The sequence below is a fragment of the Nocardia sp. NPDC023852 genome, from assembly GCF_040639505.1.
In the GTDB taxonomy this organism is placed as follows: Bacteria; Actinomycetota; Actinomycetes; order Mycobacteriales; family Mycobacteriaceae; genus Nocardia.
Window position 1 is genome coordinate 56,701 of sequence record NZ_JBFAAB010000004.1, and the last position, 51,378, is coordinate 108,078.

The window sequence follows — 51,378 nt, forward strand, 5'->3', positions numbered from 1 at the left end:
GATCGCGCTGGCGGCGCAGGAGTGTTATGAGGCCGCCGCACTGGCCGCCGCCCCGTATGGCGAGGTGTTACGTAGCCAGCAGCCGCGGTTGAGCTTCTCCCGCCGGATTCCCGTGGGAGTCGTCGGGGTGATCGCCCCCTACAACTTCCCCGTCGTGCTTTCGGTCCGCGCAGTCGCGCCCGCACTCGCGTTGGGCAACGCCGTCATCCTCAAACCTGACCGGCGGACCGCGGTGTCCGGCGGTGTGACGATCGGCCGGGTCTTCGCCGAGGCCGGTGTGCCGCCCGGCCTGCTCAGCGTGTTGCCAGGCGGTGCCGACACGGGCGCCGCGCTGGTCGCCGATCCGGACGTCGCGGTGATCGCCTTCACCGGCTCCACCCGGGGCGGTCGCGAGGTGGCCATCGCGGCGGCGCGCCAGCTCAAACGCACCCACCTGGAACTCGGCGGGAACTCCGCGTTGATAGTGCTCGACGACGCGGACATCGAAGCCGCGTCCGCAGCGGGCGCATTCGGCTCCTGGTTCCACGCCGGGCAGATCTGCATGGCGGCCAGTCGCCACCTGGTGCACGCCTCGGTCAGCGACGAGTATGTGGCGAGGTTGGCAGCCCGCGCGGAGAAACTCATTGTCGGCGACCCGGCCGCCGGGCCGGTCCACCTCGGACCCCTCATCGACGCGACGCAACGCGACACCGTGCACCGCATCGTCACCGACACTGTGGCAGCAGGTGCCGGGCTCGTCACCGGGGGCGTCCACAACGGCCTGTTCTACCGACCGACCGTGCTCGCCGACGTGCCACCCGATTCCCCAGCCGCCACGACAGAAATCTTCGGACCGGTCGCCCCGGTGCTCACCTTCTCCACGGTGGACGAAGCGGTGGAACTGGCCGGTGACACCAGCTACGGGCTCTCGCTGGGCGTGCTCACTCGTGACGTCATGCGTGGACTCGCGCTGAGCGACCGGATCCCCGCTGGCCTGGTGCACATCAACGATCAGACGATCAATGACGAAGCCGTCGCTCCGTTCGGCGGCGTCGGTGATTCGGGCACAGGCTCTCGGCATGGTGGCACCCAGGCGAATCTCGACGCGTTCACCGAACTGAGGTGGACGACCGTGCGAGCCGACCCGCCGCACTATTTCTTGTGAGCCGAATAAAGACCTGCTCGGATACCTCAGGCCACGGTCGCGGTTTCGTGTTCCATCACTTCGCGCGCCGCCCGTTCACCCGAGCGAATGGCTCCATCGATCCAACCGCACATAAGAGCAGAGCTCTCGGTTCCGGCCCAGTGGATCCGGCCGCAAGGTTCGCGCAGGGCATGGCCGAACTCGGTCAGCACACCGGTTGGCGCGTGACTGAGCATTCCGCCGCCGGAGTAACGCTCGACACTCCAGTTCTGCTCGAGGTAGTCGACTGGGGAGCCGGCCTTGCTGCCGAACCGCTCGACGAGTTCACCGAGGATCGCCTTCCTCCGCTCGGCCTCATCGAGTCGTCCGATCTCCCGTGCGATGGGCCCCTCGGTGATGACGCACATGACCCCGGGTCGCCCGGTATCCGTGCAGGCGTCGATGGTGATGGTCGCGGGAGATCCTGGTGCGGCCGACTGTCCCGACAACCCGTCGTTACGCCAGAAAGGCTCGTCGTACACGGCGGCGATTTTGAAGATCGAGCCGCTCGGCATCCGCTGATGCAGGAACGACCGATCGACCGGCAGCATCGGCTCGTACCGAATCTGGCCGGCGATCGCCAAGGGAACCGCCACGATCACTCGGCGTGCGCGCACGGTCATCCTGTCGGAGCGTACCGTCACCCCGTCGGCGTCCTGATCGATGTGCCGGACAGGCTGCGACAGGTGGATCGAGTCGCCGATCCGGGCCGCCATCGGCCGGTAGATGGCCCCCATGCCCCCGACTGGTCGAGCATCCTGGGCCGCGTCCTTGACGCCCAGGACGAAGCCCGGCCCGCCCCCCGACGCCATCTGATACAGCACAAAGAGCAATGACACCTCCGAGGCGGCCGAGGTGTAACAGCCCGCGATGGCGGTCTCGACGAGATCGTGGGCGGGCTTGGACAGGACGTTGCTATCCAGCCACTGCGCCAGGGTGATCCGGTCCCACTTGTCGGCATTCTTCGCTGCCCACGGCGCTTCGAGAGGAATCGACTTGCACATCTGTCCCAGCTCGAGAAACACCGCACCGAGGTTCATCGCCGCCCAGGGGCTCATCGTCCACGGGATCGTGCCCGTGTAGCGGTGCTGCTTCCCGTCGACCACCATCATGGCCGCCCCGTCGGTGTACTGCTTGTAACTCGGTACCCCGAACTCGGTCATCAATGCGTAAATCCGGTCCTGCCCCGGCCCTATCCAGGCGCCACCGCGGTCGATCCAGGAGCCGTCCTCGCGCATTTCGGTGAACGTGCGCCCGCCGAGCCGGTCGCGAGCTTCCAGCACTGCCACCGATCGGCCCGCCTGTTCCAGGCGCAGGGCGGCAGTCAATCCCGCGAATCCCGCACCCACCACACAGTAATCGACGTCTGTCATGGAGTGCCGCCCTCGAGTTGAAGTTCTGTGCAAGGCCGCCGGGCGGTCGGACGCGCTACTGACCGCACCCCTCGACACAACGGGTGCGAAATCGCCTTCGAGCAGGCCTACTCACCGAATATTCAGCAAGTCTATAGCAAACTATGGGGTCGGGTCCGCGGATCCGGGGCGAGGCATCGGTTCGGTGAAATGCCGAGTCAGCGTGGGCGTTCGGACCAGAATCCGCAGTTGTGCCTGGCGTTGAAGTCGTGGGACATGGTGCTGCCGGTTGCCCGCATGGTCAGTACCGGCCCGTCGGGGCTCTGCCCGGCCGTTTCCGGCCAAGCCGACCATGGGGGTGAGTCGGGGCCGTTCGGGTTCCCGGTGTGGGCGAAGGTGGTCCACCATCGCTGCATTTGTCGGGAGAAGGCATCGGACGGTCCGGTCCATGGGATCGGTACGCTCATCAGGCTGCTGAACAGGTAGGGCAGTTCGGCGGCGTGGAAGGCGCCGGGCATCACCAGGTTGGCTTCGCCGAGTGGTGCTTGGTCGAATTCGTACTGCCACAAGGGATGTCCGGTGTCGCGGGCGGCGCGGCTGACGAACCGCTCGGGGCATGCGAAGAAGCCGTCGGTGATAACCGCGGATTGAGCGGCTGCGGGTGAGGGATATCGGTCGAGCGGATAGCGGGCGAGAACCCGATCGGCGTAGATGCCGAAGTATTGGTGGATGTAGCGTTCGTAGCTCGAGGCCTCCGGGATGTGACCGAGGGCGTAGTCGGATTCGGCGATGAACAGTGCGCCTTCATTGCTGTTGCTTCCGACGATGAGGGGCGTTTTTCGATCGGCTCCCCGGGCAAGTGCGGCGTCGAGTGTCTGGGTGACGACGACGCCGTCGATGCTAGGCGCCCACATCTGGGGGAATCCGTCGAATTGGGCTATCGGTGACTCCAAAAGTTTCGCGGCGGGTACGGCGCGCAGGCATGCCAATTGGGTCGCGGGATCGCCGCACCCGACGCTTTCGGCGTAGTGCTGTGAGTGGGCGATGGCGTCGTCGCGGTTGCCAGGCGCGAAAGGCGACTGTGCGCAGGATCCGCTTTGGATGATGGCTTTGTCGAAAAGACCATCGGAGGCGGGTGCGGCGAAGTGTGTGCAGACACTTCCGGCGCCGGCCGATTCACCGAAGATCGTGACGTTGGCTGGATCGCCACCGAACGCTCGGGCGTTGTCGCGCACCCAGCGCAAGGCGGCTTGTTGATCCTGAATGCCGACCGTTCCGGTGGCGCCACCGGACTCGGCGGCCAGCCCGGGTAGGGACATGAATCCGAAAGGTCCGAGACGGTAGTTGGGAACGGCCACGATGACATTGCCTTCGGCGACCATCCGGGCGGGCGCGTCGTATTGGCTGTTGGAGCCGTTGGTGTAGCCGCCGCCGTAGAAGAACACCATGACCGGCAGGTTTCTGTCGTGCGCGCCGCCGGGCACGTAGAGGTCGATGGACAGGCAGTCTTCGCTGGTGGGGCCGATGGGTTGGATACCGGGCAGGAACCCGGTCTGTGGGCACTGCGGTCCGTGACCGAGGGCTTGCCGGACGCCGGGCCACGGTGGTGCGGGCTGTGGGGGGCGGAATCGCGCTTCGCCACCGGTGTGTGCGGCAAACGGGATTCCCAGATATTTGGTGATTCCGTCGGCGGCGAAGCCGGAGATCACGCCGCCGGTCACGACCACGTCGGGTGGGGTCGCCGCGACCGCGGGCGCCGGACCACTCGCGAACGCGAGACTGGTTGCCGCTGCCACGTTGACAGCGGATCGCAGGATCGAATGAATCATTGCTGCCCAATACCTTCGATGTTGTCGCTGCGGTCGGCGGCGATAGGTTTCCGGCGTCGGGGCGCCGCGGTAGCGGGCGTTGATCGGCTGGGTGGTGCCGCTCTGTGGCCACCGCGCACGCACGTCAACACCGTGGACTATCGGCTCAAACGTCTGGGCGACGCACCGGTCTCGACCCGTCTGAACCCACTGGGCAGTGGTACAGCGACCCGCCCTCATCGGCCCGCGGTTACCAGCAGCCCATGCTCGAAGTACGGCCTGACCGACAGCGCACCGACCAGCCAGACCAGCGACATCGCATTTCGGACAGACGTTACAGCGGTCCCCGGCGCATCGACGTGCACAGTGCGGAGAATGGTAGGACGGCGTGGCGAAAACGGCCTTCGCAGGTAGATCCGCGGCGGCACGGGCGCCGCGCGGGTGCCGCCGCCGAAAGTCCTGCCGATGTCGTCGGACCAGCACACCGACACACTGGGCGGAGGTCAGTCTCGGGAAGGAGGCGCGCCGTGCGCGGTCTGGGGCCTCGGAACTGAGTTGTCAGCCGATGTCCGTGCGATGGCAACTCGGGGTACGTGTCGTGCCAGACCGGCCGTGCAGAGCGATTCGAACCGGCGCCATGCCGTCGCGGGCAGGGTGGGGTCGGTCTGGTCGATGACCGAGCCGAGTAGTCCGATCAGCCCCCAGGACAGGAAGGTTATGCTGCCGGCCAACTCGTCGGCGGGCATGTCCAGCCGACGGTCCAGGTGCTCGTGCAGGATGTCCGCGACGGTCTGCTGATAGCTCCGCAGCACGACAGCGCTGCTCTTCGGGCCGATCAAGGCCTGGTAGACATCGGGATAGGCGGCGGCCAAGCCGATCATGACCCGCACAGGCGCCCAGGGGGCGTCGCGGGCGGTGCGCGTCCGAGCGATCTCGCGGCGCAGGAATTCGGTGCAGCTGCTGATCAGTAGGTCGTCCTTGTCGCGGTAGTGGGCGTAGAAGGTCGAGCGACCGACGTCGGCGCGGTCGATGATGTCGCTGACGGTCACGCGTTCGTACCCGCGCTCGATCATCAGCTCGATCAGAGCCCGGTGCAGCGCCTCCCGGGTCCGCCGCACCCTGCGGTCAGTGGTCGTGGCCATAGTGGTCTCTCGTCGCATGGACAGTTTCGGCAGATCCGTCCGGAAACGAACGGATTCCGCCCCTCTGATTCTGGTCGCCGCCGCGTACGCGGCAGACGATGAACGCATGTCCCGTAATGAACAAGTGCTCACCCCCATGTTCGTCGACGACGCCGACACCGGCCTCGTCATCGCCGGCCTGCGGCGCTACAACCTGTTTACCGCCGCGTTCTTTCTCGGGCGCCACGCCCGGCTCATCGCCGAACTCGCACGCGTCAGCGGCGCCCGCGCGGGTAATGATGCGCTCGACATTGGTTGCGGCCCAGGCAAACTCGTTCGCGCACTCGGCGCACTCGTCGGCCCGGAGGGCACCGCGGTCGGCGTCGACCCCTCTGCTTCGGCCGTCGACTACAACCGGCGGCACGACCACTTTCCGAATCACCGGTACCAGCAGGCCACAGCGCAGGGCCTGACGCTGCCCGACGCCTCGTTCGACGTCGTCACCTGCACCTTCGTCATGCACCACGTACCAGAACAGCACCGCTGCGCCGCCATCGAGGAGATGTGGAGGGTGCTGCGCCCGGGTGGACGACTACTGCTCGCCGACGCCGACCCATCCGACCGGATGCGGTCGGCGCTGACCCGAATCAGGCGACTCACTCGCCGGGGCGAGGAACCGGTCGATCCTTTCGCCGGCGTCGATATCCGCCGCTACGCGGAGACTGTGCGCGCGGTCGGGTTCGACGAGCCTGAGTTCGTGCGGAGCAGGTACTCGACGGGAATTCTTCTTGCGGTGAAGCCCGCGAACTCGGCCGTCTGAACAGCCGGTCATCTCGGACGTCTCCGTCGCCCTGCCCGAGAGCGTGGCCGGTGCGCAGATCGGGGATGACGAGACTCCCGCCGCAACGAACAGCGGCGGGAGCCGAAACGCCCTAATAGCGGCGTGGACCTTGTCCACCACCGCTCAGATCAACTCGGGACATGCTGCTCGTGCGTGAACGGCTTCGAGCCTTGTACGGCGGGCTTGCCCTCCGGGTTGGTCTCCGCGCCTTTGTTCTCACGCTGGCTGGTGCCGAGCCACTCGCTGGCTGGATTGTCGACATACCGCCATTCCACCCCAGCGGACCATGGGCCTTGGCCCTCGTTCCATGGTCCGCGAGCACTCTCGTGACCGTCGGACATGTTGAAAGCGACGTTTTGGAAGCGATCGTCGCCGGGCAGTGCTCCGGGAGGAAAGTTGACCGGCAGTTCGTTGAGTGCCGCGGTGAACTGTTGGAAATGCGCGACCTCGCGAGACATCAAGAACGACAACGTATCCTGCACGCCCGGGTCGTCGGTGAACTGCTTGAGGTACTCGTAGACGATCTTGGCGCGCGATTCGGCAGCGAGATTGCTGCGCAAGTCCACCGACGGCTCACCGTTGGAGTTGACATAGGAGCCCTGCCAGGGCACGCCGGCGGAATTCACCACGTCGGGGCCGCCGCCACTCAACGCGAAGAACAGGGGATTGGCGGCTACCTGGTGGATCGCGTGTTCGCGTCCGTCCGAGGTGGCGACCACGGGCATCCAGTCGCAGCGCTCGTTCGCCTGCTTCAGGTCGTCATTGAGCCCGTCCAACAGCATGGTGATCATGGATCCGACGATCTCGAGGTGGCTGAACTCCTCGGTGGCGATGTCCATGAACAGGTCATACATCTTCGGATGCTTTCGGCGCAGAACGAACGCTTGGCTGAAGTACTGCATCGCGGCCTTCAGTTCTCCGTTCGCACCGCCGAACTGTTCCTGCAGTAGCGTCGCGAAGCGGGGATCCGGTTGGCTTACGCGTACCTCGAACTGGAGATCTTTGTTATGTGTGAACATTGCTCTCCTGTCTGGTTCGGTCGGACAAACCGATGTGCTGCGCCTACCCGGCGACAACCGTGGGAAACCAGCCGGTGAAAACCGCGACGGGAACGAGATCGGTCACCAGCGGTTCGTGGTCGCGTCCGACGAGGAGCATCCCAGCGAGTCGGCCGTCGGATCGGCCGAGTTCGGAGGCTTTCTGCGGGCGGCGAGCCGCCCGATCGTGTGCGGGTACCTCGAGGGTCGAAAGCCGACAGCTGATCCGGGGATATTCCAGACACCGAGGGGTATCCGGTGCTTCACACACCGAGCGCGCTGGCCAGGTGCGGCCAGGAATCGTGTAGGTCGGTTTCGAACTGCCCCCAGGTATGTGCGCCTTCCGGCCGGTTGACATGGATTACGGGCAGCCCGAGCTCGGTGAGCCTGCTTGCGAAGGCGCCGGTGCACGAGCTCGCGATCGCTTCGATCGGTGGGAAAGGTAGTCCGCCTCGGTCGATCGCGCCCGGAGTGCCGGAAGCCGCTGAGAGGTAGACGGTTTTCCCGGCGAGTGCGGTCGCGTTGGCGAACGCGTCGTGCGCCTGCCAGATCGCTGCGCCGGGCTCGCCCCACATATTCGCCGGGTTGGCTCCGCCGCGTATCACCTGGGCGCTGACCATGGCCACACCAACGGGGTCCGATGCCCAGGGACATCCGCTGTAGGCGGCTACGGCGTCGTATACGTCGGGCGCCTGGATGGCGAGGTCGACCGCGGAGGCCGCGCTCATGGACACTCCTGCGATGGCGTTGCGTCCGGTGGTGCCGAGGTGCGTGTCGAGGGCTGCCGGGAGTTCCTGCGTGAGAAAGGTTTGCCATCGATTGCGGCCGACGGCGGGGTCGTCGGCGAGCCAGTCGGTATACAGGCTGTAGGCGCCCCCGATCGGCATCACCACGTTGACATGTTTGTCGGCGAAGAATTCCCGGACGTCCGTGTCGTCCCACCAAGAAATCCCATCCACACCGCCACCGATTCCGGTGAGCAGATACAGCGTGGGTGCCCGGCCACCGCCCGCGGCCCGAATCACCTTGTTGGGCACCACCCGATCCATCGAGGGCGAGTAGACATCCATCCGCGATACGGAGCCGCCCAAGGGCGCCTCCTCGACCACTTGCGGCCCCACCGGGTCGGCCGCGGCAGGGGCGGCGGGCAGTCCGAGTACCGCTACAGAGGCCATGAGCACGCTGACGAACGCGGCCGAATACTTTGAAGCACTCACGATTCCGTTGTACCCGGCGACGATCACATCCACGCCGTATTTCGAAAAACACTGCGGCAGAGGCTGACCCGAAATTCCCTTGGGGGAGTGCGGGTCTGGCGACACCACGGCCATCAAGGGCTGCAGGGTCGGGTAGCCGTAGTGTCGCGGCGGTCCACCGGGCTCTCCGGCGGTTCGTCTTTCAGAAAGGATCGTTGATGAGATCGGTTGTCGAGTCGGACTTGTCAGAGGTGGTGCTCGCTATGGTCTTCCACCGCTTCATGAGGCGGCGGCAGGCTTCGACCAACTCAGGTGGTTCCACGTCGGTGAGGTCGGTGTCGAAGGTGGCGAGAATTCCCGCGACGCCGGCCCAGGACCAGGCTCCGATGGTGAGGCGACAGTGCTGGGGGTCGAGGTGCTCGACGACTGATCCGCCGGGCGCCCAGCGGGCCACCGTCTCGGCCGCCAGGTGCAGGCGTGCGGTTCCTGTGCATTGCCACGTGGCGAGGCTGTCGCCTCGGTCGTGGCTGGTCATGACGAAGTGGGCGACGTCGCTGCCTGGGAAGTCTCTGGGGGTGAACGGGGTGCCTGGTGGCGTGTGGAGGTGGAGCCGGTCGACGCGGTGCACGCGCCAGGTGCTGGCCGCGAGGTCGTAGGCGACCAGGTACCACCGTCCGGCCCAGACGACCAGGTGGTGGGGCTCGATGCGGCGTGGAGGGGTGAAATCGGCATCGCGGGGTTCGGGGCGCGTGCCGTCGGCACGCAGCGATTCGACGATGAGCACGTGGTGGTGGCGTACTGCGCTGCCCACGACCTTCAGCGCATCCGAGGCGATGGGTGGCGCCGGGAACTCCCAGTAGTTCTGCAGCCTGGTCAGCTGCAGCGACTCCATGGTCGCCCGCAGCCGGGCCGGCATCACCTGCTCGAGGGTGTCCAGTGCCCGTGCGGCGTCCAACCCCAGGCCGAAGACAGTGCCGGGGGCGGTCTGCAGAGCGACCGCGACGGCCAGAGCCTGCTCGTCGTCGAACAGCAGCGGCCGCAGCGCGTGGCCAGCGCCCAGTTCATAGCCACCGGCCGGCCCGTGGATGGTCGTGACCGGGTAGTCGAGCAACCGCAGTGTTTCGATATCGCGCCGGACGGTGCGTTCGCTGACGTCGAGCCTGGCGGCGAGTTCGCTCAGCGACCAGCGTCGGCGTGCGGCAAGCAGCGACAGCAATCGCAGCGCCCGTCGTGAGGTATCGGCCACCCTCACATGATGACCGGTTATGGCCACTCGATGTCCACTACCGATGGCAATGTCACCCCGAAGGTTGTCCGACATCAGTAAGAGGAGCCGAAACAGGATGCGCATCATCATCGTCGGAGGCGGGATCGGTGGCTTGGCGTTGGCCGCCGGCCTGCGCCGTCATGGGTTCGACGTAGCGGTCTTCGACCGCGACACCGACGTGGCAGCGACTGGGGGCTACCACATCACACTCGATCGTCGGGCGCAGTCGGCACTGCGGGAGCTCGTCGCGCCGGAGATCTTCGAACGGCTGCTGGCGTCGGCATCAGCGCTGCGTCTGCGAGCCAGGGACGCGTTCTGGGACCGGCGCGGCCGACTGCTGGGCCACGGGCCGCACCTCGGCGACAACCCGAGCGTGGACATCGACCGCGTCACCCTGCGGACCCTTCTGGCTGAGGCGGTCGGCGACGATCTCCATCTCGGCCGAGCCGTCACCGAGATCGGCCGCGCCCAGGACGGGACACCGCTGGTGATATTCGCCGACGACTCATCTGTTCAGTGTGATGTGCTGGTGGGTGCGGACGGCACACACTCGCTGGTAGCCCGTCATCTGGCCGGCGGCCCCAACAACGAGCCCGCTGGCATCATCGGCTTTTCCGGGAGGACCTCCGTCAACGACCTCAGCCCGGTGGAGCGACAACGGCTCGGACCGCGATCGGGGCTGGCGATCGGCCCTCGGGGCGCGGCACTCTACGTCGGCTTCCTCGACCCGGTGGGTAACGCTGTACTCGACGCACCCGATCTCCGGGCGGCGGTCACGAACGGCCCCACCTACATCTGGGGAGCCATGTTTCCCGAGTCCGCCGATACCGACTCGATGCGTGACACCCGGGGTGCCGCGCTACAGACCGCGCTGCTGGCCAGGTTCCGCCGGCAGGGATGGAGTGAACGCCCACTCGAGGTGATCGCCCGTGCCGATCCGGACAGTGTGGCCGCGTTCCGGTTCAATGCGGCCTCGTCCCGGGTACAAGACCTCGCCCCGTGGCCGGCCGGACCTATCACCGCGCTCGGTGACGCCGTCCACGCGACCCCGCCGACCGCCGGTATGGGAGCTGGGGCAGCCATCCGCGATGCCGCAAGCCTGGTGGAGCATCTGCGTGAGGTCGCCGCCGGCACCACCGCCCTCACCGTGGCCATCAGCCAGTTCGAGGCGGATATGCGCCTCCGCGGCAGCGAAGTCCTGACCATGGCCATGAAGACCGTCCGATGGATACTGGCCACCGACACCCGGCTCGGAGCAGCCGCCACGGCCGCAGTCTGCCCCATTCTGGCTGCCGCCGAGCGCCTCAGGTACCAGCGCTGACACCCTCGAGCCGACCTCGATGGCGGCGAAGAAGTTCCAGGAGCCGGACCTGGATGGCACCCTCGCGCGCATAGAGCAGGTCGCGCTCGAGCGCGTGCAGGGCCTCGCCCTCGTGGAGCCGAGTACTACGGGGACCGCGGGTTGCCTGTCGGGGCGATCGGCCTTATGGTCATTCATTGAATGAACGTTTAGTCAATTGGGGTGAAAATGGCAACGAGACGCGAGCAGGCCGAGCGGCGGCGGGAGGATCTGATGGACACCGCGTTGGCGGTATTCGCCGACAAAGGGGTGGATGGGGCCTCGATCAAGGACATCGCGGCCCGGGCGGGAATCACGCCCGGGCTTGTGTACCACTACTTCGAGTCGAAGACCGATCTGATCACCACAGTGCTGCGTGAGCGCGGTTTCGTCCCGCGGTTGCGCGAGCTGCTCGCGGGAACCGCCGATCAGCCTGCCGCTGAGGTGCTTCGGCGGGTCGTCGCGGGATTCCAGCAGGTTCTCGCGGAGAACGCGCAGCTGGTGGATCTGTTCTTCACGGCGAGCCGTGCGCATGACGAACTCCGCACCGCCATGAACGATTTCGTCCGGGAGGGACAGTCGATGCTGACCGACTACCTTCGATCCAGAGTCGAAGCGGGGGAGTTGCGGCCGCACGACTGCGGCGCGGCGGCGAACGCGTTGTTCGCGGCGGTGGCGGTCGGCGCGCGGAGCGCATCGGCGACCGATGTCGACGAGCTCGTCGACATCGTCTTGTTCGGGGTTGTCGCGCAAGGGGCCGAGCTCAATGGGTGAGGACATGACGACGTGCTGTGTGGTGGGCGGTGGGCCCGCAGGAATGATGCTGGGACTACTGCTCGCGAGGCAGGGCGTACGGATCACCGTGCTGGAGAAGCACGCCGACTTCCTGCGCGACTTCCGGGGCGACACCATACATCCGTCGACGCAAGAGCTGATCAATGAGCTGGGTTGGCTCGAGGAATTCCACCGCCTCCCGCATTCCAGGATGGATCAGGTCACCGCGTCGGTCGGCCACGACGTGGTCAGCATCGCGGATTTCCGCCGACTGAAGGTGAGCAGCCCGTACATCGCTTTCCTGCCGCAGTGGGATTTCCTCGATTTTCTCTCCGCGAAAGCCACGTCCTACGAAACGTTCCGGCTTGTTCGCCGCGCCGAGGTCACCGGTCTGATCATCGAGAACGATCGAGTGCGCGGAGTCCGCGCCGATACTCCCGAAGGGCCGCTCACGATCAGAGCCGATCTGGTGGTCGGTGCGGACGGCAGGCACTCGGCCGTGCGGCAGTCGAGCGGGCTGCGGCTCGCGACGAGCTCCCCACCCATGGATGTGCTGTGGTTCCGGCTTTCCCGCTCACCGAGTGACCGGGTGGAGTTCTTCCAGAGCGGCAAGGGGGCGATGGTTGCCATCGACCGCGGGGACTACTGGCAGATCGCCTACACCATTCCGGCCGGAGCGTACGCGGCGCTGCGCGAACGCGGAATTGCCGAACTGCACCGCAGGATCGTCGCGCTGGCACCCGCTCTAAGCGACCGGATGCACGAGCTGACCGAATGGAACGATGTACATGAACTCTCCGTTCGGGTCGACAGATTGACGACCTGGTACCGCGACGGTCTGCTGTGTATCGGCGACGCCGCACATGCCATGTCACCCGCGGGCGGCGTCGGCATCAACCTCGCCATCCAGGACGCCGTCGCGGCCGCGAATCTTCTCGGTCCACCACTGCTGGCAGGCGGTGTGACGACCCGCCATCTTCGCGCCGTCCAGGCGCGCCGCGAACTACCGGTCAAACTGACCCAGGCATTCCAGGTGGCAATTCTTCGCGACCTCTACCCGAAACGCCTCGACGACGATATGCCGCCGCGCATGCCGTGGATCTTCCGCGTATTCAACGCACTGCCGCCTCTGCGCCACGCCATGGGCCGATTCATCGGACTGGGCATCCGCCCGGAGCACATCGGCGCCGAAGGCAGGTGATGGGCGCCGGGATGCCCAGCTCCGACGCGAACGCGAGGCAGGCGTCGCGTCTGTATAGCACTGTGCCGCAGTCAAATACGGTGATCACAAGCCTGGAGCAAATGGTCGAAGCACCACGGCGGATTCGTTTCCGACACCACCAGTGACGTCGTCATGACAATCGGTGTCGCCGTGGCACGGAACGCCACGCGTGCAGTCGGCAGGCGGCGCGCATGCGCCTCGTACACGACTGTCCAGGTGTCGGCGCTGCCGCCCACCATGGCCAACGTGTCCTGCATCGTGGTGAAGGGCGGCCCGAACACCGGCTCGAACCCGGCGGCGCGGCACGCCGCGACCATCACATCGTGCAGCGGCGCGTTGCGGGCGCGGTCGGCCAGGCGCAACGGCATCCCGGCCAGCTCGCCGAGGTCGACCGTCGGCGCGTCGGACAGCGGATGATTGATCGGCAGCGCGAGGGCGATGCGGTCCTGCCACACAGGGATCAGACGCAGTTCCGGACGCTCCGCGACGCCACGGACAAACGTGGCGTCCAGGGCGCAGGTGCGGACCTGGTCCAGTCTGGTTCGGGTGGGCGCGGACGTCAGTTCCACCCGCACCGGCGGGCTGAGCCGAGCCAGCGCCTCGATGACGAGGTCCAGATGCTCGCCGAGGCCGTCGCTGGTCCCGAGGCGGATCGGGGCGGATCGGGGGTTCGACAATGATCAGCATCACGCCGAGGGCGTAGGCGGCGCAGGTGGGCCACGCGCCGAATCGGCATGCGCCGAGCCCGCCCGCCGCGCGCAGGACGATCAGGGTGGTCAGCAGAACGATGAGGGTTTCCATCATGCCTCCAGAGAGATGGGCCGGTCGGACACCGGCCCCGCTGTGCGGGTGGATCGGATGAGCAGGTAGAGCAGGACGCCGATCGGCGCGAACAGGATCGTGAGCACCAGCAGCGGGCTGATCAGCAGCGGTGGAAGACCGCGGGTGCGGCTGTCGAGGAAGATCCAGCGACCGAGAAACAGGTCGAGTGCGACGAAATGCGCCCAAGCAGCCGCAGCGCCTGTTCCGTCGCCGAGAACAGATTGCAGCCCAGTCAGATCTGGGTCGATCAACACACCGGCGAACGCGCCGACCTTCGGCACGATCAGCGCCGTGTAGATCACCAGTGGCGGCACACAGATCAGCGGTGATGTGACAACGGCACTCGTCTGTCGCCACCTCGGCGCCAGGACCATCAGTGCCCAGAACGGCGTCGCGAACCAGAATGTGATGTCGAAGAGCAGGTTCGTCATCGCGCCGCGCCTGCTGAGACATGCTGCGAGTCAATATGTTTCGGACGTACTGTCAGGACTCCCGATACTGTTGCGACAATGCCGATTGCGCCGAAAGCGAGCAGCGTCGCTACGTCCGGATGGACCACCGACTGCCCGCGCAGTGCCTGCCAGGTCAGTACGCCGAGCAGGGCGCCGTAGGTCGCCGAGGCAATCACGACGAGCGTGCGCCTGGTCTCCATCGACCGCAATACCGGAATCCGCCGCGCTCCCAACTCCAAGACGATCAGCACCAGTGGTATCGCTTGTAACGCGTGCATTCCGATGAAGTGCGGAATGCGCAGATCGCCTCCGACGGTGCTCCAACCGAGGATCGGCAAGCCGGGTCCGCCATCGGCAGGGCCGACGGTGTGCGCCCCGCTGATCGAGCCGCCCGTCGCCCGCTGCGCAGGTGTTTCCCGCACCATCAGGATCCCGAGTGCCGCGCCGGCCAGCGACAGCACGGTGCCGTATCGGATCGCCGTATCGCGGGCGCGATCCGCCGTCGGGTTGGCGAACAGCGCAACGGACACGACCAGTGTGGCGAGCCAGACTCCCACGATCGACGAGCCCATGGTCTCCCACAGCGCGGCGTTCAACGGCGTCGTGAAATTGAAGTGGCTGGTGGTCCCGCGCACGATCTGGGTGACGATGACGACCAGTTCCAGCGCGAGCCCGCCCGCCGCGACCGTTCCCGCCCACCACGCGAGCCGCCGCAGGCGGGTGAGCTGGGCGATGAGCCACGACCATGTGACGGCGTAGATCAGCACGGACAGTGCGAATTTCACGGATTTGGCCCAGATCGGCAGTCCGGTGAGGGTGCGGTCGTCGATGACCATGGCCGCGGCCGACGCGACGGTGAGGATTGCCATCGCGACGGCGAGGAGCATCAGCGGACGATGCCAAGGCAATGCGGGGGAAGGTGAAGTCATACTGCTCAACTTTCCGGAACTATAGATATCGATAGTTGTACTATCGGTTCTGATTATGGATAGCTGTACTTCCCACTGTCAATATGTGGACCAAAGCCCGAGGAGACCGATGCGGATCGCCGAACTCAGCCGCGCCAGCGGTGTTCCTGCCGCGACGATCAAGTACTACGTACGCGAGGGTCTGCTGCCTTCCGGCGTGCGTACCCACCACAACCAGGCCGAATACAGCGACGACCACGTCAGCCGCTTGCGGCTGATCCGGGCGCTGGTGGATATCGGTGGCCTTTCCGTCGGAGCGGCCAAGGAGCTGCTCGCGGTGCTCGACAGCGGCAGCCTGTCCGCGCGGGACTCGCTCGGCCATGTGCAGTACGCGCTGGGTGGGCGCAGATCGCCGGTTGGTGATGAGCAACGCGAGGCCGCCGCGGGGGACGTCGCGGCACTGCTCGACCGGCGCGGCTGGCAGATCGACGAGGAGAGCCCCGCCCGTGGCACCCTCGTCGACGTCTGTGCCGCGCTGCGGCTGCTCGGCCACGCCGACGTGGTCGCCGCGATCGATGACTACGCCACCGCCAGCGAAGCCATCGCCGCCACCGACCTCGACCTGGTCCGCAATGAACCCGACCTGGAGCGGATGACCGAAACCGCCATCGTCGGAACCATCCTCGGCGACACCCTCCTCTCCGCCCTGCGCCGCTTGGCCCAGGAGCACCTGTCCGCGACCTTCCTGCCCACGCAGGAAGAGAGGTGACCTCCCACGCGACCCGCGAAGGTTTAGCCGGGCCCACCCGCGGCATGACCGATGTAGGAGACCATCTCGAGCACGAAAGGAGTTGCTCATGCCCGATCAGCTGAATGATGTGCGGGTCCTGATCATCACCTCGAATACGGGGGTGGAACGGGATGAACTGCTGGTGCCGCGCGACGAGCTCCGCAAACGAGGCGCGCAGGTCACGCATGCCGCGCCGAAGCGGGAACAGGTGCAGACCTTCCACCGTGACGTGGACAAAGATGCTGCGGTGCAGCCTGATTCGTCGCTCGATGAGGTATCGGGGAACGATTTCGACGTGCTGGTGGTGCCTGGCGGTACGGTGAACGCCGACAAACTGCGGGTCACCGAGCGAGCCGTCGAACTGGCCCAAGAGTTCGCGAACGCGGGCAAGCCGATCGCCGCGATCTGCCACGGCCCCTGGCTGCTCGTCGACGCCGGTTTGCTGCCCGGAAAGACCCTGACCTCGTATTTCTCGTTGCGCACCGACATCACCAATGCCGGGGGAGCGTGGGTCGACGAACCGCGCGTGCAGTCACCGGAGGACGGGTGGACGCTGATCACGTCGCGTAACCCGGGCGATCTCGCCGACTTCGTCGGTGCCATCACCCAGGAGCTGGTCCCCGCCTCCTGACGCGGCGGCCGGATCCGGGTGCGGCGGTCGCGACATGAGGGCCGCCGGAACGCGACAAGGTCCCCTTCCGCGTGATTGGTGGAAGGGGACCTTCTCGTGGTGGTCAGAGCCAGAGCTCAGGAGGCTCGTCGAAGTCGAGACCTGCCTGCTGGACCTTGAGTACCATTTTCTTATCCCATTCCCGATGTGCGCGAAGCGCCTGGCGTAGTTCACCGATCTGCCCGGCCATCTGCTGACTTTGGGCGATGGCGGTGTCGGACAGAGTTTTCGCCGCGTCGGCTTTCGTTTTCGTCGTATTCGCGTCGATCGACTTGCGATTCGCCAGAGTGGTGACCATCGCCGACAGCACCGAGCTGCCGGCGACAAGCACGAGAATCGAGAACACCGGCGATGCCATGACATTCATAGCGCCCCCTGTCGCTGAAGTTCACCGAGTCGCCTGAATTCGTGCCACACCTGCTGGCGCTTCCATAGGAACGCGATACCGAGACCGATGATCCGGGTCGCCGAAGATGACGCACGGCAGCGCTTCGAAGGGGTTGCGGCGCATTGCTCCCCGGCGGTTCGTGGCTCACTGATTCAGGAGATCTACCGCCCGGTCGCCGAGCTGGTCGACGAGTCCCTGATTGCGGATCATGAACACCGCTACCGTGGTAGCTCCGGCGGCACCGGCGGTCAGCCAGCCTGCCAAGGATTCCGGCAGCAGGTTGCCGAGACCGAGCAGCGCGGTAGCCAGGGCGGCCCCGGAGCCGAGCGCGGCGGCGGTGGTCTTGTTGTATGCGCCGAGATTGCGCAGAAACTTGCCCATTTTTTTCTCCTTCTCTCGACCCTGCGGGTCGTGCAGGGTTGGTCTGATGCCGTCACTCGGAGACTGTTGCCGGTGTTTGGCGCGGTGTCCGGTAGAGGCGGCGCAATCGAAAGCTAGGAATGTGCCCGACACCATCGAACTGGTCTCGATCGATGTCGATCTGATGCATTCGCGCGGCTGGATGATCACCTACACGGCGGCGTCGTGATCGGTCTCGCGGGAGTGCGAGACCCGGAAGAGATGATGTTGTTGCTGTTGGCGATAGGCATGAAATTGAATTCCCTCGAAAACTCCGTCCGGCTGCCGGAGTTTGTCGACCGCGATATTCGTTGCCTCGAGCGCATGGTCGAATCCGATGCCAGAACCGCCGCCCAACCGTGGGAACTGCGAGGTAGGCCTGTGCGGCCGAACCGCCGCCCTGAGCAGGAACGAGCAGTCTGCCCATGGCGGCGTCCGGCATTATCCGGTCAGATGCCAGGTCCGGCGACGTAGGTGAAGGCACCGGTCGCGGTGACGGTGCCTCCGGCGGTGGTAACCCCGATGTCGACGGCACCAGCGGCTCCCGGCGGGGTGACCGCGACGAGCTGCGTGTCGGAGTTGACGGTGAACGATGCCAGAACACCGCCGAACGTGACCGAATCGGTGGTCGTCAGAGCAGCCCCCGGGATAATTACCGACGTGCCGCCGGCAGTCGGACCGGCAGCGGGGACCGGGATGCCGATAGTGGGCAAGGCGACGTAGGTGTAGAAAACCCCACTACTGGTGCCACCCGGAGTGGTGACAGCGACCTGCACCACCCCTGTCCCGGCGGGGGCGACCGCGGTGATTTGCGTATCGGAGTTGACGGTGAACGAGGTCGCCGGTGTAGCTCCGAAGGAGACGGCGGTGGCTCCGGTGAAGCCGGTGCCGGTGAGGGTGACCGTGGTGCCTCCGGCCACTGGACCTGCGAGCGGACTGAGGGCAATCAGGGCAGGGAGCGTGAGGTAGGTGTACAACTGGCCGTTACTGACGCCGCCTGCGGTCGTGACGGTGACCAGTACCGCGCCGATCCCAGCCGGTGCGACCGCGGTGATTTGTGTGTCGGAGTTGACGGTGAACGAGGTCGCCGGTGTGGCTCCGAAGGTGACTGCGGTGGCTCCGGTGAGACCGGTGCCGGTGATAGTGACATTGGTCCCCCCCGCGAGAGGTCCCAGAGCGGGACTCAGAGCGCTCAGGGAAGGTACCGCGACGTAGGTGTAGGCGAGCCCACCAGTCGTGCCACCCGGAGTGGTGACGGTGACCAGCGATGTGCCGGTTCCCGCGGGGGCGACCGCGGTGATTTGTGTGGCGGAGTTGACCGTGAAGGAGGTCGCTGGTGTGGCTCCGAAGGTAACGGCGGTGGCTCCGGTGAGGTTGGTGCCGGTGAGGACCACTGTGGTGCCTCCGGTTACCGGACCTGCTATCGGACTGATCGAGGTCAGCGAAGGTGCCGCGACGTAGGAGTAGAAGACTCCGTTGCTGGTGCCGCCTGGAGTGGTGACCGTGACCAGCACTGTGCCGGTTCCCGCCGGTGCGACCGCGGTGATTTGTGTGGCGGAGTTGACCGTGAAGGAGGTCGCTGGTGTGGCTCCGAAGGTGACGGCGGTGGCTCCGGTGAGACCCGTGCCGGTGAGGATGACTGTCGTGCCCCCAGCCACTGGACCCGCAGTCGGACTGATGGAGGTCAGGGAAGGTACCGGGACGTAGGTGTAAGGGAGCCCGTTGCTGGTGCCGCCTGCGGTGGTGACGGTGACTTGTACCGTGCCGGTTCCGGCCGGTGCGACCGCGGTGATTTGTGTGGCGGAGTTGACCGTGAAGGAGGTCGCTGGTGTGGCTCCGAAGGTAACGGCGGTGGCTCCGGTGAGGCCTGTGCCGGTGAGGATGACCGTGGTGCCTCCTGCCGCCGGACCTGCCGTCGGACTGAGCGAGGTCAGGGTGGGGACCGCGACGTAGGTGTAGAAGACTCCGTTGCTGGTGCCGCTTGGAGTGGTGACGGTGACTTGTACCGTGCCGGTTCCGGCCGGTGCGACCGCGGTGATTTGTGTGGCGGAGTTGACCGTGAAGGAGGTCGCCGGTGTGGCTCCGAAGGTAACGGCGGTGGCTCCGGTGAGGCCCGTGCCGGTGAGGATGACCGTCGTGCCCCCAGCCACTGGACCCGCAGTCGGACTGATGGAGGTCAGGGATGGCACCGAAACATAGGTGTAGGGGAGACCGTTGCTGGTGCCGCCGGAGGTGCTGACCGTGACTTGCACCGTCCCGGACCCGGGTGGGGCGATGGCGGTGATCTGCGTGGGGGAGTTGACAGTGAACGAGGTCGCCACGGTGCCGAATTTCACGTTGGTGACGACACCGACGAATCCGGTGCCCGTGATGGTGACCGTGTTGCCGCCTGATGCGGGCCCTTGATTGGGGCTGAGCGAGGTCAGGGTGGGGACCACGACGTAGGTGTAGAAGACCCCGTTACTGGTGCCCCCCGGACCGGTGACGGTGACTTGCACGGAACCGGTGCCGGCTGGTGCGACCGCGGTGATCTGTGTGTCGGAGTTGACCGTGAACGAGGTCGCCGAGGTGCTGCCGAAGGAGACCGCGGTGGCCCCCGTGAGGCCGGTGCCGGTGAGGGTGACGGTGTTCCCTCCGGTGCTGGGGCCTTGCGTGGGATTCACGCTGCTCAGGGATGGAACCGGGAGATAGGTGTAGGGAACCCCGTTGCTGGTGCCACCACCCGACGTGGTGACAGTGACCTGCACCGTACCTGTTCCGGGAGGGGCGATGGCCGTGATCTGCGTTGGGGAGTTGACGGTGAACGAGGTCGCCACCGTGCCGAACTTCACAGTGGTGACAATCGGGACGAACCCGGTGCCGGTGATGGTGACAGTGGTATTCCCAGAGGCAGGCCCCGAGGTCGGAGAGAGGGAAGTGATGGTTGGCATGACCGTGGTCCTTCGAGAGTGGGGTCAAAGCCCCGGTCCGGCCGTGAATCAGGCGGGCCGGGGCGGATTGTTTTGCTGAGGAGTGCCGACCCCGGGCAGGGAAACGAGTAGCCTGCCCGGGGCCGACACGCCGCGGTCATCCGGTGTCCGGGCGTCAGCCGCCCGGACGTGCGGTCAGATGCCGGGTCCGGCGACGTAGGTGAAGGCACCGACGGCGGTGGCGCTGCCCCCGCTTGTGGTGACCACGATGTCGACGGCACCGGCGGCTCCCGGCGGCGTGACCGCGACGAGCTCCGTGTCGGAGATGACGTCGAACGGTGCCGCGACCCCGTCGAACGTGACCGACTCGGTGGTCGTCAGATCAGTGCCGGGGACGGTCACCGCAGTGCCGCCGGAAGTCGGACCTGAGGTGGGAATCGGGGTGCCCAGGGTTGGCGTGTCGACGTAGGTGTAAGACAGGCCGTTGCTGGTACCACCCGCGGTGGTGACGCTGACCCCGACCGACCCCTCGGCCGCGCCTGCCGGCACGACAACGGTCAGGGTGCCGTCGCTGACCACGGTCGGAGTCGCGGTGTTACCACCGAAAGCGACCGAAGTAGCGGTGGACAATCCGATTCCGGTGATAGTGACCGTGTTGCCGCCGGCGGTGACACCCGACACCGGGGACAGGGTCGACTTGAACGGCGCGCCGATGTAGAAGAACGACAGCGGGTTGCTGGTCCCACCCGCGGTAGTCACGGTCACCGCGACCGTGCCCGTCCCGGACGGAGAGACAGCCGTGACCGATGTGGGTGTGTTGCCTGTGATGGTGGCCAGCTTGGAGCCGAAGCGCACGGCGGTGGCGCCGCCGAGGTTCGTGCCGGTGATGGTGACGGTGGTCCCGCCTCCGGTCGACCCCTGGTTGGGTGAGATGGGCATGATGATGCTGCCTTCCTTGTCGGTGTGGTGTGGGCATGACCAACGTGGTGTGGGCATGACCGACCGAGGCTGGGCGGCCACGTACGCCGCCGGGCGTGGGTGTTTTGGATGGTGTCCGCGGCCGATACGTCTGCTGGTGGCAGTGGGGCCGTCAGTCAGTGACAGCTGACGACGCTGTCCTGACGGGGACACAGGTGTCCAAGATGTTGCTGGCAGTGCAGGGCTGCAGGCTCACACGACCCGGCTTCGACGTGGATGCCGTTGCCACGGATGTGTTTGCCGATGACGTTGCCAGCAGTTGATTATGCGGCTCACCGTCGCCGGTGACGGATTTGCCTACAGAGTAGGAGGTCGCCGTCGGCGCTCCCGCCTCCTGTACGATTTTCTAATCGTCTACATCCCCCTTGCGTAAATGGATCGGAAATAAACCCACCCCCAAAGATACGTCTCCGTAAATGTAAACGCAATAGTAACTTCCGGATCGAGTCCCCAAGTCGAGGCGGATTACGTACTGGCGCAGGTGTTTTTTTCGCGAATTCCGACGGTATTTTTTCATGAATTCCGACGGCATATTCTCACGAATTCTGACGGCATCGATGTGGAGTGCTTGTTCTGAATTCTGGATGGTTATTTTCAGTCACATACGGTCCGGGCCATCCGAATGTATAGGGAGGAGTCGGCGGCGCGCCGCCTTCGAGCAAATTACGGCTCGGCATGCGGTGTCGTCGTCGAGTAGGAGCTCGGTCGGGCTCAGCGGGGTTTGTCGGTGGGTTCGTCCGCCTTGGCACGGGCACGGCGATAGCTTTGGGTGCCGGTGTCGATGATGTTGCCGCCGAGCGTGAGTCGGTCGATGATGGCGGCGCGGAGCCTGGCGTCGGTGAAGGTTTTGGACCAGCCGGAGAAGCTGCGATGGGAGACGATCGCGACCGACTTCCTCTCCTCGCGTTCGCTCAATACCTGGAACAGCAATTCGGCGCCGCGTCTGTCCAGTTCGGTGTAGCCGAGTTCATCGATGCAGAGCAAGTCGACGCCGCTGTAGCGGGCGATGGTCTTGGTGAGTCGTTGGCCATCGACGGCTTCGACAAGCTTGTTGACCAGCTTGGCGGCAAGGGTGTATCTGACCCGGAAACCGGCTTTCGCTGCCTCGGTGCCCAAGGCGATGAGCAGATGGGACTTCCCGGTGCCGGAGTCACCGATCAAGCACAGCGGCAGCCCTTCCCTGACCCAGTCGCATTCGGCGAGGGTGTGGACCATGGCGGGGTCGACACTGGGGTTGGCATCGAAATCGAAGTCACGCAACGTCTTGGCGCGGGGGAACCCGGCAGCCTTGATGAGCCGTTCGGAGCGACGACGGGATGTCATCTGTTCCATTTGCAGCTGTGGTCTGCGCTCGCGGACATAGGCACTGACTCGCTGATACGACACGTTTTTCATGCCGTGTTCCTCGAGCAAACGCCGATAGATCCGGGTCGCCGTGTGACGTTGCCTCCGAGGTACATCCAGATCGGCGCGCAGAACATCGTCGATGAACGGCTTGTAGGGATCCAGCTTCTGTGGTCGCGGCGGATACTCCTTACGCGGCCCGGGCCACACCGACTCCGTCGCCTTGGCTACCGTGCGCCACCCGACGCCGTGCTTGCGCTCGATGGCGCGCTTGGACAGTCCCGCACGAAGATCCTGGCGGATCGCCGCATACAGTTCGACTTTCGACATGTCAGACATCGGCACGCTCCCCTCCGCCCCGCACCCATATTCACACTATAAACCGACAGTGCTGCCCCCCTTCGTTACATCGACTTCGTGACACGCCCGTCGACATTCATGAGCAACCGCCGTCACGGTTGATGAACAAGGAACGAAACGAGCCCGACGTCGACCCGCGTAGTGGCAGATCGTCTTCGACCAGCGTTCGGTCGAGCAGTTCGATGTGTTGCTGGCAGCGGCAGCGGCGGTGGCCCGGCGAGTCTCCACGTTCGCCGGACGCCATCGTCGAGTGGGTTTGCCGGCTGTGCACCCAGTCCAAAAGACCGGAGCCGCGGATGCGGATGCTGTGCGAAATCGCGGGTCACCGACCGCGCCACGTCCGTGGGTAACGAATGTCCGCGGCGGCAGAGCGGATACGGCGATATGGCCGAGTACCCGATCTCGGAGGTGGACTGGCACCGGGCGCCGAAGCTCTGAGGCACCAACGTCTGACCGGGTGACGTCAATAGTTGGCATAGTGCCAACACTCTGTGGAGATGCGACAGCGAGCGCCTATGCTTCGGTGTGGCCCGCCGAGGCGGCCGTGGCAGACAACGAGGTGCCGGCCACCTCCGGTGGGAAGGACGGTTGCGGATATGAGCGAGGTCGAGAATCCTCCGTTCGAGGACCTCGTCAACGGGGCACTGGAATTCACCATCCCGATCGCGCACAAGATGGGCGTGCGGGCGGTGGAGGTGCGGCGCGGATTCGCGGCCACCTCGGTCCCGGCCGAGGGCAACGGCAATCATTTCGGCGTGATGTACGCGGGCGTGCTGTTCACGGTCGCCGAAATCCTCGGCGGTGCGATCACGGTCGCCACCTTCGACAACGCGGCGTTCTACCCGTTGGTGAAAGACCTGCACGTCTTCTTCCGCAAGCCGGCGAAGACCGACGTGCGGGCAGAGGCGACGCTGTCGGAAGCGGACATTGCGCGCATCACCGAGGAGGCGGCGGCGAACGGCAAGTCCGAGTTCACCTTGCGGGCGGTGGTCACCGACGCCGACGGCGTTGTGGTCGCCGAAACCGAAGGGCTCTACCAGTTGCGAGCGCACGGCAAGTAGTCCGGCCGCGGCCGACGTGTTACCGGCAAGCCCGCGCCGGAACGGTGGCGCGCGAGCGCTCTTCGCGCTTGTACCAGCGGACGTAGAGATAGCGCTCGTCGCGCATCGCGCTCCAGGATGGCACCTCGTCGGCGTACGTCAGCTGCTACTGGTCCGGAACCAGTTACTGCGCAACGCCGTCACGTCTACCGATGACCCACCGCCGTACTCGGTGGTGAATCGGTGTGCCAGTCGGCGATATCGCGCGCAAGCGGCCGGGCCGACGACCGCCGTCCATCACGTCGGGGAACGGAAGACCCGCCCAGGACTGGGTGCTCCGCCAGATCGATCGACAGTAATGACGTATGTCTCGAAATACAATGCGCGACAACCTATTTCACCACAGTGCCGTTTTCGGACAAGGTGTAGTTCTAGCCGTGCAGAGGAAGTTGTCGTCGCCCGCCCGCCAATCGTCCCAGCCTGGCGGGAGATGTGGGCGGGGTCGTCTTCGAGGCCGTTGAGGTAACAGGCCGCCATCCGTGCAGGGGGTGGCGATGCTGTGCTGCTCGTTGCCGTAGGCCTGGAACGTTTGGAAGCCGCCGTCTTCACCGGAGTTGGGCAGCGCGCCGGTATTGTGGCCGCGGTCGCCGGTCAGGATGGTGAGCGCTCCGGACGGCAGATCGGCATCGGCAGGAAGCTGTTGCGGAACTCCATGCCGCGATCGTGGATCAGCTGTGTGTGGCATCGCCGTCCATACCGGCGCGGGGTGTGTGAAGCCTCCCTCCCTGGGTTGGCGCGGCAGGTCGCGTTGAAGGCTGAAGTGGATGCCACGCGCCCGGAGAGCTCCCACGCTGTTCGCCCGCAGTCTCCACAATGCGGGGTGACCTGCGCGTTCGGCAGGTGCGGTTGGTCGATCGCCGTTACGTCGTCCTCGTGGTAGCCGGAGTCATCCTGAGCATGGTCTCGGCACCTGGTGCTCGCCCGATCCGCGGCTGACCTCCCGCTGTCACACGTCGGCCACGGGCGCGCCGGACGGTCACGGGGAGGCGTCGGAGCTGGCACTATGCGATCTGTTTCACAATTTAACAGTGATCTCGATCACATAACGAGGCCGTAATAGCGAATCTGTATGGCCAATTTTGCGGGGCACGACCTCGGTGAATGCCGAAAACTCTGGAGCATTGCTTTACCCAGTTCGGACGTTATTCGAACGTGATCTGCAGCGATTTCTCGGCTACGGTCGATCTCGGCTCGATAACACCGAGCTCGAACTCGAACCGATGAACGCCGGAAACCCTGTCCCGCGGTTCGAGAAACCCCGACCTTCCTGGGGGCAGGGACGCGGCGGACATTCCGCCGAGTCGGTGGGCGCAGGCGGGAAATCACATGTCGCAAAACCGCAAGTTCAGCACTCGTGTCCTTGGCTTCACCGCGGCCCTCGGCGCCCTCGTCGCCGTGCCGTTCGGCCTGTCCACCGCCACCGCGTCGGCCCACAACTGGGATGCCGTCGCGCAGTGCGAGAGCAGTGGCAACTGGAACACCAACACCGGTAATGGCTTCTCCGGCGGTCTGCAGTTCACCCAGAGTACCTGGGAGGCCAACGGTGGCTCCGGCAGCCCGGCCAACGCGAGCCGCGCCGAGCAGATCCGCGTCGCGGAGAACGTTCTCGCCACTCAGGGCCCGGGTGCCTGGCCCGTGTGCGGCGCCTACCTCTGATGCGTCATCGGCGCCTGCCGCGCAATGCGGTAGGCGCCGATCTATTTCGCACCGATAATTTCTCTTGCCGTAGGCAGTCGATCTTGAATTGGCGTTCGACCCGCTAAAAATTCTGTCGTCATACTGAATTCGGTCGGGGCGCGCAAGCATTCAGCATTGTTCCTCGAATCCTCAGGATCAGAGCTACGCAGATCTCGACCCGGCCCCTCGACGCGCACACCGACCGGTAGTACCACCACCGGCTCTGTGGTGCGATCAGCCTGCCGGAGTCGACGCGGCGAGCCGTTGGTCGGCTTCGCCAGTCACGGCAGGGAGATCCAGGCGTCGCACGGCCATCGGCAGCCCGAAAAACACAACCAGGCTAAGCTTTTTCCTCGAACGACCATCGCGAGGAGGAAGCTTCGTCATGGGGGACAACGGGCGCACCGAGGACTCCGAACAGCCGAGCCCAGCGCCGCAGGGAGCTTCCCAGGGGCGCAGTCACTGGATGATGCGTTCCCCCTTTTTCGCCGCGATCATCGTCGCGGTCATCGGCGGTGTGATCGTTTTGGTGCCGGACAAGGCGTTCGACGCGTTTTTCGGCGGGGACTTCTCGTCGGCAACGCCGGCATCAGCCGGGCAGGTGCCTCGGAGCGAGACAACCACAGGTGGCGGCTCGCCCTCGGCCTCCACGCCCGCCGCTCCATCGCCGACGGACGGTGATATCCGGTGGTCCGGCACGATCAACCTGACCTTCGTCGACCTGGACTCGGTCCCACCCCGTGTGTTACGCAGCAACAACGGCGCCAGCGCTTGGGTCAGCTATCACCGCGAGTCTCTCGGTGGTTTCTCGGCCGCCACGCTCTATGGGCTCCGGGGCGGGTCCTTCACGACGAACCCCACTATCGCGCTCTGGAACGGCCCGGCCGAGCCCACACGGCAAGAGTGCTCGAATCTCATCTCAACCCAGGGGGCCGAAAACCTTCCGGTCAGCGCGGACAGCAGTTATTGCGTCAAGACAGCGGCGAACCGGGTCGCCTTCGTCACAGAGCTGTCGCTCGACAATGCCGGCGACGCCTACAAGGCAACGGTGACCGTATGGTCCGCCACCAAATAGCCGGCCGACATCGGGTCCCGCCCGACCATACGTATAGCTCGCGGTCTCACGCGGGGTAGGTGTGAGTCTCGGTGGCTTTGACCGCGGCCCACAGCCGGGTGCCCGGTCGGAGCCCGAGTTCGGCGACGGTGGCGGGAGTGATGTCGGCGAGGACCGGCGGGATACCGTCGAGACGCACGCGGATGGTGTGGGCGTGTTGTTCGATGCCGCCGATGGTGACCGGCCAGGCGTTGCGTGGGCTGCCCGCCGGGGGCTCGGGATGCAGGCTGACCGCGGTGGGCGGAAAAGCGACGTGCACCGCGCCCCGGCAGGGTTCGGCAACGGTGAGCGCGCCGCCTTCGGCGAGGTCGACGGTGGTGCCGCGGGCCGTGCCGCGATAGAGGTTGAGTCCGACCAGGTGTGCGACGTAGTCGGAGCGCGGGCGCCGAGCGACCTCGGCAGGCGGTCCTTCCTGGACAACCGCGCCGTGCTCGATGATGACGAGACGGTCGGCCAGCACCATCGCGTCGAGCGCATCGTGCGTGACCAGCACGGTATGACCCGGATAGTCGGCCAGATGATGTGCGAGATCCGAGCGGACGCGCAGGCGCGTGCTCGCATCGAGCGCGGCAAGCGGTTCGTCGAGCAGTAGTAGCAATGGGTCGGTCGCGAGCGCTCTGGCGAGCGCGACCCGCTGCGCCTGGCCGCCGGACAGAGCGCGCGGCTTGTCGGCGGCGTGATCGGTAAGGCCTACCCGGTCGAGCCAGTGCGCGGCGTGGTCGCGGGCGGCGGCGCGGCGGTGCCCGCGGGCGCGTAGGCCGAAGGCGACATTGTCCAGTGCGCTCAGGTGCGCGAACAGTAGATAGTCCTGGAAGACGACGCCGACCCGACGACGCTCGGCGGGCACGAAAAGCTCCGGTGGCGCGTCCCAGGTATCGTCGTCGAGCCGGATCGCGCCGTCGGCGAGCGGGGTCAGCCCAGCCAGCGCGCGCAGCGCCGTGGTCTTGCCCGCGCCGTTGGGGCCGAGCAGCGCGACCACCTCACCCGGCGCGACGGCCAGTGGAACGTCGAGCCGGAACTTCCCGCGGATGACCCGAAGATGAGCGTCCAGCGTCATACCCCGCCTCGAATCCAGCGCTCGCGTAGCGCGACCAGCACTGCCACCGAGACGACGAGCAGCACCAGGCTCAGCACTATCGCGTCGTCGGGATCATGCTCCAGGGCCAGGTAGACCGCCAACGGCATGGTGGTCGTCTTCCCGGGAAAATTGCCTGCGAAGGTAATGGTCGCGCCGAACTCACCCAAGGCCCGCGCCCAGCACAAAACGCCGCCCGCGACGACACCGGGCAGCACCGATGGCAACGTGACCCGCCGGAAGGTCAGCCAGCGCGACGCGCCGAGGGTCGCGGCCGCCTCCTCGAATCGCGGGTCCGCCGCCCGGAGCGCGCCCTCCACCGAGATCACCAGAAACGGCATCGCCACGAACGCTTCCGCGAGCACTACCCCGGCGGCGGTAAAAGGCAGTGTGAATCCGAACCATTCGTAGAGATAGCGGCCGACCAGCCCACGCCTGCCGAGCACAAGAAGCAGGGCGACACCGCCGACCACCGGCGGCAACACCAGTGGCACGGTGACCAGCGCCCTGATCAACCCCCGTCCCGGAACCTCGCCGCGCGCGAGCAGCCAGGCCAGCGGAACGCCGAGTACCAGGCAGATCGCCGTCGCCAGGCTCGCGCACAGCAGCGAAAGCCGCAGCGCCTGGCCGACTTCGGCGTTGAACAACCGGTCGGGCAGCGTCCGCCACGGTGTCCGCAGCAGCAGCCCGAGCAGCGGAACGAGCAGGAATGCCAGGGCGCACACCGCGGGCAGCACCAGAACGAGTGGTCGTCGCCCCGATGGTGTTCGTCGCCGCGCCGACCTGGTCACGGTGTGTCGAACCCCGCCTGCACGAAGACTGCCCGGGCCTGGTCGGACCGCACGAACTCGACGAACGCGGCAGCCGCCGTCGCATTCGGCGCGTGTGTGAGCGGTGCGACCGGGTAGTCGTTGATCGCCTCGACCGCCTCCGGGAAGTCGATGCCCTCCACCTGGTCGCCGCCCGCCCGCACGTCGGTGCGATAAACCAGCGCCGCGTCGACCTCACCGAGCTTCACCTTGGTCAGGACCGCTTTCACGTCCGCCTCGCGGGTATCGGGCCGGGGGTTGATGTCCGCCAGCTCGAACACCGTCTCGGCGGCCGACCCGCACGGCACCTGTTCGGCGCACAGTGCGATCGCGAGCTCGGTCCTGCCGAAGTCGGCCAGACCGGTGATGTGGCCCGGGTTGCCCTTCGGTACCGCGATCGCCAGCCGGTTGCGCACGAAGGTGACCGGTGTGCCGGTGACCTCGCCCTCGTCCACGACCTGCCGCATGTTCTTCGGCGCGGCGGAGGCGAAGACGTCGGCGGGCGCGCCCTGGTTGATCTGCTCGGCCAGCGCGGAGCTGGCGCCGAAGCTGTAGACCACCCTGACCCCGGGATGCGACGCCTCGAACTGCTTGCCGAGCTCGGTGAACGTCTCGGTCAGCGAGGCCGCGGCGAACACCGTGACCGTACCGCCGACGGCGTCCGCGCCGGTGGGCTCGGAGTCCGCACCGCAGCCCGCCACTGCGGCCGCGGTGACCCCGGCAGCGATCAGCACCCGCGGCAATCGGATCATTCGTTCAACTTTCCGGTATCTCGACAACGACGTGCGTCGACTTGACCGAGGCCACCGCGACACTGCCGACCTCGAGCCCCAGCTCGTCGACCGACTCCCTACTCAGCAGCGATACCAGTCGAAATGGCCCGGCCTGCATCTCGACCTGCGCCATCACGGTGTCCTTGACCACCCGCGTGACGATGCCGCGCAGGCGATTGCGAGCCGAAGCGGCAACGGTGACGCCCGGCTGCGGCACCTCGGCGTTGGCCCGCAGGAACTCGGCCAGTTCCCGGCCGTGGATACCCTTGCGCCCGTTGTCGAGCTGGATGGCGGTGAGCTTGCCCTGATCGATCCAGCGCCGCACGGTGTCGTCGCTGACTCCGAGCAACGCCGCCGCCTCACTGATCCGCAAACTCGTCATGAGAGGCAGTTTATTTCCGTGTTTGCGGAAAGCAAAGGGTCTGTTCGGTGCGGCGAAGCAGGGCGCGCACAGTGATCACGTGGGCCATGCACCGCTGACTTCGCTGAGGGGCATCGCGACACCGGGCCGGCCGATTCACCTGTCCGGCCGCCGTGCGCGGCCCGCTGTCCTGACCGCCGTTACTCCCAGTCACGTGGCCGAATGCGCGCGACACGGCCGGTCCCAGATTTATGTGTCCCGTCCCAAACATGTCCGGTTTGCTCTAGCGTGAGCACGGTCGGTGCCGAGAGGGGTCGTGGATGCGTAACGGGATGCTGAGTGTGGCGCAGTTGCGAGACCGCGTCGATGAGGGGGAGATCGACACGGTACTTGTCGCGATGACCGACATGCAGGGGCGATTGCAGGGAAAGCGCTGCGCGGCACGATTCTTCCTGGACGAGGTGGTCGAGCACGCGACCGAGACGTGCGATTACCTGCTCGCGGTGGACGTGGAGATGTCGACCGTCGACGGATACGCGATGTCGTCCTGGGAGACGGGGTACGGGGATTTCGTGCTGCGGCCCGATCTGCGCACACTGCGGGCGGTGCCGTGGTGGCCGGGCACGGCGCTGGTGCTGTGCGACGTCGAGCACGTGGTGCCGCAGGGACGGGCGGTCGCGGCCTCGCCGCGGCAGGTGCTGCGCAAGCAACTGGACCGGCTGGCCGAGCGTGGCCTGCGCGCGTTCGTCGGAACCGAACTGGAATTCCTGGTGTTCGACGACACCTACGAAGCGGCATGGAACGCCGGATATCGCGGGCTGACTCCGGCCAACCAGTACAACGTCGACTACTCGATGCTCGGGAGCGCGCGGATCGAGCCGTTGCTGCGCCGCATCCGAAAAGAGATGGGCGGCGCCGGGATGTACGTCGAGTCGGCCAAGGGCGAATGCGGTCCCGGCCAGCACGAGATCGCGTTCCGGTACGACGAAGCCCTGGTGACCTGTGACAACCACAGCATCTACAAGACCGGCGCGAAGGAGATCGCCGCCCAGGAGGGGCGCAGCCTCACGTTCATGGCGAAATTCGATGAACGAGAAGGAAATTCGTGTCACATCCACCTGAGTTTGCGCGGCGAGTCCGGGAAGCCGGTGTTCGCGGGCGACGGGGCGGACGGATCGTCGGCGCTGATGCGGCACTTCATCGCAGGCCAGCTGGACTGCCTGCGGGAGTTCACCTACCTGCTCGCCCCGAACATCAACTCCTACAAGCGATTCGTCGCGGGCAGCTTCGCGCCGACAGCCATCACGTGGGGGCGGGACAACCGGACCTGTGCCATTCGCGTGGTCGGCGAGGAGCACTCGCTGCGGTTCGAGAACCGCGTGCCCGGCGGAGACGTGAACCCATATCTCGCCGTGGCGGCGCTGATCGCCGCAGGACTGCACGGAATCGACCGGAAGCTTCCGCTGGAGCCGGAATTCCACGGCAACGCCTACCAGTCGAAGCGACCCCGGGTGCCGCGGACACTGCGCGAGGCGGCCCAGCTGTTCGCGGACAGCACGGTGGCTCGTGCGGCGTTCGGTGATGATGTAGTGGAGCACTACCGCAACGCGGCGCGGGTCGAGTTGGACGCCTATGACGCCGCGGTCACCGATTGGGAGCGTGTCCGTGGTTTCGAACGACTCTGAGGTCGCACATCCGGTGATCGGCCTGCCGACCTATGTGGAGCAAACGCGCTTCAATGCCTGGGACCTGCCCAGCGCGGTCTTGCCGCACACATATGTCGCCATGGTGGCGGCGGCGGGCGGTATCCCGGTCTTGCTGCCGCCCGCCGGTGCTCCCCGCCCCGAGTTGGTGCGGTTGCTCGACGGGCTGGTGCTGACCGGCGGCGCCGACATCGAGCCCGCCCGCTACGGCGGCCCTTCGGACGGATCCCCGGGCTCCACCAGGCCGGATCGCGACGAGTCGGAATTCGGTCTGTTCGAGCTGGGGCGGGCAGCGGGCCTGCCGATCCTCGCGGTCTGCCGTGGGCTCCAGCTGGTGAACGTGGCGTTGGGCGGAAGCCTGATTCCACATCTTCCCGACGTCGTCGGCCATGACGAGCATTCCGGCACCGAGGGCGGGTTCAGCGTCACCCATGTGCTGACGACCGCGGGCAGCAGGATCGCGGAATTCGCCGGTCCGGAGGTGAAGGTCCACTGCCACCATCATCAGGCGCTCGACCGGATCGCCGACGGTCTGCTCGCCACAGCGCACGCCACCGACGGCACGATCGAGGCGGCGGAGGCGACCGACGGTTCTTTCCTGCTGGGCGTGCAATGGCATCCGGAGGTCGACGCCACCGACCGACGGTTGATCCGGGCACTGGTCGAGGCGGCGGACACCTATCGAAGGGAGCGGACCTCGTGACGACGACGCAGGTGGTCAATCCGGCGACCGAACAGGTGGTGACCACCGTCGAGCTCGTCGGGGAAGCGGAGACCGACACCGCCATCGCCGCGGCCCAGCGTGCCACGGCCGCCTGGCGTGACATCGCGCCCGGAGACCGGGCCCGGCTGCTGCGCCGCTTCGCCGAGGCGGTCGACGCAGACCTGGAGCGGCTCGCGCGACTCGAAGTCGCCAATGCCGGGCACACCATCGGTAACGCCCGCTGGGAGGCGGGCAATGTCCGTGACGTGTTGCACTATGCGGCCGGTATGCCGGAACGGTTGCTGGGGAACCAGATTCCGGTCGCGGGCGGCGTCGACATCACCTTCCACGAACCGCTCGGCGTGGTCGGCGTGATCGTTCCGTGGAACTTCCCTATGCCGATCGCGGCCTGGGGATTCGCTCCCGCGCTCGCGGCGGGGAACACGGTGGTGCTCAAACCCGCCGAACTCACGCCGCTGACCGCGATCCGGCTCGGGGAACTCGCGGTCCAGGCAGGGCTGCCCGAGGGCGTGTTCCAGGTCCTGCCCGGCAAGGGATCGGTAGTGGGTAATCGCTTCGTCACCCATCCGGCCGTCCGCAAGGTGGTGTTCACCGGCTCCACCGAGGTGGGCACGCAGATCATGGCGGGCTGTGCGCGGCAGGTGAAGCGGGTAACGCTGGAACTCGGCGGAAAGAGCGCGAACATCGTGTTCGCCGATGCCGACCTGGAACGGGCGGCGGCGACGGCGCCCTACGGCGTGTTCGACAATGCCGGCCAGGACTGCTGCGCGCGTTCGCGAATTCTGGTGCAGCGCAGTGTATTCGACCGTTTCCTCGAGCTGTTGGAACCAGCGGTGCAAGGGGTGCGGGTCGGCGATCCGTCCGACGAGTCCACCGAGATGGGACCGCTGATCTCGGGCGCGCACCGGGAGCGCGTCGCTGGATTCGTGGAGCGGTCGACGAAGGTGGCATTCACCGGAGGCACGCCGGACGGGCCCGGATTCTGGTATCCCCCGACGGTGGTGCTGCCCGGGACGCCCACCGACCGGGTGCTCACCGAGGAGGTATTCGGCCCAGTGGTCGCCGTGCTGCCGTTCGAGGACGAGGCCGACGCCATCCGGATCGCCAACGATACGGAGTACGGCCTGTCCGGCTCGATCTGGACCAGTGACGTCGGCCGGGCGTTGCGCGTCTCGCGCGGTGTCGAGGCGGGCAACCTGTCGGTGAATTCGCATTCGTCTGTCCGGTATTGGACACCGTTCGGCGGTTTCAAGCGGTCGGGGTTGGGCCGTGAGCTCGGGCCGGATGCCGCGCTGGCGTTCACCGAGACCAAGAACGTCTTCCTCGCCACACAGTGACCCCACCACACCCGCAGGAGATATGTTGCAGCGCTTACAGGATCGAGTCGCCGTCGTCACCGGCGGTGGGAGCGGTATCGGTCTGGCCACGGTCCGTCGTTTCGCCGCGGAAGGCGCGAAGGTCGTCGTCGCGGACGTCGACGCCGTCACGGGGGAGGCCGCCGCCGCGGAAGTCGGCGGGCGGTACGCCGAGGTGGACGTCACCGACGAATCCCAGGTCGAAGCGCTGTTCCAGGCCGCGGTCGACAGTTACGGCGGGCTGGACATCGCGTTCAACAACGCGGGAATATCGCCCCCGGAGGACGATTCGATCCTGACTACCGGCATCGATGCCTGGCGTCGCGTGCAGGAGGTCAACCTGACCTCGGTATACCTGTGCAGCAAGTACGCCATCCAGCACATGCTGGAGCGCGGCAAGGGCTCGGTGATCAACACCGCGTCGTTCGTCGCGGTTATGGGCGCGGCGACCTCGCAGATCTCCTACACGGCCTCCAAGGGGGGCGTGCTGTCGATGAGCCGGGAACTGGGAGTGCAATTCGCCCGCAACGGAATTCGAGTGAACGCCCTGTGCCCGGGCCCGGTGAATACTCCCCTGCTGCGGGAGCTGTTCGCCAAGGACCCCGAGCGAGCCGCACGCCGCCTTGTGCATGTGCCGCTCGGGCGCTTCGCCGAACCGGAGGAGATCGCCGCCGCCGTGGCCTTCCTCGCCAGTGACGATTCCTCGTTCATCACAGCTTCCCAGTTCATGGTGGACGGCGGCATCGCAGGCGCGTACGTAACCCCGCTGTAGTGCGGAAACCGCCGTCCCGCAAGCGGACCGGCGTCCGAACCGATGCGGTCGAACGGCCTACTTCGGCGCTCCCAGTCGCGCGCCTCCGTCGACTCGTACCACGATCCCGGTAGTGAACGAGTTATCGACCAGAAACTCGATCGCGTGGGCCACGTCGTCGGCCGTGCCGACCCGACCGGCCGGCGTGGACGAGGCGATGGAGTCGAATACTTCGGCGCGTGCGCCATCGGGCAGGAAGCTCCACCAGTCGGTGTCGATCACGCCTGGAGACACCGCGTTCACCCGCAGCGGCGCCAATTCGACGGCCAGTACCGGAACCATGGCTTCCACACTGGCATTCACCGCGGCCAGCGCCGCCGTCGTCGGCATGGCGCCGCCCGCCGACGCTGCCGACACCAGCGTGATCGAGCCTCCCGCGGCGAGATGTGGCAGCGCGGCCTGTATCGCGGCCGTGTGCGCGAGCAGCTTGCCGTCGACGTGCTGCCGCACATGATCCAGCGTGAGTTCGCGGAACGGGGTGGTGCCGGACGGTCCGGTCACGGTCACCACCAGATGGTCGATCGGCCCGACCTCGGCGAAGAATCGGGCCAGGTCATCCTCGTCTCGCGCGTCGACCGTCCGTCCCGTGGCGTCCGGACCGAGTTCGGCGAGCGCGGCGGCGAGTTTCTCGGCGCCGCGTCCGGCGATGATCATCTCGCGTCCGTGGGATGCAAGCCTGCGCGCGGTGGCGAGGCCGATGCCCGACGTACCGCCCACGATAACTACTCGATTGCCCATGACATTCTCCTCATTTTCGAACCATTGTGTCTCGAAATATAAACGAGGCACAGTGTCTTGTAAAGTGTGCGGATGACCGGAATCCGAGGCCGCCCGCGGAGCGAGGACGTCAGGCGTGCGATCCTGCGCGCCGCCCTGGAGCTGTGCGAGCGCGATGGCTATCAGGAGCTGACCATCAAGGCGATCGCCGACGCGGCGGGTGCGGGTAGGCAGACGGTGTATCGCTGGTGGCCGGACAAGGCGTCGGTGCTTATGGAGGCGCTCGTCGGCCTGGCTGACGAACATGCCTCCCTCGTGGTGCGAAACGACTCCGCAGACGTTCTCGCCGACGTCGAACGCCTACTCGAGACGACCTACGAACTCGCGCGCAAGGTGACCGGACAGGCGCTGGTCGGCCTGATGGCCGATGCGCAGCGCGACCCGGCGCTCTCGAAGCGGTTGCAGGACACCGTGATCGGCCCCCGCCGTGCCGCGTTGCGCGCACTCTTGCAGCAGGGTGTCGACGCGGGGGAGCTGGCCGAGGCGGTGCCACTGGATCTGGTAGTCGATTTCGCGTTCGGAGCCATGTGGTACCGGCTGCTGAGCCGGCACGCCCCCGTTGGCGCCGCGTTGGCGGGTGAGGTCGCCGCTGGCATCGCCGCGATGCTTGCCGACAGCTGATCGGGAGGTCCCGCCCCTGTGGGTGGTACGGGTGCGGCTGAGTTGATGCCGCGACGTCGTCCCTCGATGGACTGGTTGGTGTCGCGGTGGTCATTCCCAATTGTGGTCAATCGTGACTGGAGTCACATTCTTTGACGTACTGGCAGGTCAGAGTATCCTGCCAGCGCCACTTTCCGGCCGCCGCTGTTTGCCAATTCCGGAATCTGGGTATTGCCTGTGTTCGTGCCGCGCCTTCGGTGAGAAGCCGAAGGGAGAACGAATCGAGGTCCGTGACGGGCTGGAGAGGACGTGCACGTGACCGACCAAACCTCCGAGAGTTTCCCCCTGCGGCGCTCTGTAGCCGCCTCCGCAATGGGTAATGCCACCGAATGGTTCGACTACGGCGTCTATGCCGCGACCGCGGGCTACCTCACCGACGCCTTCTTCCCCGGCGAACTAGGCACGATCGGCACCATGCTCGGCTTCGCCGTCTCTTTCGTGCTTCGACCGCTCGGCGGCATGGTATGGGGTCCGCTCGGCGACCGAATCGGCCGAAAAGCAGTGCTGGCCACCACGATCCTGCTCATGGCCGCCGCCACCGGTATCATCGGCCTACTGCCGACGCACGCCTCCATCGGTGTGTTCGCGCCGATCATGCTCATCACTCTGCGTGTGGTGCAAGGCTTTTCGACCGGTGGGGAATATGGCGGCGCCGCAACGTATCTGGCTGAGTGCGCAACCGACAGCAAACGCGGATTCCTCGGTAGCTTCCTGGAGTTCGGCACGCTGGGCGGGTTCGTCGGCGGCAATGCGACGGTGCTGGCCTGCCAGCTCGCGATCGGCTCGGACGCCATGCACGACTGGGGCTGGCGCATCCCGTTCCTGCTCGCCATTCCGCTCGGCCTGACCGGCTGGTATCTGCGATCGAAGCTCGCCGAAAGTCCGGTGTTCGACGAGGTCGCCGAGCACAAGCATCCGCCAGGCGGTCTGCGTGCGGTGCTGACCACCTACCGGCGGGAGACGCTCACGCTGGCCGGGTTGGTCGTCGCACTCAACGTGGTGAACTACACGCTGCTCACCTACCAGCCGACCTACTTGCAGAACACGATCGGTATGGGCGAGTCGACCACCACCGCGATGATGCTGGTCGGGCAGTTGGTGATGATGCTGGTGCTGCCGTTCTTCGGCAGGCTGTCCGACCATGTCGGCCGCCGCCCGATGTGGCTGTTCTCGCTGCTCGGCCTTGCGGTGATGGCGCTCCCGATGTACTGGCTGATGGGGCAGGGGACCGCGTGGGCGATCACGGGCTTCATCGTGCTCGGCCTGTTGTACGTTCCGCAGCTGTCGACCATCAGCTCCACGTTCCCGGCCATCTTCCCGACCCATGTCCGCTACGCGGGCTTCGCGCTGGGCTACAACGTCTCCACCGCGGCCTTCGGCGGCACCGCCCCGCTGATCAACGAGGCCGCGATCGAATCGACCGGCTGGTCCCTGTTCCCCGCCGCCTACATGGTCGGCGCGTCCCTGATCGGCCTGGTCGCCTGGAACTTCCTCCGCGAAACCGCCGGAACCTCGTTGCGCGGCACTGAAGTCCCCGACGCGGGCGAACCCGTTCCGAGCGTCCAAAAGGAGGCCCCACCTGCACAGCCCGCGTACTGAATCGGGCCACCGCACCGGTGCGACCATCGGGCTCCGCCCGATGGTTATCGAGGGGCGCCGGAGCTGAGCTGATCATGCACGCTGCTGACGTGGCCGGATTGCGTGTTCAGCATCTCCACAGTGAAGGCCCGGTCCGCCAGGGCCGGGCCTTCGGCGTACCAACGGCAAAAAGTCTTGTTCTATAAACTGTGGTCCTACAAACTGTGGGCGAGTGTCGTGCGGAAACCTGCGGACATGTTCGATCGTGCATACGAGTGGTCTGCGCTGACTCGCTTCGTCTCGGACGTGCAGCCCGGCGCTACGCTAGGCGTCGTCTCGGGCAGACGCCGCCAAGGCAAGACTTGCTGGGCGGGAATGCAAGTGGCTGGTTCGACGGTGACGGATCATTTCAGGTGGACGGTGGCTCGTCGTCTTGGGGCTGATCGTCCTCGTCTTCCGGCCAGCTGTCCTCGATGATCAGACGGTCGTCCCGTAGTGCGGCCGCGTACTGTTCGGCGACTATGTCGGTCGGGTAGGTGGGCCAGTAGGAGACCGCGCCGGTGGGCTTGTCGATGACGCAGACCGAGCCGCCGACGACCAGTAGGGGGACGTTCGAGTCGGCGGAGGGAGACGGAGGGAAGACGGCGGCGGCGACGAAGCAGGTGTCGAACTCGGTGATCTGGTAGGTGATGCCGCGTTCGGCGTCGTCGTCGTTCGAGAGGTAGCGTTTGGCGATCCGGCGCGCCTCGCTCTGGTCCACCGGCGTGGTCGCCTCGGTCGGGTAGGCGTGGATATCCATGTGTCGACGGCAGCCACGAGATGATGGCCGCCTACTCCTTCCAGGTCCTCTAGATAACACTGTGGCGGCCCGCCGCAGGCGGGTTTCGTCAGTCGAACCGAATGGTGGACAGCATCAGGCGGGCGAGCACCTCCGGGTCGAGATCGGTAGCCAGCACTGAATTATCCAGTGCCCCTTCGCGATACAGTGAGGCGAAGCCGTGCACCAGCGACCAGGCGGCGAGTTGGCTCGCCTGCTGATGTTGTGGGTTCCGCTCCGGCTGCATCGCGGAGACACCGGAGCGTAACGCAGCGCCGGAACGTATCCGTGCCGCTCGAAGTTGCGGGTCGTCGGCATGCAGCAGGTTGTGCCGGTACATGACGTCGAAATGCCCAGGGTGTTCGCGGGCGAATCGGATGTAGGCCACGGCGACCTCCCGGAAATCTCCGGCCGCCTGCTCGAGTTGGTCGGTCAGCAGCTCGAAGCCCTCGGTGGCCAGCGCGGTGAGCAGGCCCGCTCGGTCGCCGAAGTGATGAGTGGGCGCCGCGTGCGAGACCCCGGCGTGCCGCGCCAGGTTGCGCAGGGAGACGGCGTCGACGCCGGCGGACGCGATCTGCTCGGCGGCCGCGGCCAGGATCGTGGCCCGTAGATCGCCATGGTGGTAGCCGTTCTTCGCCATACATCGATGGTGGCGGACAATCTAGGCATTGACAAGTTCCTATCGTCGGACTTATCTTTCCACTGTCAAGATTGGCTGCGCGACAGGAGACCCCGATGGCACCGCTGGCTGTACTCGCCGTCGTCACCGCACTGGCTCGGCTCATCGGCTGGCTGGCCGGTATCGGCTGGCTCGATTCATGGCCGCACGCGACCGCGCTCGGTCTGGCCGCGATGTTCGCCCTCACCGCGAGCGCACACTTCCTGCAGCCGCGCCGTAACGCTCTGATCGCCATGGTGCCGCCGCGGCTTCCGAACCCGTCCGCGCTGGTGACGCTGACCGGCATCCTCGAACTGGCGGGCGCGGTCGGCCTGGTGATCCCCGCGACGGCCGACCTTGCCGCGATCTGTCTGATCGCCCTGCTGGTGGTGATGTTCCCGGCCAACGTCCGCGCCGCACGGGCCGATCTGGGGATCAAGACCATGCCGCTGCCGCTGCGGACGCTGGTCCAGGTCGTTTTCCTGGCGGCTTGCGCCGTCGTCCTCGTCAGCTGAGCACGAAGAAGCCCGCCCCGCACCGGACATCGGTGCGGACGGGCTTCGTATTCGAAGCGTGCCGCGTAACGAGCAGGCGCGGTGGGCTACAGCACCGCTTGAGTCTGGGTCACCTTCGCGACCAGCTTGTCGGCGTCGTCGCGGATCAGCGTCTCGACCACGATGAACGAACGCCCGGCATGCAGCGGGGTCGAGGAGGCGTTGGCGTATCCGGAGCGGACGGCACGCAGGAAGTTCGTCTTCGATTCGACCGTGGTGGTGCCCTGCTTGCCTTCGGGCAGGTTCAGGAACGCACATACCGCGCCGGTCGCGTCGGCGAGGGACATCAGCACCCCGCCGTGCAACACGCCGCCGAGAGTGCACAGCGATTCATCCCAGGCCAGACGGCTGCGCACCAACTCGGGGCCATGCTCGACGACCTCGACACCGAGCCGCTCGGTGAACGGCATGGTCTGGTGGAACAACGCGGTGCCCGTCGTATCGATCATGGACACGATCCTGCCCGAGGTCCGCGCGCGGAGTCGACTACCCCGGAGGTCATGGTCACCGATCCGGCGAGGCCCGGTCTGTGCGCGGTGTGCCCACAGGGCCGCTATCGAAGTCGGCGCCGATCGAGGTGAGCAGCCCGATCGGCAGTATCTCGGTGGTGACGATCGAGAAGATCGCGAGCTTAACGGTTCTCCTGCCTGACGGTAGGGAGATTTCCAGCTCAGACCGCACCCGCACCGACATCCCGGGAAGGAGGTCGATCCGCTTGTCTGACGTCCTCAACACTGTTACGGCCCCGTTCTGCCGTAGCCAGAATCACTCTGGCAGCGTTACGGTCGCGGGTATCGGTATGACCGCATTCCCCGCAACGGAATCTTCGTTCGCCGAGTTCGAGTCGCTGCTTGGCTCTCGCGAAACAACGCGAACACGTCATCGTCGTGTACGCGGGCCGAACCAACACCACCCTTCGGCCTGCCCGCCGAGCCCGTTCGATCAACTCTCGCTTCGCCGCGCCGATAGCGGCATCGGCCGACTTACGGGCCATCGTCGACCTCGCCAGAAACACCGGTGTGAAGTCCTCGACGGCGATCAATTCATGAGCCTGCACAACCCGTTTCGCCCACACCCGTGAATCGTGCCGGGTTTGACGCATCGCCTTCTTCGCCAGCCTCGCGGCCTCCCGCTTCGCGTCCACATAACGCCTGGACTGCGGCCTACTCTTGCGGTGGCGGCGCGCCATCTTCCTTTGCGCCTTCGCCAACTCGCCGGCACACCGCTTCCGATGCCCCAGATACGGCAGGTCGAACGCCGCATCGCTCGCGGTCGCGGTGACGCTGACACCCCAATCGATCCCGACACCACCCTCAGCGCGGGGCATGGCTTCGATCGCACGGCGCACCACGAACGACGCGTACCAATGGCCCAGGCAATCCCGGTACAGCCGAACCGAAGTCGGCTCGGACGGAAGCTCACGCGACCAGACCACCGGAATCGTGACACCCTTCGGCAGCACGAGGCGGCGGCGCTTGATGCCGAATCCCCGAGTGGTGTATTCCAGCGACGGCAACGTGTTCTTCCGGGCCTTGATCCTGGGTTTGCGGCGTCCCTTCACCTTGAACGAGTGGTTCAGGGATTGCGCGTATCCGCGAAGCGCCTGTTGCTGGGCGACCTGGGAGCCCTCGCGCAGCCATGGGAGTTTCGCGCGGGCCTCGGTGAGCAGCTTCCCCAGCTTCGCGAACGTCGGCTTGGCACCCGATTTCTGTTGGTGGACAGCCTCATTCCACAACCACCGACACCGCCCCCACTCGGCCAGAAGCGCCGCTTCGGCGGCGGCACCCGGCCGAAGCCGGTACGTGTACCGCACCACCTCATCCACCCACTCACTCTATCCAGGAGCACCGACATGCCCCACCAACAACACCTCTTCCTCCGCCGCCTGAACGCGACGGTATCCGAGACGAAATCCCGAGGACCGACACGACCGCGAGCCAGCCGGTGAGCGCGGTGCGGCGGGGAGTCGGTGCGGTGGTGTGAAGTGTGGACACGAGGTCGAGTCCAACAGTCACACGGTGCCCGAGCTGGCGGGTTCACGCCAGCACCGTCGGTTGTGGTCGAGGTCACTCAGTCTCTGGCGGACCGCATCGGGGCCAGGAATTGCGCGTTGGTCTCGGTTTTGCGGAGGCCCTCGAGCAGCAGGTCGAGTGCTTGCTGCCCGTCCAAGGGAGCCAGGGTCGCGCGCAGCTTATGCGTCGCGGTCAGTTCATCCGGGGTGAGCAGCAGCTCGTCTTTGCGGGTGCTGGACTTCCCGATGTCGACTGCGGGGAAGACGCGCCTGTTCGCCGCGGCGCGGTCCAGTTTGAGCTCGGCGTTGCCGGTGCCCTTGTACTCTTCGAAGATCACCGTGTCACCCAGTGAGCCGGTCTCCACCAGGGTGGTGGCGATAATGGTGAGCGACCCGCCGTGCTCGATATTGCGGGCAGCGCCGAGGAAGCGCTTGGGCGGGGCGAGCGCGGCGGCATCCACGCCACCGGACAGGATGCGGCCCGATGCGGGGGCGGCCACGTTGTAGGCGCGGGCGAGGCGGGTCAGCGAGTCGAGCAGGACGACGACGTCGCGTCCCATCTCCACGAGCCGCTTGGCGCGCTCGATGGCCAGTTCGGCCACCGCGATGTGCTCGCGCGGCGGCTGGTCGAAGGTGGCGGCGGCGACGTCGGCGGGCACCGCCCTGGTCAGGTCGGTGACCTCCTCGGGGCGCTCGCCGACCAGCACGAGCAGCAGCTCGCATTCCGGGTGGTTCTTCGCGATGCCGTGCGCAATCGCTTGCAGCACAGCGGTTTTTCCCGCCTTGGGCGGCGCGACGACGAGCGCACGCTGCCCCTTGCCGATGGGCATGACCAGGTCGGTGACGCGCGTAGTCATGGCGTGCTGTTCGGTTTCGAGGAGGAGGCGTTCGTCGGGATAGATCGGGACCAGATCGGCGAACTCTGGGCGGCCGCGCAATCTGTCCGGCCGCTGTCCGTTGACGGTACCCACCGTGTGCAGTGCGGCGGGCTTGTCGGACCGGGAATCGCGTTGTGCTGTGCCGGTGACGAAGTCGCCGCGACGCAATGCGTTCTCCCGGATGAGCCGGGTCGGAACGGTGACGTCGCGCGGACCAGGGAGGTAGCCGTCGACGCGCAGTGCGCCACGGTTGCCCACGATGTCCAGGATACCGGTCACGGTCTGTGCCGCGTCCTGTCGATCGGGCGACTGCTTCTCAGTCATGTTGGTACTCATGGTATTTCCATTTCAGGTAGGGGTGGTTCATGGATGCGGCGAATGCCGTGACGTGCAGTGGAACTGCGGCGACGATTCCCGGAGTTGCGGAACGATGCACGAGTCCGGTTCGGAACGGGGGCCTCGGAATTCTTGTGGGAGGAACACCTGCGTCCACAAGAGCTAGACATTGCTGAGGCTACCGGGGTGCCCGTCGACGCGCAAGGCGGGCGAGCGTGCCCCGGCAGCGCGTCGGCAACGCTTCGGTATCGTTCGGCACCGACGGCAAACGAAACTCCCCGCTCGCGCGTATCAGCTGATACACCCGATGAACAGGAGAAACGTGATGACCGACCTCCCGCCGTTCTATCGGCAGGTGCAAGCGCACTACGACCTGTCCGACGAGTTCTACGCGCTGTTCCTCGATCCCTCGATGACCTATAGCTGCGCCTACTTCGAGCGCCCGGACATGACGCTCGAACAGGCGCAGCGCGCCAAGATCGATCTGGCACTCGGCAAGCTCGATCTGCAGCCGGGCATGACCCTGCTCGATATCGGATGCGGTTGGGGCGCAACGATGGTGCGGGCCGCGACGGTATATGGGGTCGAGGTTATCGGGCTCACGCTCAGCCGTCATCAGTACGAATACGTGCAGGCCACGATCGCCCGGGAGCGCATCCCGGGCGCCGAGGTCCGGCTGCAGGGTTGGGAGGAGTACGAAGACGGCGCCGACCGGATCGTCAGCATCGGCGCGTTCGAACACTTTCGGCGTGAGCGCTACGAGGCGTTCTTCGAGTGTTGCTACCGAATGCTCCCGGACGACGGGCGGATGCTCCTGCATACCATCATCGGCCACACCCTCAACGACCTACGGCGCATGAATATTCCCGTTACCCGGGACAACGCTCTGTTCCATATCTTCATCAAGCGGGAGATCTTCCCGGGCGGACAGCTGCCGCAGCCCGCGGTGGTGACCCGGCTCGCCGGGCGCGCCGGGTTCGGCACGGAAAAGATCCAGGAGTTGCAGCCACACTACGCGCGGACGCTCGAATGCTGGGCCGCCGCCCTGGGCGACCACCGTGACGAGGCGATCGCGCTGGCGTCCGAGGAAGTCTACGAGCGCTATATGAAGTACCTGACCGGCTGCGCGGCCCACTTCCGCAGCGGGCACATCGACGTCATGCAGTTCACTTTGGTGAAGTGAGCCGCCGAGAGCGCGCCGTTCAGCTCATCCACGCCACCGCCTGGTCGGGCAGCTGGGACAGAACGAGACGATCAACGCGATTCCGCGCGGTCAGCCGCCGAAGGATCCGGTGCTCGGCGGCGGGGGCAGCAGCCGCCACGGACCGCAGTTCTCGGTCTTGAACGCGACATCGGTCGACTTGATCTCCACTCGCACCGGGCTGAGGCGGGTGAAGTTGTTCGCGATGATGTTCTTCATGTCGGTGTTGTCGCCCTCGACCTTCCACAGTCTGCGCCAGTCGCAGCCGTAAGCCGGATCGGCCGTGCCCGGCGCCTCCCAGGTACCGGCGAAAATGTCGACCCCGACCAAGTAGAGGCCGTCGTGCGGCATGGTATTCGCGGGTTCGGCCGCTGCGGTTCCGGCTCCGAGCAGGGTCGCCGCGGCGGCCATGGCCCCCGCGGTCAGGAGCGTGCTTGCACGCATGACGATGTTCTCCTCGACTGTGATCTCCTGCCGCGTCGCGGCTGACGAGGGAGATCCCCGAATCTCCGCGGCAAGGTCTACCAGAATCGCCCGATGGATGTGATCGAAACCGGAATTCCGGTCGGCGGCGGCACTGAATCACGGACGATGTTGTCATCCGGTCGACTCGCCGCGATATCCCCGATATGAGATGTGCTCGGCCTGCTTCCCGCCCCCGGCGGGTGCGCTCTGTTCCGTGTGGCCTGCGTTGCGCGCGACTGTGCACCGACGACGGACTCGCCACCGTGCTGACCAGCGAGCGTGCGCTGCTGCAGTGGCGCGCCTTGCGATCGTTGGACGATCCGGGGCTCGCCGAACAGGCAGTACAGGAAACACTGCTGCGCGCGTGGCGTTCCTGCGGGAGGTTCGACGAGGCCAAGGGCGCGGTCCGGACCTGGCTGCTGGCCATTCAACGCAACGTCGTCATCGACATGGCTCGCGCGCGGGCCGTGCGACCCGGGCATGCCGACTGGGACGAGGTCGACGAACAGACCAATTCCCGCTATGCGCACCCGGATTTCGCCGACGGCCTGGTCGACGGCCTGCTGGTGGGGCAACTGCTGGCCCTGCTGCCCGCCGCCCAGCGGGAGGCGGTAACCGAGGTGATCCTGCGGGACCGTGCCTATCAGGAGGTCGCCGACGACTTCGGCGTGCCCGTGGGCACGGTGAAGACGCGGGTGCACTACGGCCTTCGGTCGCTGCGCAGTCTGCCGCATGGCGTCTGAGCAGCCCGAACGCGCCGGTCCGTTCCGTCCGAACCTTGCGGGTGTGCCTTGGCTGGCTTGTGGCGAGAGGGTCGTTGCCGGGGCGTTCGAGCTGAGTGACGCGCGGCGAACCACGCGCGGCCCGCGACGATGAGGAGTCCGCCGGTTTGCCTATCGCACCGGCGGCTGTGGGTATTCAGTGATCACGCGTTGCGGTGACCACGTCGCGCGGATCGTCGAGGTCGCGGTTGATCGGATCCGGGGTGATGCATGTGGTAGCGATCGTGACAATCGTCAGGATGCATAGATAGCCCGCGATGAATTTCCAGGCACCAAGACCGGCATCGGAGACGTCAGGTCCACCGTCGGAAGCCACGACTCGGGCGATGATCCACGCGCCGATCAACGGCGCGATGCCGCCGGATATCACCGCTGAGATCTCTCTCGCCACCGACACCCCGAGGTACCGTTGCCGGGCGCCGAACATTTCACTCATGAACGCGCTCTGCGATCCGAACATGCCCGATGTACCGACGCCGAGCGCCATGGAGAGGACCGCGATCGTTCCCACTGCGCTTCCGTGGCTGAGCACCCACCAGATAGGAAATGCCGAAATCAGTTGGAAGTACGCGAATCCGCGATAGGTGCGCACGCGACCGAACCGGTCGGAAAGGATTCCGGCGATCGGCACCGTCACCGATCCGAGCAACGCGGCGAACACCAGCGACAGCGCACCGATCGGCCCGTTGATCCCGACCGCCGAGCTGGTCACATAGGCTACGGCCAGAGTCTGGTATATCGACGACGAACCGTTTTCGGCCATTCGCAGGCCGATTCCCCGCACCAGTGCCGGCCGTGCGTGTGCGAGCAGGTTCCGCAGCGGCCGCTCATCTATCGGGGAAATCTCGAGCTTCTTGAACGTCGGTGATTCCTCGAGCTTGACTCGCAGGTACATTGCGACAACGAGGATTGTCGCGCTGGCAAGGAAGGGCGGTCGCCACAGCCACGAATCGGTGATCGAGTGGTGGGCGCGGAAGACCAAAAAGTGCACCAGCGCCGCCCCAGCAGTGCCGACCTGTACTCCGAGGAACGGTAGCGAGGCATAGAAGCCGCGCTTGCGTGGCGGTGCGTATTCGGTCATGAGGATCGACGCGCCGGCCATTTCGGCACCGGCTCCGAGACCTTGCACAATGCGCAGTCCGATCAGCATGATCGGGGCGAGATTGCCGACTCCGCCTGAGTACCAGTCGTTTTCGTTGCGGTGGTAGGTGGGTAGCAATCCAATGCAGGTGCTGGCTGTACCCATCATGGTGATCGTGGCCATGAGCACGAACTTGCGGCCGAACCGGTCGCCGAGACGGCCGAAGAACAACCCGCCTAGCGGTCGCACGGCGAAACCGATGAAGTAGGTGGCGAAGCTGAGTACCAGCCCGGTGGCGGCAGTGCTTTCAGGGAAGAACAGTGGCCCGAACACCAGCGCGGAGGCCAGGCTGTAGAGCGCGAAGTCGTAGTACTCGAGAGCGCTGCCGGCTGAGCTGCCCCACGCGGCGCGGCGCAACTCCTTGGTGGCTACAGCTGGGGCATCGACTCCGGCGGTGCGCGTTGATGTGCACCGGGAGTCCGACGGAAGAGTCATGGTGCTGTGCCGATTCGATCGATGAGTTATGTGCGAGCACGGGCCCGGAGCCTGTGAACTATGCGCGGTTTCGTTGGAAAGGCTCTACCCACCTACCGCGAATTCGTTTGTGCCGGAGGTGTATCTAATGGGAAACGGCTCCATGACAAGCCAAGAGAGAACCTTCGGCTTGTCATCCGCCCACAAGAAGCACCAATCACCAAGGAAGAAACGAGTTACACAGACCACCGGGCAGAATTGGATGGTCGTCTACCGCCTTGCAGGTGCACCCCAGCGTGCATCGAGGAAGTCGAGGTAGTGCTGCCAGTCGTAGGCGGTGACGTCGTGTTTGCCGGAGCGGATGTGGTAGGCCGTGTTGGTGTCGACTCCGATCGGTTGATCGACCGGTGGCATAGGTGTGTTCGGTGTCAGGGCTGGCGTGCTCAGCAGTGCATAGGTGGATGCGGCGCTGCGCAGGGAGATGAATTCGCCTTTGGGGTCGGCCCATCGGTCGTCGTTGGCGCTCGCGGCGTACAGCGGGCGTGGCGCCATCAGTGACAGCAGCAGGTTGCCGTCTGCTGGGATCTGCTGGTCGCGGCCGATCCACGTAGCGTAGGCAGGGCACATCCAGTGCGGGAATTGTTGTGCGAGATGCTTGACGGTTTCGCCGAGCTCGCGTCGCTGAATCGATTGCCCGCCTTTTCCGGATTCGGTCGACAGCAGTGCGCCGACATCCGGGGTGGTGGCCGCGGCCCAGTCGGCGGCCTTGCCTAGGCGGCTGTGGCCGGTCACCGCGATGTGGGTGGCGTCGACGGCGGGGTTTGTCCGCAGGTAGGAGACCGCCTTCCGATATCCCCAAGCCCACGCCGCAATAGCGCCCCACTCGTTCGACGCCGGGGCCGTGTCGGGTGTATCGAACAGGGCGCGGACACTGTTGGCGCGTTGGTCTTTGGCGTCGGGCTCGAGGTCTTGATAGTAGGCCGTTGCGAGTCCGTAACCTCGCGACAGCACCGCCTTGACCTGCCACTGCATGCTCTGCGAACCGCGGGTGTCGACTCCGGGGGTCTCGGGGTGAGGTGCCTGCTCCTCCTCGCTGACCCAGATGTCAGTTGGTTTGATGCCCGGGTCGTCGAGAATCGACTGGTTGCCGCCACCGTTGAGGCCGAAGATCATGGGCACCGGCCCGGTCGCACGGGCCGGCAGGTACAGCAGTACACGCATGCGCCAGGCGGTGTGGCTGCCCGGTTTCGGTGCCGGCCCGAAGATCAGGTCCACTTGCTCGCGGTAGGCGAGCCCGTCCAGCGCCGGGGTGCGCCCTTCGACAGACTCGACACGTACAGGAGCCTGTTCCGCGGCGACCGGGGTACGTCCATAGATATGGTCTTCGAACAGCTTCACGATCTCCGGCCGACGCTGGGTCCACCATTGCTGCGGCGTCGTGACCGCTGTGCCGTCAGCCATACGCTGCGGGTCCAGCAGGTCGAACGGTGGGATCTTCGTCTCGTCGTAGTTGTAGCCGGGCATGTTGTTGTAGTCGACGACCTTTGAAGCGTGCTCTCCGCCCGTGCAGGCGGCGACGCCTGCGCAGAGAACGATGCACAGCCACCGCGTCCTGCGCAGGAAACCGTTTACTCGATCAGCCATGCCAGCGACTCTACCTCCATTCAATGGCCCGTTATATAGCGGCGAATCGTGGATCTTCAGTGCAGTTTCCGAGGGGGCTTTCCGGTCTTGGTGTTCGGGCCGGTGGATTGGCGTTTGATCAGGGACGTGGGCAGCAATGTCGATACCTCGGCTGATCGTTGCTGGTCCAGTGCGGCGTGCAGCAGGGACCATGCTTGGCGGCCGAGTTCGGCCCGTGGGCTGTCGACCGTGGTTAGGGCCGGGTGAACATGACGTCCGATGGTGATGTCGTCGAAACCGGTGACCGAGATGTCCGATGGCACGCCGATCCCGAGTTTTCGCAGTTTCGAGATGGCGCCGATGGCGGACAGGTCATTGAAGCAGATCAGCGCAGTCGGGTGATGAGTAAGCGCTTGTTCGATCGCGAGGTAGCCGGCCTCGATCGTTCCGTCGCACTCGACCCTGACGGCCTCTATGCCCAGGAAGCTGCTGGTCTGGATGCCGCGCCATCGTTCCCGGTCCTGCCAGGAATGGTCGGAGCCCGACAGATACACGACCTGACGGTGGCCGAGGTCGGCCAGATGGGCGCAGAGTTCGAGCATGCCGGTGAAACCGTCCACTCCGACCATGGGTAGATCGACACCGAGCTCCATGCGGTTGACCAGCACCACGGGGATGGATTGTCGAGCGAGTTCCTTCAGGCTCGTCGGCGTGATGCGGGAGGACAGCAGGGCCAAGCCGTCCACGTGACCCATCAGATCCCAGGCGGTGGCGAACTCGTCGCCCGGGTCGCCGGTGTGATCGGCGATCAGCATGCGGAAACCGGCCTGCGCGGCAGCTCGATGCATGTGTTTGGCGATGTCGTGAAAATAGGAATTGCCGAGGTCGGGCATCAGGATTCCGACATGGCGCAGGCCGCCGCGGGCCAAGCTGCGGGCGGCCTCGCTGGGGCGGTAGGCCAGTTCCTCGGCGACCCGCCGCACCCGGGCCGCGAGTTCGGTGTTCACAGTGTCCGCACCGCTCATTACGCGAGACACCGTCGCAGTCGAGACTCTGGCCGCGTCGGCAACAGTGCGGATGGTGACCCGGCGAGGATGCATGCCACGGATTCGGTCGCTCATCGTCCGCAGTTTCCTTCTCTCCACGCCCGTCATGCTGCTTCATAGGCAAGTAAGCGGTTTCAGCATAGAGAATGCTGATCATCCCTCGAAACGGGCGCAGGGGTTGCCGACCGGACTCGCTCCCATCGCGACTCGTAACCGCTGTGCTCCGGTCGTCACGGTCCACCAGTGGCCAACGTGGTTGCGTTGTTCCTTGCGAGGGAGCGCCCACGCACTGGTTGGCAGCCTTCCAATGGAACCTCCTATGCATCCGTCCGCGTCCAGCCGCTTCTCGGCGGACTCGGCGTCGACGTGAGCGATCTCGAACTCCCGACCGGCGGCGGGCACCCGCGCGCCACACTCAGGCTCGACATGAGCAGGCAGTGTGCCCGCCGCCCAGCGGGAGGCGGTAACCGAGGTGATCCTGCGGGACCGTGCCTATCTGGTGGTCGCCGACGCCGTCGGCGTGCCCGTAGGCACGGTGAAGATGTGGGTGCACTACGGGCCTTCGGTCGCTGCGCAGTCTGACGCATGGCGTCTGAGCAGCCCGAACATGCCCTCCCACGAGGTAACGGTTCGATAACTGGCCTTGCTTGCTGATGCCCACGTTGTAAGAGTGACTATTGGGTTTGGTGTTACTAGTGGGAAGGGAGGGGTGCCCCGTCCCGGGGCACCGACCGCACATGAAGCCAAGCATCATCAAGGCCGGTAGCTGTACCGCCGTCACGGCCGCGGTGACGATGACGCTCTCTGGACTGCTCCCGATTATTGCGCAAGCCGCACCGGCGGCGCCGGACATAACGAACAAACTCGCAGGCAAGACCGTGTTTCTCGATCCCGGCCACCAGGGGCCGAATCACTCGGAGGACCTGGCCAGACAGGTCAGCGATGGTCGCGGCGGCACGAAGGACTGCCAGACCACCGGGATGACCACCATGAACGGCATCCCTGAGCACACCATCAACTGGAACGTCGCGCAGTTGGTCAAGGCGTCGTTGGAGAGTCTCGGCGCTCGTGTGGTGCTGAGCCGCCAGGACGACACGGGCTGGGCTGGCTGCATCGACGAGCGGGCGCGTGCGGCGAACGAGTCCGGCGCTGACGTCGCCGTGAGCATTCACGCCGACAGCGCTCCCGCGGAGTTTCGCGGCTTCCACCTGATCATTCCAACACTGCCGATTCCGGACGGGACGGTGAATCAGGTCCAGGCCGGATCAGGATATGCCGCATCGAAGTCGGTCCGCGACGCTTATTTGCACGCCGGGTTCCCCTCGGCGAACTACGCGGGGGTGGCGGACGGGCTACAGACCCGCAAGGACATCGCCGGGCCCGCGCTGACCACCGTTCCCGACGTTTTCGTCGAGATGGGCAACGGCGCGAACCCTGAGGACGCCGCCCTACTGGAGAGCCAGGAAGGGCAACTGAAACACGCCATCGCGATCACTACCGGCTTGGTCGGCTATGTGCTCGGCGCTCCGCAGACGGGCTCGTCGTCTGATCGGCCCGGGGTATTTCCGGGTGTTGCGCGGTCGGGTGTTCCGTCGGATCGGCCAGCGGTGGCGCTGAACGCGCCGCAGCGTCAGGCTCCGAGCGCGCCGCAAGCTGTCCCGGGGGCGCTACCGGGTCAGACGGTTTCGAGTGAGCCGCAGTCTCGGATCGTCCCGGATGTGCCGCCGGGCCAGGCGGTTCCAGGTGAACCGCAAGCGCGGATCATCCCGCTGCCGGGTCAGGTTGTTCCTGGTGGG

Annotated in this window: 49 protein-coding genes (1 of these 49 only partly in view); 21 read left to right on the forward strand and 28 right to left on the reverse strand. The window is 66.0% G+C overall.

All coding sequences use genetic code 11. From position 1 onward, the window contains the following. Positions 1-1,144 carry the 3' portion of a benzaldehyde dehydrogenase gene (locus tag AB0H00_RS09755; RefSeq protein ID WP_357263642.1) on the forward strand. The gene continues 335 nt to the left of window position 1, outside the view, so 1,144 of the gene's 1,479 nt are visible here — the last part of the coding sequence; its start codon lies off the left edge, out of view; its stop codon occupies positions 1,142-1,144. A 26-nt stretch (positions 1,145-1,170) separates the two neighbouring features. On the opposite strand, the gene AB0H00_RS09760 is transcribed toward AB0H00_RS09755, so the two are convergent. The 3 genes from AB0H00_RS09760 to AB0H00_RS09770 all read right to left on the reverse strand — a co-directional run bounded on the left by AB0H00_RS09760 (position 1,171) and on the right by AB0H00_RS09770 (position 5,464). After that, the gene (locus AB0H00_RS09760) at positions 1,171-2,535 is read right to left on the reverse strand and encodes a flavin monoamine oxidase family protein (RefSeq protein ID WP_357263645.1); all 1,365 of its coding nucleotides are present in this window, start codon (positions 2,533-2,535) and stop codon (positions 1,171-1,173) included. 197 nt (positions 2,536-2,732) lie between these two features. Further along, the gene (locus tag AB0H00_RS09765) at positions 2,733-4,343 is read right to left on the reverse strand and encodes a carboxylesterase family protein (protein ID WP_357263648.1); all 1,611 of its coding nucleotides are present in this window, start codon (positions 4,341-4,343) and stop codon (positions 2,733-2,735) included. A 482-nt stretch (positions 4,344-4,825) separates the two neighbouring features. Beyond that, on the reverse strand, positions 4,826-5,464 hold the full coding sequence (locus tag AB0H00_RS09770) for a helix-turn-helix domain-containing protein (RefSeq protein ID WP_357263651.1): 639 nt from the start codon (positions 5,462-5,464) through the stop codon (positions 4,826-4,828). A gap of 106 nt (positions 5,465-5,570) precedes the next feature. Here AB0H00_RS09770 and AB0H00_RS09775 point away from each other — a divergent pair, with 106 nt between their 5' ends. Next, positions 5,571-6,263 carry a methyltransferase domain-containing protein gene (locus AB0H00_RS09775; RefSeq protein WP_357263654.1) on the forward strand — a complete coding sequence of 231 codons (693 nt, stop codon included), beginning with the start codon at positions 5,571-5,573 and terminating at the stop codon, positions 6,261-6,263. 149 nt (positions 6,264-6,412) lie between these two features. Here the strand turns inward: AB0H00_RS09775 and AB0H00_RS09780 are convergent, their stop codons facing one another. The 3 genes from AB0H00_RS09780 to AB0H00_RS09790 form a co-directional block, all read right to left on the reverse strand. Further along, entirely contained in the window at positions 6,413-7,303 is an 891-nt protein-coding gene (locus AB0H00_RS09780) for a manganese catalase family protein (RefSeq protein WP_357263657.1), read from the reverse strand. Between the two features lie 281 nt (positions 7,304-7,584). Next, on the reverse strand, positions 7,585-8,538 hold the full coding sequence (locus AB0H00_RS09785) for an alpha/beta hydrolase family protein (RefSeq protein WP_357263660.1): 954 nt from the start codon (positions 8,536-8,538) through the stop codon (positions 7,585-7,587). A 181-nt stretch (positions 8,539-8,719) separates the two neighbouring features. Then, positions 8,720-9,763, reverse strand: coding sequence for a WYL domain-containing protein (locus tag AB0H00_RS09790; protein WP_357263663.1), 1,044 nt, complete (start codon positions 9,761-9,763; stop codon positions 8,720-8,722). Positions 9,764-9,860: 97 nt separating this feature from the next. Between AB0H00_RS09790 and AB0H00_RS09795 the strand changes: the two genes are divergently transcribed. From AB0H00_RS09795 to AB0H00_RS09805, 3 genes are all read left to right on the forward strand, one after another. After that, positions 9,861-11,105 (forward strand): FAD-dependent monooxygenase, encoded by a 1,245-nt coding sequence (locus AB0H00_RS09795; RefSeq protein ID WP_357263665.1) that lies wholly within the window; start codon positions 9,861-9,863, stop codon positions 11,103-11,105. Between the two features lie 207 nt (positions 11,106-11,312). Continuing rightward, a complete protein-coding gene (locus AB0H00_RS09800; protein WP_357263668.1) occupies positions 11,313-11,897 on the forward strand; it encodes a TetR/AcrR family transcriptional regulator in 585 nt (194 codons plus the stop codon). Next, positions 11,890-13,098 (forward strand): FAD-dependent oxidoreductase, encoded by a 1,209-nt coding sequence (locus tag AB0H00_RS09805; RefSeq protein WP_357263671.1) that lies wholly within the window; start codon positions 11,890-11,892, stop codon positions 13,096-13,098. The genes AB0H00_RS09800 and AB0H00_RS09805 overlap by 8 nt, the downstream gene beginning before the upstream one ends. Before the next feature lie 71 nt (positions 13,099-13,169). Here the strand turns inward: AB0H00_RS09805 and AB0H00_RS09810 are convergent, their stop codons facing one another. From AB0H00_RS09810 to AB0H00_RS09820, 3 genes are all read right to left on the reverse strand, one after another. After that, complete coding sequence (locus AB0H00_RS09810) at positions 13,170-13,796, reverse strand: LysR family substrate-binding domain-containing protein (RefSeq protein WP_357263674.1); 627 nt, start codon at positions 13,794-13,796, stop codon at positions 13,170-13,172. Between the two features lie 123 nt (positions 13,797-13,919). After that, entirely contained in the window at positions 13,920-14,372 is a 453-nt protein-coding gene (locus tag AB0H00_RS09815; protein WP_357263677.1) for an ABA4-like family protein, read from the reverse strand. Beyond that, the gene (locus AB0H00_RS09820) at positions 14,369-15,322 is read right to left on the reverse strand and encodes a hypothetical protein (protein WP_357263680.1); all 954 of its coding nucleotides are present in this window, start codon (positions 15,320-15,322) and stop codon (positions 14,369-14,371) included. Before AB0H00_RS09820 ends, AB0H00_RS09815 begins: the two co-directional genes overlap by 4 nt. A 109-nt stretch (positions 15,323-15,431) precedes the next feature. Between AB0H00_RS09820 and AB0H00_RS09825 the strand changes: the two genes are divergently transcribed. Both AB0H00_RS09825 and AB0H00_RS09830 read left to right on the forward strand, forming a co-directional pair. Next, the gene (locus AB0H00_RS09825) at positions 15,432-16,070 is read left to right on the forward strand and encodes a MerR family transcriptional regulator (RefSeq protein ID WP_357263683.1); all 639 of its coding nucleotides are present in this window, start codon (positions 15,432-15,434) and stop codon (positions 16,068-16,070) included. Positions 16,071-16,158: 88 nt separating this feature from the next. Beyond that, positions 16,159-16,722, forward strand: coding sequence for a type 1 glutamine amidotransferase domain-containing protein (locus tag AB0H00_RS09830; protein ID WP_357263685.1), 564 nt, complete (start codon positions 16,159-16,161; stop codon positions 16,720-16,722). A gap of 103 nt (positions 16,723-16,825) precedes the next feature. Here AB0H00_RS09830 and AB0H00_RS09835 read toward each other — a convergent pair whose 3' ends face one another. The 5 genes from AB0H00_RS09835 to istB form a co-directional block, all read right to left on the reverse strand. Then, complete coding sequence (locus AB0H00_RS09835; RefSeq protein WP_357263688.1) at positions 16,826-17,119, reverse strand: hypothetical protein; 294 nt, start codon at positions 17,117-17,119, stop codon at positions 16,826-16,828. 174 nt (positions 17,120-17,293) lie between these two features. After that, the gene (locus AB0H00_RS09840; RefSeq protein WP_357263691.1) at positions 17,294-17,530 is read right to left on the reverse strand and encodes a hypothetical protein; all 237 of its coding nucleotides are present in this window, start codon (positions 17,528-17,530) and stop codon (positions 17,294-17,296) included. A gap of 467 nt (positions 17,531-17,997) precedes the next feature. Then, entirely contained in the window at positions 17,998-20,478 is a 2,481-nt protein-coding gene (locus AB0H00_RS09845; protein ID WP_357263694.1) for an IPT/TIG domain-containing protein, read from the reverse strand. A gap of 174 nt (positions 20,479-20,652) precedes the next feature. Then, entirely contained in the window at positions 20,653-21,396 is a 744-nt protein-coding gene (locus AB0H00_RS09850; protein ID WP_357263697.1) for an IPT/TIG domain-containing protein, read from the reverse strand. Between the two features lie 750 nt (positions 21,397-22,146). Then, a complete protein-coding gene (gene istB / locus AB0H00_RS09855) occupies positions 22,147-23,118 on the reverse strand; it encodes an IS21-like element helper ATPase IstB (RefSeq protein ID WP_357263700.1) in 972 nt (323 codons plus the stop codon). A 617-nt stretch (positions 23,119-23,735) separates the two neighbouring features. Here istB and AB0H00_RS09860 point away from each other — a divergent pair. The 3 genes from AB0H00_RS09860 (at position 23,736) to AB0H00_RS09870 (ending at position 26,991) form a co-directional block, all read left to right on the forward strand. Then, positions 23,736-24,200 (forward strand): YiiD C-terminal domain-containing protein, encoded by a 465-nt coding sequence (locus tag AB0H00_RS09860; RefSeq protein ID WP_357263702.1) that lies wholly within the window; start codon positions 23,736-23,738, stop codon positions 24,198-24,200. A 1,365-nt stretch (positions 24,201-25,565) separates the two neighbouring features. Then, on the forward strand, positions 25,566-25,895 hold the full coding sequence (locus tag AB0H00_RS09865; RefSeq protein ID WP_357263705.1) for a transglycosylase family protein: 330 nt from the start codon (positions 25,566-25,568) through the stop codon (positions 25,893-25,895). Positions 25,896-26,301: 406 nt separating this feature from the next. After that, positions 26,302-26,991, forward strand: coding sequence for a hypothetical protein (locus AB0H00_RS09870; RefSeq protein ID WP_357263708.1), 690 nt, complete (start codon positions 26,302-26,304; stop codon positions 26,989-26,991). Between the two features lie 46 nt (positions 26,992-27,037). Here AB0H00_RS09870 and AB0H00_RS09875 read toward each other — a convergent pair whose 3' ends face one another. From AB0H00_RS09875 to AB0H00_RS09890, 4 genes are read right to left on the reverse strand one after another with little or no spacing between them, the layout of a single operon-like run. Further along, positions 27,038-28,087, reverse strand: a complete 1,050-nt coding sequence (locus tag AB0H00_RS09875; RefSeq protein ID WP_357263711.1) for an ABC transporter ATP-binding protein — start codon at positions 28,085-28,087, stop codon at positions 27,038-27,040. Beyond that, complete coding sequence (gene modB, locus AB0H00_RS09880) at positions 28,084-28,896, reverse strand: molybdate ABC transporter permease subunit (RefSeq protein WP_357263714.1); 813 nt, start codon at positions 28,894-28,896, stop codon at positions 28,084-28,086. The genes AB0H00_RS09875 and modB overlap by 4 nt, the downstream gene beginning before the upstream one ends. Further along, a complete protein-coding gene (gene modA / locus AB0H00_RS09885) occupies positions 28,893-29,666 on the reverse strand; it encodes a molybdate ABC transporter substrate-binding protein (RefSeq protein ID WP_357263717.1) in 774 nt (257 codons plus the stop codon). The genes modB and modA overlap by 4 nt, the downstream gene beginning before the upstream one ends. Positions 29,667-29,670: 4 nt before the next feature. Then, entirely contained in the window at positions 29,671-30,069 is a 399-nt protein-coding gene (locus tag AB0H00_RS09890) for a TOBE domain-containing protein (RefSeq protein ID WP_357263720.1), read from the reverse strand. A 299-nt stretch (positions 30,070-30,368) separates the two neighbouring features. Between AB0H00_RS09890 and AB0H00_RS09895 the strand changes: the two genes are divergently transcribed. Genes AB0H00_RS09895 through AB0H00_RS09910 form a run of 4 tightly spaced genes read left to right on the forward strand, consistent with a single transcriptional unit; the run spans position 30,369 to position 34,602 of the window. Next, positions 30,369-31,733 (forward strand): glutamine synthetase family protein, encoded by a 1,365-nt coding sequence (locus AB0H00_RS09895; protein WP_357263723.1) that lies wholly within the window; start codon positions 30,369-30,371, stop codon positions 31,731-31,733. Continuing rightward, positions 31,714-32,454, forward strand: a complete 741-nt coding sequence (locus AB0H00_RS09900; RefSeq protein ID WP_357263726.1) for a gamma-glutamyl-gamma-aminobutyrate hydrolase family protein — start codon at positions 31,714-31,716, stop codon at positions 32,452-32,454. Before AB0H00_RS09895 ends, AB0H00_RS09900 begins: the two co-directional genes overlap by 20 nt. Next, complete coding sequence (locus AB0H00_RS09905; protein ID WP_357263728.1) at positions 32,451-33,812, forward strand: aldehyde dehydrogenase family protein; 1,362 nt, start codon at positions 32,451-32,453, stop codon at positions 33,810-33,812. Before AB0H00_RS09900 ends, AB0H00_RS09905 begins: the two co-directional genes overlap by 4 nt. 22 nt (positions 33,813-33,834) lie before the next feature. Continuing rightward, positions 33,835-34,602, forward strand: coding sequence for a 3-oxoacyl-ACP reductase (locus AB0H00_RS09910; protein WP_357263731.1), 768 nt, complete (start codon positions 33,835-33,837; stop codon positions 34,600-34,602). A gap of 57 nt (positions 34,603-34,659) precedes the next feature. Here the strand turns inward: AB0H00_RS09910 and AB0H00_RS09915 are convergent, their stop codons facing one another. After that, a complete protein-coding gene (locus AB0H00_RS09915; protein WP_357263734.1) occupies positions 34,660-35,379 on the reverse strand; it encodes an SDR family oxidoreductase in 720 nt (239 codons plus the stop codon). 72 nt (positions 35,380-35,451) lie between these two features. On the opposite strand from AB0H00_RS09915, the gene AB0H00_RS09920 reads away from it, so the two are divergent. Both AB0H00_RS09920 and AB0H00_RS09925 read left to right on the forward strand, forming a co-directional pair. Continuing rightward, complete coding sequence (locus tag AB0H00_RS09920; RefSeq protein WP_357263737.1) at positions 35,452-36,039, forward strand: TetR/AcrR family transcriptional regulator; 588 nt, start codon at positions 35,452-35,454, stop codon at positions 36,037-36,039. A gap of 351 nt (positions 36,040-36,390) precedes the next feature. Then, entirely contained in the window at positions 36,391-37,677 is a 1,287-nt protein-coding gene (locus AB0H00_RS09925) for an MFS transporter (RefSeq protein ID WP_357264362.1), read from the forward strand. Positions 37,678-38,065: 388 nt separating this feature from the next. On the opposite strand, the gene AB0H00_RS09930 is transcribed toward AB0H00_RS09925, so the two are convergent. Together AB0H00_RS09930 and AB0H00_RS09935 are read right to left on the reverse strand one after the other, a co-directional pair. Continuing rightward, positions 38,066-38,455, reverse strand: a complete 390-nt coding sequence (locus tag AB0H00_RS09930; protein ID WP_357263740.1) for a hypothetical protein — start codon at positions 38,453-38,455, stop codon at positions 38,066-38,068. An 88-nt stretch (positions 38,456-38,543) separates the two neighbouring features. Continuing rightward, a complete protein-coding gene (locus AB0H00_RS09935; protein WP_357263743.1) occupies positions 38,544-39,113 on the reverse strand; it encodes a TetR/AcrR family transcriptional regulator in 570 nt (189 codons plus the stop codon). Positions 39,114-39,208: 95 nt separating this feature from the next. Between AB0H00_RS09935 and AB0H00_RS09940 the strand changes: the two genes are divergently transcribed. Next, entirely contained in the window at positions 39,209-39,646 is a 438-nt protein-coding gene (locus tag AB0H00_RS09940) for a DoxX family protein (protein WP_357263746.1), read from the forward strand. A gap of 86 nt (positions 39,647-39,732) precedes the next feature. Here the strand turns inward: AB0H00_RS09940 and AB0H00_RS09945 are convergent, their stop codons facing one another. From AB0H00_RS09945 to AB0H00_RS09955, 3 genes are all read right to left on the reverse strand, one after another. Beyond that, on the reverse strand, positions 39,733-40,134 hold the full coding sequence (locus tag AB0H00_RS09945; protein WP_357263749.1) for a PaaI family thioesterase: 402 nt from the start codon (positions 40,132-40,134) through the stop codon (positions 39,733-39,735). Between the two features lie 221 nt (positions 40,135-40,355). After that, positions 40,356-41,510: a transposase gene (locus AB0H00_RS09950; RefSeq protein WP_357263752.1), complete on the reverse strand. Its 1,155-nt coding sequence runs from the start codon at positions 41,508-41,510 to the stop codon at positions 40,356-40,358. A 245-nt stretch (positions 41,511-41,755) separates the two neighbouring features. After that, positions 41,756-42,898, reverse strand: a complete 1,143-nt coding sequence (locus AB0H00_RS09955; protein WP_357263755.1) for a transcription termination factor Rho, short form — start codon at positions 42,896-42,898, stop codon at positions 41,756-41,758. 337 nt (positions 42,899-43,235) lie between these two features. On the opposite strand from AB0H00_RS09955, the gene AB0H00_RS09960 reads away from it, so the two are divergent. Next, a complete protein-coding gene (locus tag AB0H00_RS09960) occupies positions 43,236-44,093 on the forward strand; it encodes a cyclopropane mycolic acid synthase family methyltransferase (RefSeq protein ID WP_357263758.1) in 858 nt (285 codons plus the stop codon). 90 nt (positions 44,094-44,183) lie between these two features. Here the strand turns inward: AB0H00_RS09960 and AB0H00_RS09965 are convergent, their stop codons facing one another. Beyond that, positions 44,184-44,555, reverse strand: coding sequence for a hypothetical protein (locus tag AB0H00_RS09965; RefSeq protein WP_357263761.1), 372 nt, complete (start codon positions 44,553-44,555; stop codon positions 44,184-44,186). A 284-nt stretch (positions 44,556-44,839) separates the two neighbouring features. Here AB0H00_RS09965 and AB0H00_RS09970 point away from each other — a divergent pair, with 284 nt between their 5' ends. Then, complete coding sequence (locus tag AB0H00_RS09970; RefSeq protein ID WP_357263764.1) at positions 44,840-45,319, forward strand: sigma-70 family RNA polymerase sigma factor; 480 nt, start codon at positions 44,840-44,842, stop codon at positions 45,317-45,319. Between the two features lie 175 nt (positions 45,320-45,494). Here AB0H00_RS09970 and AB0H00_RS09975 read toward each other — a convergent pair whose 3' ends face one another. The 3 genes from AB0H00_RS09975 to AB0H00_RS09985 form a co-directional block, all read right to left on the reverse strand. Then, complete coding sequence (locus tag AB0H00_RS09975; protein ID WP_357263766.1) at positions 45,495-46,934, reverse strand: MFS transporter; 1,440 nt, start codon at positions 46,932-46,934, stop codon at positions 45,495-45,497. Positions 46,935-47,183: 249 nt separating this feature from the next. Beyond that, positions 47,184-48,557, reverse strand: coding sequence for a hypothetical protein (locus tag AB0H00_RS09980; RefSeq protein ID WP_357263769.1), 1,374 nt, complete (start codon positions 48,555-48,557; stop codon positions 47,184-47,186). A gap of 56 nt (positions 48,558-48,613) precedes the next feature. Beyond that, positions 48,614-49,657, reverse strand: coding sequence for a LacI family DNA-binding transcriptional regulator (locus AB0H00_RS09985; protein ID WP_357263772.1), 1,044 nt, complete (start codon positions 49,655-49,657; stop codon positions 48,614-48,616). Positions 49,658-50,021: 364 nt separating this feature from the next. Between AB0H00_RS09985 and AB0H00_RS09990 the strand changes: the two genes are divergently transcribed. Then, complete coding sequence (locus AB0H00_RS09990) at positions 50,022-50,219, forward strand: hypothetical protein (protein ID WP_357263774.1); 198 nt, start codon at positions 50,022-50,024, stop codon at positions 50,217-50,219. A gap of 100 nt (positions 50,220-50,319) precedes the next feature. Further along, a partial coding sequence (locus AB0H00_RS09995) for an N-acetylmuramoyl-L-alanine amidase (RefSeq protein WP_357263777.1) occupies positions 50,320-51,378 on the forward strand: 1,059 nt, incomplete at its 3' end.

Excerpts from the sequence above, each read along its gene's own strand:
- istB (WP_357263700.1), bottom strand. The coding sequence starts at position 23,118 with ATGTCTGACATGTCGAAAGTCGAACTGTATGCGGCGATCCGCCAGGAT.
- AB0H00_RS09925 (WP_357264362.1), top strand. The coding sequence starts at position 36,391 with ATGGGTAATGCCACCGAATGGTTCGACTACGGCGTCTATGCCGCGACC.
- modA (WP_357263717.1), bottom strand. The coding sequence starts at position 29,666 with ATGATCCGATTGCCGCGGGTGCTGATCGCTGCCGGGGTCACCGCGGCC.
- AB0H00_RS09840 (WP_357263691.1), bottom strand. The coding sequence starts at position 17,530 with ATGGGCAAGTTTCTGCGCAATCTCGGCGCATACAACAAGACCACCGCC.
- AB0H00_RS09980 (WP_357263769.1), bottom strand. The coding sequence starts at position 48,557 with ATGGCTGATCGAGTAAACGGTTTCCTGCGCAGGACGCGGTGGCTGTGC.
- AB0H00_RS09860 (WP_357263702.1), top strand. The coding sequence starts at position 23,736 with ATGAGCGAGGTCGAGAATCCTCCGTTCGAGGACCTCGTCAACGGGGCA.
- AB0H00_RS09985 (WP_357263772.1), bottom strand. The coding sequence starts at position 49,657 with ATGAGCGACCGAATCCGTGGCATGCATCCTCGCCGGGTCACCATCCGC.
- AB0H00_RS09845 (WP_357263694.1), bottom strand. The coding sequence starts at position 20,478 with ATGCCAACCATCACTTCCCTCTCTCCGACCTCGGGGCCTGCCTCTGGG.
- AB0H00_RS09960 (WP_357263758.1), top strand. The coding sequence starts at position 43,236 with ATGACCGACCTCCCGCCGTTCTATCGGCAGGTGCAAGCGCACTACGAC.
- AB0H00_RS09875 (WP_357263711.1), bottom strand. The coding sequence starts at position 28,087 with ATGACGCTGGACGCTCATCTTCGGGTCATCCGCGGGAAGTTCCGGCTC.
- AB0H00_RS09800 (WP_357263668.1), top strand. The coding sequence starts at position 11,313 with ATGGCAACGAGACGCGAGCAGGCCGAGCGGCGGCGGGAGGATCTGATG.
- AB0H00_RS09890 (WP_357263720.1), bottom strand. The coding sequence starts at position 30,069 with ATGACGAGTTTGCGGATCAGTGAGGCGGCGGCGTTGCTCGGAGTCAGC.
- AB0H00_RS09910 (WP_357263731.1), top strand. The coding sequence starts at position 33,835 with ATGTTGCAGCGCTTACAGGATCGAGTCGCCGTCGTCACCGGCGGTGGG.
- AB0H00_RS09935 (WP_357263743.1), bottom strand. The coding sequence starts at position 39,113 with ATGGCGAAGAACGGCTACCACCATGGCGATCTACGGGCCACGATCCTG.
- AB0H00_RS09830 (WP_357263685.1), top strand. The coding sequence starts at position 16,159 with ATGCCCGATCAGCTGAATGATGTGCGGGTCCTGATCATCACCTCGAAT.
- AB0H00_RS09915 (WP_357263734.1), bottom strand. The coding sequence starts at position 35,379 with ATGGGCAATCGAGTAGTTATCGTGGGCGGTACGTCGGGCATCGGCCTC.
- AB0H00_RS09865 (WP_357263705.1), top strand. The coding sequence starts at position 25,566 with ATGTCGCAAAACCGCAAGTTCAGCACTCGTGTCCTTGGCTTCACCGCG.
- AB0H00_RS09895 (WP_357263723.1), top strand. The coding sequence starts at position 30,369 with ATGCGTAACGGGATGCTGAGTGTGGCGCAGTTGCGAGACCGCGTCGAT.
- AB0H00_RS09775 (WP_357263654.1), top strand. The coding sequence starts at position 5,571 with ATGTCCCGTAATGAACAAGTGCTCACCCCCATGTTCGTCGACGACGCC.
- AB0H00_RS09955 (WP_357263755.1), bottom strand. The coding sequence starts at position 42,898 with ATGACTGAGAAGCAGTCGCCCGATCGACAGGACGCGGCACAGACCGTG.
- AB0H00_RS09850 (WP_357263697.1), bottom strand. The coding sequence starts at position 21,396 with ATGCCCATCTCACCCAACCAGGGGTCGACCGGAGGCGGGACCACCGTC.
- AB0H00_RS09820 (WP_357263680.1), bottom strand. The coding sequence starts at position 15,322 with ATGACTTCACCTTCCCCCGCATTGCCTTGGCATCGTCCGCTGATGCTC.
- AB0H00_RS09930 (WP_357263740.1), bottom strand. The coding sequence starts at position 38,455 with ATGGATATCCACGCCTACCCGACCGAGGCGACCACGCCGGTGGACCAG.
- AB0H00_RS09795 (WP_357263665.1), top strand. The coding sequence starts at position 9,861 with ATGCGCATCATCATCGTCGGAGGCGGGATCGGTGGCTTGGCGTTGGCC.
- AB0H00_RS09965 (WP_357263761.1), bottom strand. The coding sequence starts at position 44,555 with ATGCGTGCAAGCACGCTCCTGACCGCGGGGGCCATGGCCGCCGCGGCG.
- AB0H00_RS09920 (WP_357263737.1), top strand. The coding sequence starts at position 35,452 with ATGACCGGAATCCGAGGCCGCCCGCGGAGCGAGGACGTCAGGCGTGCG.
- AB0H00_RS09815 (WP_357263677.1), bottom strand. The coding sequence starts at position 14,372 with ATGACGAACCTGCTCTTCGACATCACATTCTGGTTCGCGACGCCGTTC.
- AB0H00_RS09805 (WP_357263671.1), top strand. The coding sequence starts at position 11,890 with ATGGGTGAGGACATGACGACGTGCTGTGTGGTGGGCGGTGGGCCCGCA.
- AB0H00_RS09870 (WP_357263708.1), top strand. The coding sequence starts at position 26,302 with ATGGGGGACAACGGGCGCACCGAGGACTCCGAACAGCCGAGCCCAGCG.
- AB0H00_RS09780 (WP_357263657.1), bottom strand. The coding sequence starts at position 7,303 with ATGTTCACACATAACAAAGATCTCCAGTTCGAGGTACGCGTAAGCCAA.
- AB0H00_RS09945 (WP_357263749.1), bottom strand. The coding sequence starts at position 40,134 with ATGATCGATACGACGGGCACCGCGTTGTTCCACCAGACCATGCCGTTC.
- AB0H00_RS09975 (WP_357263766.1), bottom strand. The coding sequence starts at position 46,934 with ATGACTCTTCCGTCGGACTCCCGGTGCACATCAACGCGCACCGCCGGA.
- AB0H00_RS09940 (WP_357263746.1), top strand. The coding sequence starts at position 39,209 with ATGGCACCGCTGGCTGTACTCGCCGTCGTCACCGCACTGGCTCGGCTC.
- AB0H00_RS09760 (WP_357263645.1), bottom strand. The coding sequence starts at position 2,535 with ATGACAGACGTCGATTACTGTGTGGTGGGTGCGGGATTCGCGGGATTG.
- AB0H00_RS09835 (WP_357263688.1), bottom strand. The coding sequence starts at position 17,119 with ATGGCATCGCCGGTGTTCTCGATTCTCGTGCTTGTCGCCGGCAGCTCG.
- AB0H00_RS09765 (WP_357263648.1), bottom strand. The coding sequence starts at position 4,343 with ATGATTCATTCGATCCTGCGATCCGCTGTCAACGTGGCAGCGGCAACC.
- AB0H00_RS09825 (WP_357263683.1), top strand. The coding sequence starts at position 15,432 with ATGCGGATCGCCGAACTCAGCCGCGCCAGCGGTGTTCCTGCCGCGACG.
- AB0H00_RS09770 (WP_357263651.1), bottom strand. The coding sequence starts at position 5,464 with ATGGCCACGACCACTGACCGCAGGGTGCGGCGGACCCGGGAGGCGCTG.